Genomic DNA, 57,671 nt, shown 5'->3' on the forward strand with positions numbered 1-57,671 from the left:
TAAGAACTGGCCGGCCTGCGGCGGGCCCGGACGACGACCGGCGGCGTTGCGGTGTCGTCCGGATACAACACCGGTATCCGGACGAAACCGCACCTTGCCGGATCGCCGCCCGGACTCCGCCTCGGCTCGACCGCCCTTTTGAAACAGGCCCTGGGCACGGGACGGAATTGACAGTGAGCCGGCGGTCGGAGCAGGGTTGAGGGGGTGACAACGATGTCAACGGGCAAACGGGATGATGTTCCTCATGATCCTTCTTGCGCCGTACCCCTTCGGTCGACCAGCTCCGGGCGTACCGTTAGCGGGTTTGCCGGCGCGGACCCGGTCCGTCCGCCGATCCTTGCCGTATGCCCCTTCGCTCCTCGACGGTGACCAGCTGAGATGACCGACGCGCCCCGCTCCGACGCCGAACCGACCCCTGCCCCGGCAGGGGTGCCCGACCTGCCTGACCTGGACGGGTTCCTCGCCGACCAGACCCGCACGCTGCTCGACACGGCCCGCCGCTCGGTCCGACCCGAGGGCGGCTTCTGGTGGCTGACCGACGACCGCACCCCGGACCGGGGCGAAGCCGTCTACACCTGGATCACCTGCCGGATGACCCACGTGGCCGCGCTCGCCCACCGCAACGGCGACCCGGATGCCGCCGCCATCGTCGACCACGGCATCGCCGCGCTCGACACGCTGCTGCGCGACGACCGGGACGGCGGCTGGTTCAACGCGGTGGACCAGCAGGGCACCCCGATCGACGAGCGCAAGGCCGGGTACGACCACGCGTTCGTGCTGCTCGCCGCGTCGAGCGCCGCGCGGGCTGGGCGCCCCGGCGCGGACCGCCTGCTCGCCGACGCGCTCAGCGTGGTCCTGAACCGGTTCTGGGACGACGAGGCGGGCGCGGTCCGCGAGTCGTGGAACCGCGACTGGACGGTCACCGAGGACTACCGGGGCGCGAACAGCAGCATGCACATGGTCGAGGCGTTCCTCGCCGCTGCCGCCGCCACCGGGGACACGAGCTGGACCGACCGGGCGCTGCGGATCGCCACCCACCTGGTGCACACCGAGGCCGCCCGGCACGACTGGCGGCTGCCCGAGCACTTCACGACCGACTGGACGCCGCTGCTCGACTACAACCGCGACCAGCCCGCCGACCCGTTCCGGCCGTACGGCTCGACGATGGGCCACTGGCTGGAATGGGCCCGTCTGCTGCTCGAACTGGAAGCCGTCCTGCCGCAGCCGCCGGGCTGGCTGCTCGCCGACGCCCGTACCCTCTTCGCCGCCGCCCTGCGACGTGGCTGGGCGGTCGACGGCGCGGACGGCTTCGTCTACACGATCGACTGGGACGACCGGCCCGTGGTCCGCTCCCGGATGCACTGGGTGCTGGCCGAGGCCATCGGCGCGGCGGTCACCCTGCACCGCCGCACCGGGGACGCCGTCTACGCCGACTGGTACCGGGTCTTCTGGGCGTACGCGCGCCGCTACCTGATCGACGGCACCGGCTGGCGGCACGAGCTGGACCCGCGGAACCTGCCCGCCGACACGGTCTGGCACGGTCGACCCGACGTGTACCACGCGTACCAGGCGGTGCTGCTGTCCCGCTCGGCCGACGGCCTCGGTGGCCCCGGCCCGCTCGCCCCCGGCACGGTGACCGCATGATCGTCGTGGCGGGGGAGGCCCTCATCGACCTGGTGGTGACCGCCGACGGGCAACGGGCGGTCCCGGGCGGGTCGCCGGCGAACGTGGCGGTCACCCTGGCCCGGCTCGACCAGCCGGTACGGCTGCTGGCCCGCCTCGGCCCCGACGAGTACGGCCGGCAGATCGCCGACTACCTGGCGGCCAACCAGGTGGACCTGCGCTGGGCCGTCCACGCGTCCGAGCCCACTTCGGTGGCGGTCGCCACCCTGGACGCCACCGGCCAGGCCAGTTACGAGTTCCGGCTCGACGGTGCCGCGGACTGGCAGTGGACGCCGGAGGAACTGCCCGACCTCGCCGGCTCCTCGGCGACGGCCCTGCACACCGGGTCGCTCGCCCTCGCGCTCGCCCCCGGCGCGCAGGCGCTGGAGGGGCTGCTCGCCCGCGAACGTGACCGTGGCGGGCTGACCCTCTCGATCGATCTCAACCTGCGACCGAGCATCGTCACCGACCGGACCGCCGAGCAGGAGCGGGTACGCCGGCAGGTGCCCCTCGCGCACCTGGTCAAGGCCAGCGACGAGGACCTGGCCTGGCTCTATCCGGACCGGTCGATCGCCGACGTGATGGCCGAGTGGCGCGAGGCCGGAGTGTCCTGCGCGGTGGTGACCCGCGGCGGTGAGGGCGTGTGGCTGCTCGCCCCGAACGGGGTGCTACACGAGCAGCCGGCCGTACGCACCACGGTGGTGGACACCGTCGGTGCGGGCGACTCGTTCACCGGTGGCCTGCTCGCCGCCCTGGCCGACATTGACGCGCTCGGCGACCGGCCGACCGAACGGCTCGCCGCGGTGACCGAACAGCAGTGGACGACAGTGCTGCGCCAAGCGGCGACCGTCGCGGCCCTGACCTGCGCCCGCCGAGGCGCCAACCCCCCAACCCAAGCCGAACTAAAAGCCCGCCTAACCACAACAACCTGACCCACCCCACCCCACCCCCGCCCCGCCCCCGCCCGGGGCCGCCCCGCCCCCGCCCGGGTCGATCATGGACTTGTGGTGGGCGTTCCGTGGTTGTTTGCGGCATACGCGAGGCACCACAAGTCCGTGATCGCCGTGGGCACCACCCCTGAACCTGCGCGATCTTGCACTTTCTGTCCCGGCGAAACGGTCGAATCCGCGCAAGGCGGCGACAGAAAGTGCAAGATCGGCGGGCGCGGGGGCGGGGGCGGGCGCGGCGCGGGGTTGGGGAGGCCTGGGTGTTGGAGCGGGTGGGCGGGACTGTCGTTGACGGTGGGGAGTCGTCGCCGGCGCTGCGTTCGAAGAGGCGCTCGGTGGCCAGGCGGGCCAGCGCGCGGCAGCCCGCGTACTCCGTTCAAGCGGCGCCGCTCCTACCAAACCTGGTGACCGCGGGTGAGCAGGACCTGGTGACCGCGGGTGAGCAGGCGCAATGGCGCCGTGTGCGGAGCTGCGGCGGGCACTGATTCGGGTGGGCCCGTTTCGTGTTGAACCTTCGTTGTGGACGCGCCGTTGGGGAGCTAGACAGCGACCGCCCGCACGAGAGGACCAGAAGCATGCCCCGACGACCTGGACCCGCCCCCGCCTATACGCCGATGGCCTACCAGCAGATCATCGACAACCCGGGCCTCGCCGATACCAGCCTCGCGCTGAGCTGGGCACACAGGTCGGGCCGACTTGCGCGTGGTACCAGTAGCCCCGGTCAGTTGAGCCGGGGAGTGTTGGGTGACTTTGCCCAGTCGCACGGGCTCCCCGCCGGCTACTACACACTCGAGTCAGATGGCGCGAAGTATTTCCTGGGGAAGCATCCTGACCTTGCCCCCGGCGGTGCCGACCCGAGGGCCGCGGCAGCTCAGCGAATCGACCCGCCCGCCCGCTGGACGCGAGTGTTCACCCCGGCGGCCTATCAGGCGGTCATCGACAACCCGGGCATCGCCGACGCCCGCATCGTGGTGGCCTGGACCCATGCGACAGGCCGGTTGGGGCGTACCGCCACCAGCCTCGCTGGCATGAGCCCGGGAGTGTTGGATGACTTTGCCCGGTCGCACGGGCTTCCCGCCGGGTACTACACGGCTGAGCAGCTTGGCAGGAGCTGTCTCCTGGCGAACCATCCTGATCTTGCCCCCGGCGGTGCCGACCCGAGGGCCGCGGCAGCTCAGCGAATCGACCCGCCCGCCGGCTGGCCCCCGCGACTGTTCGTACCGGTGGCCTACCAGGAGGTCATCGACAACCCCGCCATCGTCGATCACTCACTCATCGCGGCCTGGGCTGGCGCCACCGGCCGACTCGCCAATCCCAACGCCAGCGTTCTGAGCCTGGCGGTGGTGAACGATTTCACCGATGCCCACGGACTGCCCAGACGGTCGTTCATCCTGAACGTATACGGCAACAGCTCCGTCCTGCAGCCGAACCCCGACCGCTTGCCCCCGAGGGGCGACCCGGAGATCGCGGCACCCGGCAGGATCCCACTGCCCGAGGGATGGCGCCCGAGGGTGCCCGTCGAGGCGTACGAGAACGAACAGGTCATCCACCCGCCACAGCGGCTGCCCGACCCAGGCAGCCCCGCCCGTTCCTACTCGGCGCCCTCCGCGCAGTACGCCCACGACGCAGCACCCCCGTACTACGCAGGTCCACCCGCCACCGGATCAGACCTGATATTCCAGAACACCAACCTTTATTCGGTCGCGGCTCAGTCATCATTCACACCCCAGGACCCCTACCCCTTGCCCGAGGTCAGTCAGTACCCGGCTCAATACGACACGACCGCGTCCTACGGCGTCAACCAGCCGACCCTTTACGCGCCCAATTACGGGTCCACCTACACCCAATACGCCGACAGCGCAGGTCCCGCCTACAACCCCGCCGGCCCAAGCTACGCCCCCACCGCCGCCACACCGACCATCCAGTACGGCAACAGCAACGTCGACCAGCAAGCCATCAGCTACACAACGGCACAGATGAACTCCATGAGTATCACCACCAGTTGGCAACCCGACGCGGCACGCATCCCATCGTCAGGAGCCCCGACGTACTACCAGGCCGACAACAGCGTCATCGAAAGCAGATCACCGACTCCTGAGCCGCGCCCCAGGAAACAGCGCCGACGCGCTTGACGGCCTGTCTTCATCGGGTTCTGCGTGCTCCGGTGGGTCAGGGACCGGGTCGCCACCGACACTCATGCGGAACTTCGTGCCCTCACCAACCGTGCCGGCCCACACCCTAAAGTCCATGATCGCCGTGGCCGTCACCCCGAGACCTCCGCGATCTTGCACTTCCTGTCACGACGAAACGGTCGGACCCGCGCAAAACGACAACAGAAACTGCAAGATCGGCGGGCAGGGGGCAGGGGGCAGGGGGCAGGGGGCAGGGGGCAGGGGGCAGGGGGCGGCCCGAGAACTAGAGGAGGCCTCGGGGTAGGAGGCGGGTGGGGAGGACTGTCGTTGTTGGTGGGGAGTCGTCGCCGGCGATGCGGTGGAACAGGCGCTCGGTGGCTACCCGGGCCAGTTCCCGGGTGTCGTAGGCGACGACCGTGAACGGCCTGGGCATGAGGTGGGCCAGCTCGAAGTCGTCGAACCCGACGAGCGACGCGTCGCTACCCCGGCGGTGCAACTCCTGCAACGCGCCGACCGTCAGCCGGTTGTTGCCGCAGAAGAAGGCGGTGGGCGGGTTCGGGGAGTCGAGCAGCGCGGCGACCGCCCGCCCGGCGTCCTCGGGGGCGATCAGGTGGTCGCGTACCAGGGAGTCGTCCGGCTCGACCCCGGCGGCCGCCAGCGCCGTCCGCGCGCCGACCAGCCGCTCGCGCATGGTGGGCACGCTCGGCGCGCCGAGCAGGAGAGCCACCCTCCGGTGCCCCTCGTCGAGCAGGGACTCGACCCCGGACCGGCCGCCGCCGGAGTTGTCCAACAGCACGGTGTCGGCGAGCAGACCCTGCGGTGGCCGGTCCACGAAGACCACCGGCATGCCCAGCTCGACCTCGCGGCGCAGGAACGAGTGGTCCGGGCCGGCCGGCACGACCAGCAGCCCGTCGACGCGGCGCTGGGTGAAGTCCTGCAGGACGGCGCGTTCGCGCTCCGGGTCCTCCTCGGAGGAGGCGGTGATCAGCATCGTGCCGTGCGCGGCGGCGATCTCGGCGGCCACGCTCGCGATCGTGGCGTAGAACGGGTTGGCGATCTCCTCGATCAACAGCCCGACGGTGGCGTTGAGCTGCCGCGAGCGCAGGTTGCGCGCGATGTCGTTGCGCCGGAAACCCAACTCGGTGATGGCGGCCAGCACCCGGCCGAGCAGTTCCTGACCCACCGGCTCGTCGTTGACCACCCGGGAGACCGTCTTCAGGCTTACTCCGGCGTGCCGCGCGACATCGACCATGGTCGGTCGTCGGCGCGCGGCGGACCTGGTCGGGGTCTGGGTCACGGGGTGGACCTCCACGGCGGGCGCGGGTCAGCGATCGAGAGCGGCGAGCGCGTCGACCGCCTTGCGGGCGGCGATCAGCACCGGATCCCAGACCGGCGCGTACGGCGGAGCGTAGCCCAGGTCCAGTGCGGTCATGTCGTCCACGGTCATGCCATTCCACAACGCGACGGCCAGAGTGTCGATCCGCTTGGCCGCCTCGGACCAGCCGACGATCTGCGCGCCGAGCAGACGGCCGCTGGGTCGTTCCGCGATCAGCTTGACGGTCATCGGCCGGGCACCCGGGTAGTAGCCGGCCCGGCTGGTCGATTCCGCGATCACCGAGACGAAGTCGAAGCCGGCCGCCGAGGCGTCCCGCTCCCGCAGGCCCGTGCGACCGACCTCCAGTTCGCAGACCTTGGTCACGGCCGTGCCGATCACGCCGGTGAAGGTGGCGTACCCGCCGCCGATGTTGATGCCGGCCACCCGGCCCTGCTTGTTGGCGTGGGTGCCCAACGGGATGTACACCGGCATCCCGCTGACCCGGTGCAGGGTCTCCACGCAGTCGCCGGCCGCCCAGACCCCCGGGAAGCCGGGGACCCGCATCCGCCGGTCCACCCGGATCGCGCCGGTCGGCCCGAGCGGCAGCCCGGCGGCCTCCGCGAGCCCGACGTTGGGGCGTACCCCGAGACCCAGGACCACGACGTCGGTCGGAATCGGCCCCTCGGCGGTGACCACGGCGGACACCCGGCCGTCCCGCTGTTCGAGGCCGGTCACCGGCAGGCCGGCGCGGATGGTGATGCCGAGGCCACGCATGGCATCGGCGACGAGTTCGGCCATGTCGGCGTCGACCGTCGACATGGGTTGCTCGGCCTGCTCGACGAGCGTCACCGACAGGCCGCGCTGGATCATCGCCTCGGCCATCTCGACGCCGATGTAGCCGCCGCCCACCACCACCGCCCGGCGCGGCTGCGGCTCGGCGTCCAGCCAGTCGCGCAGCGCCGCGCCGTCGTCGAGGGTCTGCACCCCGAACACGCCGGCCACGTCCGACTGCGCCCACGGGGGCTTGGTCGGTGTCGCGCCGGCGGCGTACATCAGCTCGTCGAAGCGTTCGGTGACCTCGCGGCCGTGGTCCAGGTCCCGGGCGACCACCTCGCGCCGTTCGAGGTCGATGGCCGTCACCTCGTGGCGCAACCGCACGTCGATGTCGAACTTCGTGCGGAACGTCTCCGGCGCGCGGGCGATCAGGTCGTCCGGGCCGGGCACCAGCCCCGAGATCCAGTACGGGATGCCGCAGGCCGAGTAGGAGGTGAAATGTCCCCGCTCGAAGACCACGATCTCCAGGTCGTCCCGGTCGCGGCGGCGGCGTGCCTGGGACGCCGCCGACATGCCGGCGGCGTCCCCGCCGATGACGATCAGTCGTTGCGCCACAGGATCATCCTGTCATGCGGGCGCTCAACCGCGGGTCTGTCGCGCCACGTCCTGCACGACGTCGACGAGCCGTCCGGTACGGGCGTACACGGCGCGCTGCCGGGCCGCGCCGGTGCCGTGGCGGCGTAGCCCACCCAGCAGGTCGGACACCTCGGCCCAGTCGCCGTGCCGCTCCAGCGCCGGCCGCAGCCGTTCCACGAACTCGTCCAGCAACTCCCACGCGGGACGCAACTCGCCGGTGGTGACGTCGACGCCCTCGCCCTCCAGGCCGTCGTGGGCGGCCCGCCAGTGCGCGCCGACCAGCAGGTGGTGGTCGGTCCGCAACGCGGGGCGGCCGGCCTCGACGTCGTCCATGGCGGTGGCCACCAGGGCCCGGACCAGCGCGGCGACCAGCACCGCGTCGTCCACGGTCGGGCAGACGTCGCCGATGCGCAGCTCGACGGTCGGGTACTTCGCCGACAGCCGGGCGTACCAGTAGAGCATCCCCTCGTCGAGCATCACCCCGCTGGCGATCAACTGGCGGATGAGCCGCTGGTAGTGCTCGTGCGACTCCAGGAAGGGCGTCGGCGCGACCGACGGCCAGCGCTCCCACTCCACCGACCGCCAGCTCGCGTAGCCGGTGTCCTCGCCACGGGAGAACGGCGAGTTGGTGGTGACGGCGTGCAGCGTCGGCAGCCACGGCCGGACGTGGTTGAGCACCTGCACGCCGGTCTCCGGATCGGGGACACCCACGTGCACGTGCATGCCGTTGTTACCGGGACCGGGTACGAGCAGCCGGAACCGTTCGATCATCCGGTCGAAACGGGGCTTGTCGACGACCGGGGGCACCGGGCCGTCCACCGGACCGGTGCCGATGGCGAGCAGCCGTACGCCGGCCCGCTCGGCCGCGTCGGCAAGGGCCTTACGGAGTACGCCGAGGGAGTGCCGGATCGAGGACAGCTCCAGCCCGGGCGGCGAGCCGATCTCGATCTGGCTGGTCTGGAACTCGCGCTCGACCTGACCGCGTAGCTCCGCCGGGACCTGTTCCAGCACGAGGTCCACGGCGGGCACCGCGGCGCCGGTGTGTGGGTCGACGAGCAGGAACTCCTCCTCGACGCCAACGGTGAGCACCTCGGTCCCCGCGGTCGTCCCGTGCGCCTCCGCCACCTGCCCGGTCATCGCGCACCACCGTCCGTTTCTGCCGCCCGCGGTCCGTCCGCGCCGGTCGGACGTTTGGTTACCCAGGGTGGTAACGCCCGGAAACGTGGTGACGGCACGGCGTCTCCGGCGTGTCGCCGGACCATCGGCGATCCGGCCGGGGGACGTGACACCGGGTCCTATGCTGAGCCCGTGCCGGTGCTGCTGGGATTCCTCTGGGCCACGTGGATGTCCGCGTTCGCCCAGCTCGGCATGCTCGCCGACCGTCCGGCCGACCTGCTCGCCGGGGCCGCGCTGACCGCCCTGGTCCTCGTCGCCGCGCTGCTCGCCGCGCGCCCGCTCGGCCCGTCCCGCGCACCCGGTGTCGCGCGACGCTGGGCCGGGCTGCGTGCCCGGGCCCGCAGCCGCCGGACACCCCGCCAGATCGATCCGGACGCCGCCGGACGACCCCGCCCCCGCGCACCCGGACGCCCCCGCGCCGCGTAGCAACACCTCGCCGCGCGGCCGATCCCACCGTCATTGGTCCTAGGTGCCGTCCACGACGGCTCCAGGACCCACCGGAATCGGACCGAGGGGTTTCCCATGCTCTCCTTCGCACCGCTGCACACCGTCGTCGGCGTCGCCGGCAGCGCTTTGTCCTGGCTCACCGACCTGCTCGAACCGCTGGCCGACGGCACGGCGACCGTCGCCGCCATCGTGCTGCTCACCGTCGCCGTCCGGCTGCTGATCACACCGTTGACCGTCGCGCAGGTCCGCGGGGAGCGACGCCGCGCCGCGCTCGCCCCGCAGGTCCGCGAGCTACAGCAGCGGTACGCCGACGACCCGGCGACCCTCCAGCGCGAGGTGTTCGCGCTGTACCGCACGGCCGGCGCGAACCCGGTCGCCGGCTGCCTGCCGCTGCTGATCCAGGCGCCGTTCCTGCTGGTCCTGTACCGGCTGTTCGCCACCGACGAGGGCGGCACGGGACTGCTCGACGAGCGGCTGGCCGGCGTACCGCTGGGTCACCACCTCAGCGACGGGTTGGCCGGCGCGGCCGGACCGCTCTTCGCCGGCCTGCTGGTCCTGCTGCTGGCGCTGGCCTGGTGGTCGTCACGCCGGGCGCGACGTGCGTCGGCGGCGGTCGGCACGGTGGCCGGTACGCCCACCGAGGGGCCGGGGGCGGCCACCCTCGGTCGGCTGCTGCCTCTGCTGCCGTTCACGACCGTGGTGGTGGCGTTGGTGCTGCCGCTCGCCGCCGTGATCTACCTGGTGACGACGACGGCCTGGTCGGCGCTGGAGCAGGTGGTGCTGCGCCGGCCGCAGGCAGCGCCGGCACCCGCCGCAGGGCATCAGGTGCCCTGATCGCGGCGCGGACGCGGATCAGCGACCGGCGGTCACCGACCGCCGGTCGTCGCGTTGCCGGCGGCGGCGGATCTTGCGGGCCACCCAGCTGACTACCATGACGACGAAGACCGCGCCGATTGCGTAGTTGAACCAGTCGCTGTACCGCTCGACGTTCTGCCACCGGCTGCCCAGCGCGTAACCGGACCCGACGATGAGGGCGTTCCACACGCCGCTGCCGATGGTGGTGAGCAGGACGAACTCGCCCAGCGGCATCCGGTTGGCCCCGGCCGGGACGGAGACCAGGCTGCGGACCACCGGCACCACCCGGCCGATCAGCACCGCCCACCGGCCGTGCCGCTCGAACCAGCGGTCGGCCCTCTCCAGGTCGTCGCGGTCCACCAGCGGGATGCGGTCCAGCCAGCGCTTGAGCCGTTCCTCGCCGAGCGCCGCGCCGAGCCAGTAGAGCACCAGCGCGCCGACCAGTGAGCCGACCGTCGCGGCGACAATGACGAGGACGACGTTGAACCGACCCTCGTGGGCGAGGAAACCCGCCATCGCCAGCACGATCTCGCTGGGGATCGGCGGGACGATGCTCTCCAACGCGACCAGCAGGGCCACGCCGACCGGACCCATCGCCTCGATGACGGACGCCACCCACCCGGTCAGGCCGGTGAACTCGGAGGGGTCACCAGTCTGGGCGTACGCCATTGGTCATCCTTCCGACGGGCCTACGGGGGGATCGGGTTGTCATACCCAATGATCGGCGCGGCACACCTGCGGGTGATCCGCGCCACGGACGGGCTCAGCCCTCCGGGTGCAGCGCGGTGTCGGCCGGGCCCTGCCGCCAGGCGGTGAACGCCACCGTGAGGCCGCCGCGCGTCGGCGCGCAGCAGAACGGGCCGGCCATCGCCTCGGCCTCCGGGTCCAGCGGGGCGAGTCGGACCAGCCGCCACGGCGCGTCGGTCACCCGCGCCCGTACGGTCAGCGCGTCACCGGCCCGACTGACCCGGACCGTCACCTCCTGACCCGCCCAGCCCGGCACCGGGGCCACCGACCAGTCGGAGAACTCCCGGGTCACCACGGCACCGAGCTGCGACTCGCCGTCGCTCACCTCGACACCCGCCTTGACCCACGTCCGCTCGTCCACCCGGACCAGCACGCCGGCCTGGTCGAACTGCGCGGAGAAGTCGAGCCGGAAGCTCACCTCCATGGCCGCGCCGACGGGTAGCGGCGCGAGCAGCGCCGGCCCGTTGTCGTGGACGAAGCCGTAGCTGGTCCGCCGCCAGAAGTCGGTCTCCGCCCCGGCTTCGACGACCAGCTCACCGGTCGGACCGTGTCCGGCGCGCACCGGCGGGTGCAGCCACCGGCCCCGGGACCAGTCCAACTCATCGCTCGGCGGTACGAGGTCGGTCTCCATGCCGGGCAGGGTACCGACCGCAGCCGCCCCGGCAGGTTTGCCGCGGAGATCAACTGGAGAGATTTTCGCGGCATGGGTGACCGTTGGTACTCCGAAGCCGTCGTCTACTGCCTCGACATCGACACGTACGCCGACTCCGACGGCGACGGTGTGGGCGACATCCGTGGTCTGATCGGCCGGTTGGACTACCTGGCCCGGCTGGGCGTGACGTGCCTGTGGCTGCACCCGATCCACCCGTCGCCGAACCGCGACGACGGGTACGACGTCACCGACTTCTACAACGTCGACCCCCGCTTCGGCACCCTCGGTGACTTCGCCGAACTGCTGCACCAGGCGCAGAACCGGGGCATCCGCGTGATCATCGACCTGGTGGTCAACCACACCTCGGACGAGCACCCCTGGTTCCAGTCCGCCCGTTCCTCGCCCGACTCGCCGTACCGGGACTGGTTCGTCTGGTCCGACACCGAGCCGGACGACCGCCACCAGGGCATGGTCTTCCCCGGGGAGCAGAAGGAGACGTGGAGCTACGACCGCACCGCGAAGGCGTGGTTCTACCACCGCTTCTACAAGTTCCAGCCGGACCTGAACTTCGCCAACCCGGAGGTCCGGGCCGAGGTTAAGAAGATCATGTCGTTCTGGCTCCAGCTCGGAGTCTCCGGCTTCCGGATGGACGCGGTGCCGTTCATCATCGAGCTGACCGAGCCGGGCAACCCGGACTCCCCAAAGGACTTCGAGTTCCTCACCGAGATGCGCCAGCACGTGCAGTGGCGGCGCGGGGACGCCGTCCTGCTCGCCGAGGCGAACGTCGAACCGGACCAGCTTCCGACGTTCTTCGGCGACGCCGGCGGATCCGGCAACCGCATCCACATGCTCTTCGACTTCATGCTCAACGGCCGGCTCATGCTCGCCCTCGCGCGGCAGGACCCGGAGTCGCTGATCGAGGCGTTGCGTGACACGCCGAAGCTCCCGGTCGGTGGGCAGTGGGCCACCTTCCTGCGCAACCACGACGAGATCGACCTGTCCCGGTTGACGACCGAACAGCGCAACCAGGTGTACGCCGAGTTCGGCCCGGACGAGAACATGCGCATCTACGACCGGGGCATCCGCCGTCGGCTCGCCCCGATGCTCGGCAACGACCGGCGGCGCATCGAGCTGGCGTACGCCCTGCAGTTCTCCCTGCGCGGCACTCCGGTGCTGCGCTACGGCGAGGAGATCGGGATGGGCGAGGACCTGTCGCTGCCCGGTCGGGAGGCGATCCGTACGCCGATGCAGTGGTCGTACAAGCCGAATGCCGGCTTCTCCACCGCGGATACGGAGAAGCTGGTCCGCCCGGTGATCGACAAGGGTGAGTTCGGTTACCAGAACGTCAACGTCACCGCCCAGCGTGGCGACCCGAAGTCGCTGCTCGCCTGGTTCGAGCGCATGATCCGTACCCTTCGGGAGGCCCCCGAGATCGGCTCCGGCTCCACCACACACATCGACGTGGCGATGCCGCCCGGGGTGCTGGCGCACCGCGCGGACGGGCCGACCGGCACGATGGTCTTCCTGCACAACCTGGGTACCGACGACGTCGAGGTGGACCTGAGCAGCCTCGAGGCGGAAGCCGACCTGCCGATCGACGTGCTCACTGACCGTGGTTACGGCGAGCTGGGCAAGCTCGGCGCGGTGAAGGTCTCCGGGTACGGATACCGGTGGATTCGCCTATGCCGGGGTCGGGGGTTCTGAGGCTAAGCTCCTTCGATCACCCCAAAGTTACCCGGAGGTAATCATGTCGGAGGAGCACCGCGTCGCCATCGTCACCGGAGCCGCACGCGGTATCGGTGCCGCCACCGCCCGGCGGCTGGCCGCCGACGGGATGGCAGTGGCGGTCGTCGACATCGACGAGGCGGCCACCAAGGAGACGGTGGACGCCATCTCCGGCGCGGGTGGCCGTGCGCTCGGCGTGGGTGCCGACGTGTCCGACCGCGACCAGGTCGGGGCCGCCGTGGAGCGGGTCGCCGCCGAACTGGGCGCCCCCACCGTCCTGGTCAACAACGCTGGCGTGCTGCGCGACAACCTGCTGTTCAAGATGACCAACACCGACTGGGACACGGTCATGGGCGTACACCTGCGCGGGGCGTTCCTGTTCAGCCAGGCCGCTCAGAAGCACATGGTGGACCGCAAGTGGGGGCGGATCGTCAACCTGTCCAGCACCTCCGCGCTGGGCAACCGGGGGCAGGCGAACTACGCCGCCGCCAAGGCGGGCCTCCAGGGCTTCACCAAGACGCTCGCCATCGAGCTGGGGCCGTTCGGGGTGACCGTCAACGCCGTCGCGCCCGGCTTCATCGTCACCGACATGACGGCGGCCACCGCCGCCCGCATGAAGGTCGACTTCGAGGACCTCCAGAAGCACGCCGCCGCCGAGATCCCGGTCCGTCGCCCGGGTCGCCCGGAGGACGTCGCCCACACCATCTCGTTCCTGGCCAGCGAGGGCGCCGGCTTCGTCTCCGGTCAGGTCATCTACGTGGCGGGCGGACCACGGGCCTGACCCGCGCCGCTTCCGTTCTCCGCGGCCCGGTCGGTCAGGCCGGGTCGCGGCGGGTGCGCCAGAGCCAGAAAAGGCCCAGCACCGGCAGGACGAGCGGGATGTAGCCGTACCCGCTACCGAACTGCGACCACACCGTCTCGTCGGGGAAGAGGGCCTTGTCGGCCAGGCTCAGGATGCCGACCGCGACGACACCGACCAACTCCACCGAACAGCACACCAGCGCCACCCGTCGACCGGTGTGTCCCGCTCGGGCCAGACCTACCGCGGCCACGATGTAGATGAGCGCGGCCAGGGCGGAGAGCAGGTACGCCACCGGCGCCTCGTCGAACTTCGTGGCGATCTGTAGGCCCGCCCGACTCGTCGCCGCGATGGCGAACAGCAGGTAGACCGCGATCAACAGACGGCCGGGCCCGGAGTTCGTGCGCTGTCGGGCCGGACGAGTCTCAACCACCGAGGACCTCCCAGGTCTGCTGCAACCGCACCACCACGACCGGCGTCACCAGGCAGACCGCGCAGACGATCGCCGACCCCCACCGGGTCGGTTCCATCCGGGCCAGCACCCAGGCCAGCGGTGGCAGGCAGACCAGCGTGACCAGGTAGCCGAAGAACGCGCCGGGCTCGCCCGGCCGGTCGCCGCCGCCGACCGCCACCAGGGCCAGCACACCCAACGCGAGCAACACCAACTCGAGTACGGCCAGACCGGCGAACTGCACCCGGTCCGGCGGCCGGTGGCGTACCGCCGCGACCAGCGCCCACACGGCGACGAGCAGCGACAGCACGATCGACACCGTCGCGAGGGGCCCGTCTACCGGCGAGCCGGCCGCCGCGCTGGTCATCGGCCCCACCCGGTCGTCGCCTCGGTCACCGGCACAGCCTACTAACCGTCGTAGTACCCGCCGCGCGCTGCCTGGCCATCGCGCCCCGCCGCGTCCGCGAACGCGGCGGGTGTGTCGGGGCGGGCGGCCGGTGCGTCCGGCCGCGCGGCGGGTGTGTCGGGGCGGGCGGCCGGTGCGTTCGGCCGCGCGGCAGCCCGAGGGGGTATGCAGGCGCTGTCGAGCTGCCCCAGATTTGGGGCAAGGCCATCTCGGATCTCTGCGCCAGCAGTGGGGCGAGCGTCGGAAGTCGGATGGGGCTCTGCAGGACGGTGTGGGGCGCCCCGGATCTGGGGCAGCTCGACAGGCACTCGTCGGACCATGGTCACCCCCGGTCGGCAGTACGCGCGCTGCTCCGGATGGCGACCCGCCGCCGACGGACCTGCTGGGGCGACTAGCGTGGATCACGTCCGTGGCGTCGCCACGGTCGGGGGAAACGGCGGAGGTACACGTGCTGCGGTTCGGCTTGTTCGGCACCGGTCACTGGGCGATCGAGACGCACGGGAAGGCGCTGCACGCACACCCGGACGCGGAACTGGTCGGGGTGTGGGGGCGTAACCCGGAGCGGGCCTCCGCGCTGGCCGAGCGGTACGGCGTGCCCGCGTACGCCGACGTCGACGCCCTCATTGAGCAGTGCGAGGCCATCGCCGTCGCGCTGCCGCCGGACGTCCAGGCCGACATCGCGGTCCGTGCCGCGAACGCCGGCCGGCACCTGCTGCTGGACAAGCCGTTGGCGCTCAGCGTGGACGACGCCGACCGGGTGGTCGCCGCCGCCCAGGCGTCGGGAGTGGCCTCGGTGGTGTTCTTCACCCAGCGGTTCCAGCCGAACGTCACCGCGTTCCTCGCGTCGACCGCCGCCGCCGGTGGCTGGCAGCACGGCCGCACCACGGCCTTCGCGTCGATCTTCCAGGACGGCAGCCCGTACGGCGGCTCGCTGTGGCGTCGCGAGCACGGCGCGCTCTGGGACATCGCCCCGCACGCGCTCTCGATCCTTCTGCCGGTGTTGGGGCGGGTCACCCAGGTGGCCGCGATGGACGGCCCGAGCGGGATGGTGCACCTGCTGCTCACCCACGAGGGTGGTGCGACCAGCAGCGCCTCGCTCTCCCTGGACGCGCCGACCGAGGCGATGGCCCGGGAGTTCGTGTTCTACGGCGAGAACGGCATCGAGACCGTGCCGCACGGCGAGAACGACGCCGCGACGGCGTTCGGTGTGGCGATCGACCAGCTCGTCGAGCAGGTCCGGACCGGTGCCCGCGACCACCGCTGCGACGTCCGCTTTGGCCGCGAGGTGGTCACGATCATCGCCGCCGCCGAGGAGGCCCGCCAACAATCCCGCACGATCCGCCTTCCCTAGCCCTCCCCCATCCCCCAACCCCTCCCACCCCGTACAACGGGGTCTGGGGTTTAGGTGGGGGTTGTTAGGGCCTCGGTTAGTTCTTCGGGGTTGTCGAACTGTTCGGGTGGTAGGGCCTGGAGCATGTGCAGCATGCTCGTGTCGGCGCCGTTCTCCTGCGCCCAGCGGACGAGGTCCTCGCGGGAGACCGGGTAGTCGAGCCCGGCCAGGTACTCCTGCAACTGCACGCCTGACACGGTCATGTCGGTTGGCTACCCGCTCGTGTCATGCGTACACGCTGACGGCGTGTCGGCTCGCGACGCGCCGACGGTTTGTCGGCGTGAGCGCCGGGTAGCCGCTGCCATGCTGGTTCAGCGGCTCGGCGCGCCGAGCGACTTCGACCCGTTGCTGGAGCGCGTTCGGGACGCCCGGGTGGTGATGATCGGCGAGTCCACGCACGGCAGTTACGACTACTACCGGCTCCGTGAGCAGTTGACCCGTCGACTGATCGCGGAGTGCGGCTTCTCGTTCGTGGCCGTAGAGGGCGACTGGCCGGACTGCGACCGGGTGCACCGCTCGGTCACCGCCGCGCCCGGCGGGGCCCTCGATCCGCAGAGCGCGCTGGAGCGCTTCGAGCGGTGGCCGACCTGGATGTGGGCCAACGCCGAGGTGGCGCGCTTCTGCCGGTGGCTGCGGGCGTGGAACCTGCAACGGCCGGAGGGTGAGCGGACCGGGTTCCACGGGCTCGACGTCTACAGCCTCTGGGAGTCGATGCAGGCGATCTTCGACTACCTGGGGGAGGAGGACCCGACCTCGCTGGAGGCGGCGCAGGACGCGTACCGGTGCTTCGAGCCGTACGGCAAGCGGGTCGAGGAGTACGGCGCGGCCAGCCGGTTCGTCTCCGCCCGGTGCGAGGAGGAGGTGGTCCGGCTGTTGGCGCGTACCCGGGAGCAGGCCATGTCAGACGGCCCGGACCGCTTCTCGGCCTGGCAGAACGCGGAGGTGGTGGCCGGCGCGGAGCGCTACTACCGGGCGATGGTGGCCGGCGGTCCGGACTCGTGGAACATCCGAGACACCCACATGCAGGACACTTTGGACCGGCTGCTGCACCGCTACGGCCCGGACGCCCGAGGGATCGTCTGGGCGCACAACACGCACGTGGGGGACGCGCGGGCCACCGACATGGCCGCGGACGGGATGGTCAACATTGGTCAGTTGGCCCGCGAACGGCACGGCGACGACGCGGTGGCGCTGATCGGGTTCGGCACCTACCGGGGCACGGTGATCGCCGCTCCCCGGTGGGGCTCGCCCTCGGAGGCGATGGTGGTGCCGCCGGCACGGGAGGGCTCGGTGGAGCGGCGGTTGCACGAGCTGATGCCCGAGCGGGCGGTGCTCGTCTTCGGCGGTGACGACCAGCCGGGCTGGGTCACCGAGCCGGCGGACCACCGGGCGATCGGGGTGGTCTACGACCCGTCGTTCGAGTCCTGGGGCAACTATGTGCCGACGCGCCTGGCCGCGCGCTATGACGCGCTCATCTGGTGCGACGAAACGACGGCCCTGCACCCGCTGGCGGTCCCCGCCGCCCCCGGCGAGATGGAGACGTACCCGGCCGGTGTGTGACCGGGCCCGCGCCGATCATGGAGTTGTGGTGCCGGACGAAGTGCCCGAGTCAGGGCACGACGGGCACCACAACTCCATGATCGACCAGGCTGGGACCTAGACCCTCGTGGGTTCCTGGGTCGTGAGGTGGTCGCGGAGGCCTTCGCCTTCGATGTCGACGTTGGGCAGGGCGCGGTTCAGCCAGCGGGGCAGCCACCAGGCGCGGTCGCCGAGCAGGGACATCACGGCCGGGACGATGGTCATGCGGACCACGAAGGCGTCGATCGCCACGCCGATGGCGAGCGCGAAGCCCATCGACTTGATCACCGGGTCATCGAGGAAGACGAAGCCCCCGAACACCGACATCATGATCAGCGCGGCGGCGGTGACCACCCGGGCGCCGTGCCCCATGCCGCTGATCGTGGCCGCCCGGGCGCTCTCACCGTGCACGAAGTCCTCCCGCATCCGGGAGACCAGGAACACCTCGTAGTCCATGGCGAGCCCGAACAGGATGCCGATGAGCAGGATCGGCAGGAAGCTGATCAGCGGGCCTGGCGTGTCCAGGCCGACCAGGTCGGCGAGGTGCCCCTGCTGGAACACCGCCACCGTGATGCCGAACGTGGCGGCGACGGTGAGCAGGAAGCCCAGCGCGGCCTTGACCGGCACCAGCAGCGAGCGGAACACCAGCATCAACAGCAGGACCGACAGCCCGACCACCAGCAGCAGGTAGACCGGCAGCGCGTCGGAGAGCTTCTCGGAGACGTCGATGCCGATCGCGGTGACGCCGGTGAGCAGGACGTCCGCGCCGCGGATGCCGCTGACCGAGTCGCGGATGTCGTGCACCAGCGTCTCGGTGGCCTCGTCGGTCGGGCCGGTCTTGGGCACCACGCCGAGCAGCGCCGTCCGGCCGTCCGGGCTGAGCTGCGGCGGCGCCACCGCGAGGACGTTCTCGGTACGTTGCAGCAGCGCGGTGACCTGCGGTACGGCGGCCGCGGTCGCCGGTGCGTCGTCGCCCGCGACGACCACCGCGAGCCGGCCCGTGAAGCCCGGGCCGAAGCCCTCGACGGTCAGGTCGTTCGCCACCCGGGCCGGAGAGCCGACGGCGGCCGTCGCCGCGCCCGGCAACGCCAGCCGCATGTCGGGCGTGGGCAGCGCGAGCAGCCCCAGACCGAGCAGCCCGACCAGGATCACGGGTACGCGGAAACGGGTGACGAACCGGGCCCAGCGGAAGCCGAACCGGGTGCGGTCCTCGGCCGGGGCCGGCCGGTCGAGGTCCGCGTCGGTGCCCGGCGTGCCCTCGTTGGCGAGTGCCCGCAGCCGGCGGGGGAGCACCCGGCGACCGGCGAAGCCGAGCAGCGCCGGCTGCAGGGTGATGGCGACGAGGACGGCCACGGTGACGGTGCCGGCGGCGGCGAGACCCATCACGGTGAGGAACGGGATGTCCACCACGGCCAGGCCGGCGAGCGCGATGACGACGGTGGCGCCCGCGAAGACCACGGCGGAGCCGGCGGTGCCGACGGCCCGGCCGACCGCCTCGTCCGGGGGCAGGCCGTCGAGCAGGTTCTGCCGGTGCCGGGAGGTGATGAACAGCGAGTAGTCGATGCCGACGGCGAGGCCGAGCATCAGCGCGAGGATCGGCGCCGTGCTGGTCAACTCGATGACGCCGCTCAGCGCGAACAGGCCGGCCATGCCGACGCCCACGCCGATCAGCGCGTTGAGCATGGTCATGCCGGCGGCCACCAGCGAGCCGAACGTGATGATCAGGACGATCGCGGCGACCAGGACGCCGAGCGCCTCGGTCGAGCCGATCTCCGGCTCCCCGCCCAGCACCTCACCGCCCGGGGCGACCTGCCAGCCCTTCGCCTTGGCCGCCGCGCCGACCTCCTCGTACGCGGTCTTCTGCGCGTCGGTCACCTCGTCCGCCCCGGTGGCGAACTGGACCTGCACCAGCGCGTACCGGCCGTTGGGCGAGACGGCGCCGACTTGGAGCGGGTTGACCGCGCCGACGACGCCGGGCAGCGTCCCGGCTTGCTGGACCAGCTCCTGCACCACGGCCTGGCCCTCCGGGGTGGCCAGTTGGCCGTCGCCGGGCGCCTTGAGCGTGATCGTGCCGGTGGCGCCGCTGGCTGCGGGGAACTGCTCGCTGAGCAGGTCGAGGGCGCGCTGGCTCTCGGTTCCGGGCATGGTGAAGTTGCTCGCCGTCGGGCCGCGCAGGGTCGCCGCGGCCAGGCCGGCGCCGACGAGTACGACGAGCCAGAGCGCGACGACGAGCCGTCGCCGGCGCAACGCGCCCCGGCCGAGCCGGTAGAGCAGGGTGGCCATCAGGAGTCCTTGTCCTCGGTCGTGGGTGGTTGGGGCTGGGGTGTCCCGACGGGTTCGACGGCCCGCCGGGCGAGGGTGAGCAGGGCGGGACGCAGCTCGTCGTCGGGGATGTCGACGAACTCGGCGCATGCCTCGGAGATGCCGGCCAGCAGCACCAGCGCGGCGATCCGGGCGCCGGGACGGTCGGAGTGGCCGGCCAGTGCGTCGCGCAGCCGTTCGGAGATCTGCTGGATGTGGGCGAAGGCCGGCTGGCACAGCAGCTCCGGGAACTCGCCGCGCAGGACGGCGATCTCCCGCCGGAACCGGACCGCGAGGTCGACGAAGCCGACCGCGGCGACGTCCTGGGCGGCCGCGCCGGTCAGGCCGCTGAGCTGGTCGTCGAGGTCGGTCAGCACCGTGATGGCCGGTGCCATCAGCTCGGCGAGCAGGGCTTCCTTGTTGGCGAAGTGGTAGAGCACGGTGGCCTTGGAGCAGCCGACCTCGCGGGCGATGTCCTGCAACGAGGTGCCCCGGTAGCCGGTCACCGCGAACCGTCGTGCCGCTGCGGCCAGGATCTCGCCGTGCGTCTCGGACACCGCTCTCGCCATCACCGGTCCACCTCCGTGAACCAGCATGCCTGACCGATCGGTCAGACCCTGACCGATCGGTCAGACAAACCGGGTGGTGTTCCCCACACCCGGTTCCTGTCTAGTCCGCGTGCTCCGCGTCGTACCGGGTCCGCGCCTCGGCGATCGCCCGGCGGTGCCGCTCGGCCCAGCTCGTCAGGGCCACCAGCGACTCGTACAGCTCCAGGGCCATCGGGGTGGCCACGTATTCGACCTTGGGGGGCACGGTCGGGTAGACGGTGCGGTGCAGCAGGCCGTCGCGTTCCAGGTTGCGCAGGGTCAGCGTGAGCATCCGCCGGCTGATGCCCTCGATGTGCCGCTCCAACTCGGTGAAGCGCACCGGGCCGTGCGAGGCCGCCACCAGGATGCCGATGCTCCACTTGCCGCCGACCCGGTCGAGCACCTCACGGACGGTGCACGCCCGCGCCTGCCCGGGGGTGAAGGGCACGTTCCCGGGTGAGCAGGTCAGCTCGGCCTCCACCAGCGCGGACACATCGCTGTTCCTCTGGGACACAACAGTGCCTCCTTCCGCTCCCGCTCATGGTCACAGACGATGGCGTCGGTAACAAACCGTGCACCAAGGAGGATTCCGTGGACCGAGCGACCCCGTCCCGCTGGCCGGCGCTGCTGGTGCTCTGCGCCGGCAGCCTCATGATCATTCTCGATGGCAGCGTCGTGTCGGTGGCCCTGCCCGCCGTCCAACGCGACCTGGGCTTCACCGCCGCCGGGCTGGCCTGGGTGGTCAACGCCTACCTGGTGGCGTTCGGCGGGCTGTTGCTGCTCGCCGGCCGTCTCGGTGACCTGCTCGGCCGACGCCGGGTCTTCCTGGCCGGCGTCGTGCTGTTCACCGTGGCCTCGGCGGCCTGCGCGGCGGCCGGCGGGCCGGCCCTGCTCGTCGGCGCGCGGTTCGGCCAGGGTGTCGGTGGCGCGCTGGCCATGGCGGTCAGCCTCGGCATGATCGTCCGGCTCTATCCCGAGCCGGCCGAGCGGGCCCGCGCGATCGCCGTCTACAGCTTCACCGGGGCGGCCGGCGCGTCGATCGGCACGGTGGCCGGGGGAGTGCTGACCGAGCTGGCTGGCTGGCGTTCGATTTTCCTGGTGAACCTCCCGATCGGGGCGGCGATCCTGCTCGCCGCCGTCCGCCGGCTCCCCGCCGAGCGGGGCATCGGCCTGCGGGCCGGCCTCGACGTGCCGGGCGCCGTGCTCGCCACCGCCGGCCTGATGGCGGCCGTGCTGGGCATCGTGGGTACGGGTGAGCACGGCTGGACCAGCCCGCGCACCCTCGGCGCGGTGGCGCTCGCCGTGCTGCTGCTCGGCGGCTTCGCGCTACGCCAGGGCGTGGCGTCCACCCCGCTGCTGCCTCCCCGACTACTGCGCGTCCCGGGGCTGCTCGCGGCGAACACCGTGCAGTTCCTCATGGTGGCCGCGTTCTTCGGCTTCCAGTTCCTGCTCGCCGTGGAGCTGCAACTGGTGCTCGGGCTGGACGCGGCGGCGACCGGCTGGGCGTTCCTGCCCACCCCCGTGGTGATCGCGGCGGTGTCGCTCGGCCTGGCGGGCAGGCTGATCGCCCGCTGGGGCGCCCGAACCGTGCTGGTGACCGGGCTCGGCCTGGCCGCCGTCGGTTTCCTGCTGCTCGCCCGGCTGTCTGCCGACGGGAGTTACGTCGCCGACGTACTCCCGGCGATGTTGATCTTCGGGGTGGCCGGCGGCCTGACCCTGCCGGCGGTCACCACGCTGGCGATGGCCGGCGCGACCGACGCCGACGCCGGGCTCGCCTCCGGTCTGGCCAACACGACCCAGCAGGTCGGGGGAGCGCTCGGCCTGGCGACGCTGGCGACCCTCGCGGCGGCCCGCAGCGACGCTCTGCGGGCCGCCGGTCAGGCCGAGGCGGCCGCGCTGGCCGGCGGTTACCGGGTGGCGTTCGCGGTGGCCGCCGCCCTGGTGCTCGCCGCCCTGCTGGCGCTGTGCACGGTGCCGCGCCGGCCGGGCGGGGCGCGACCCGACGTCGACGGACCGGTCGACGGGCCGGCCGCCGACCGTGGTCCTCGAAATCGGCAGGCCTCCGAGCGCCGCGTCCGGTTGACCGACGACGCCGAGGCCGCGAGGGTGATCGGGTGAGTGAGGCTGACGAGACCCGCGACGGCGTGGCCCTGACCAACCTGGACCAGCCGCTGTCCGACCGTGACGACGCCACCAAGCGCGACCTTGTCGACTACCTCGACGCGGTCCGGGGGCCGATCATCGGGCAACTCCGGGACCGGCCGCTGTCGGTGATCCGGGTCCGCCCCGGCCAGCCGCCGTTCATGCAGAAGAACCTGCCCCGCTACACCCCGGACTGGGTACGCCGGACGCCCCTCTGGGCCGAGGCGTCGCACCGGGAGATCTCGTACGCCCTCTGCGACGACCGGCGGACCCTGCTCTGGCTCGCCAACCAGCGGGCCGTCGAGTACCACCCGACCCTGGCCACGGTTGCCGACCTGCACCGACCGACCCACCTGGTGCTCGACCTGGACCCGCCCGAGGGCGACGGGTTCCGGGCGGCGGTCGACGCGGCCGTGCTGGTCCGCCAGGCGCTCGCCGACGCCGGCCTGGTCGGAGCGGTCAAGACCAGCGGCGCCAAGGGCGTGCACGTCTTCGTCCCGGTCACCGGCGACGCCACCGCCGAGGAGTTGGCGGCCGCCACCCGGGCGCTCGCCGTCCGCGCCGAACGGCTCGACCCGGCGCTCGCCACCACGGCGTACATCCGCGAGGACCGGGGCGGGAAGGTGTTCGTGGACGCCACCCGCTCCGGCGGGGCGACGGTCGTCGCCGCGTACAGCCCGCGACTACGGCCCGGGATGCCGGTGTCCTTCCCGGTCGACTGGGCCGACCTGACCGAGGTGACCCCGGCGGACTTCACCATCCGGACGGTCCCGGCGCTGCTCGCCGGGACCGACCCGTGGGTCGCGCTGCTGCCGGAACCCCAGCGGATCCCCGCCGACCTGGTCACCGAGGGTCGCGCCATCCCGGTGGCCCGCGTTCAGGCCATGCACGAGGGCAAGCGCCGGGCCCGCGCCCGCCGCGAAACCACCTGACGGTACGCCCCGACGACTGCCCCACCCGCCGCCACGCGGCTCGGCTCCGGCTCGGCCGTCCGGCGGTCCTGTCTTGTCGGTGGTCTGTGGCACGATTTGCCGGGTGACCAGCCGATCCACGGAGAGCCAGCGCCTCGCCGACCTCGCGCGGCTGCGTCGCGTCCGCGACCGCATCGACCGGGAGTACGCGCAGCCGTTGGACGTCGAGGCGCTCGCCCGGGGCGTCCACATGTCGGCGGGGCACCTCAGCCGGGAGTTCCGGCTCGCCTACGGCGAATCGCCGTACAGCTATCTCATGACCCGGCGCGTGGAGCGCGCCATGGCCCTGCTGCGTCGTGGCGACCTGAGCGTCACCGATGTCTGTTTCGCGGTCGGCTGCTCGTCGCTCGGCACCTTCAGCACCCGCTTCACCGAACTGGTCGGTATGCCCCCCAGCACGTACCGCCGGGAGGCGGCGCTGTCGACCGCCGGGCTGCCATCCTGTACGGCGAAGCAGGTCACCAGACCCATCAGGAATCGAGAAGCGCAGGTCACGCGGCCACCCCTAGCGTGACCGGGGCCCCGCCACCCCAGCAGATGGAGAGACGATGAGCAAGGCCACGGACTCGCCCGCGGCGCACGTCGCGGACCGCCACGACCTGATCCGGGTACAGGGCGCTCGCGTCAACAACCTCAAGGACGTCACGGTCGAGCTGCCGAAGCGTCGCCTCACGGTGTTCACCGGTGTCTCCGGCTCGGGCAAGAGCTCGCTGGTGTTCGGCACCATCGCCGCCGAGTCGCAGCGGATGATCAACGAGACCTACAGCGCCTTCCTCCAGGGCTTCATGCCGACGCTGACCCGGCCCGAGGTCGACGTGCTGGCCGGGCTCACCACCGCGATCATCGTCGACCAGGAGCGGATGGGGGCCAACGCCCGCTCCACCGTCGGCACCGCCACCGACGCCAACGCGATGCTGCGCATCCTGTTCAGCCGGCTCGGGCAGCCGCACATCGGCTCGCCGAACGCCTTCTCCTTCAACGTCCCGTCGGTCCGGGCCAGCGGCGCGATCACCGTGGAACGTGGCGCGGGCAAGACGAAGACCGAGAAGGCGACCTTCAACCGCCTGGGCGGCATGTGCCCGCGCTGCGAGGGGATGGGCGCGGTCACCGACTTCGACCTCTCCGCGCTGTACGACGACAGCAAGTCGCTCAACGAGGGCGCGATCACGATCCCCGGCTACAGCATGGAGGGCTGGTACGGGCGGCTCTTCCGGGGCTGCGGCTACTTCGACCCGGACAAGCCCATCAGCAAGTACACGAAGCGGGAGCTGCAGGACCTGCTCCACCGGGAACCGACCAAGATCAAGGTTGAGGGCATCAACCTGACGTACTCGGGCCTGATCCCGCAGATCCAGAAGTCGTTCCTGTCCAAGGACATCGACACGTTGCAGCCGCACATCCGTGCCTTCGTGGACCGGGCGGTCACGTTCACGACCTGCCCCGACTGCGACGGCACCCGGCTCAGCGCCGAGGCCCGCTCGTCGAAGATCGCGGGCAAGAACATCGCCGACGTCTGCGCCATGCAGATCAGCGACCTCGCGGCCTGGGTCCGGGGCATCCAGGAGCCGTCGGTCGCGCCGCTGCTCAGCGGGTTGCAACACCTCCTCGACTCGTTCGAGGAGATCGGGCTGGGCTACCTGTCACTCGACCGACCGTCCGGCACGCTCTCCGGCGGCGAGGCGCAGCGCACCAAGATGATCCGCCACCTCGGGTCGTCGCTCACCGACGTCACGTACGTCTTCGACGAACCGACGATCGGGCTGCACCCGCACGACATCGCCCGGATGAACGGCCTGCTGCTGAGACTGCGCGACAAGGGCAACACCGTCCTGGTCGTGGAGCACAAGCCGGAGGCCATCGCCATCGCCGACCACGTCGTCGACCTCGGTCCGGGCGCCGGCACCGGCGGGGGTGAGGTGGTGTTCGAGGGCACCGTCGACGGGCTGCGCGCCAGCGACACCCTGACCGGGCGGCACCTGGACGACCGGGCCGCGCTGAAGTCGTCGGTGCGTACACCGTCCGGCACGCTCGCCGTGCGGGGCGCGAACACCCACAACCTGCGGGACGTCGACGTCGACATCCCGCTCGGCGTGCTCGTGGTGGTGACCGGCGTGGCCGGTTCGGGCAAGAGCTCGCTCATCCACGGCTCGGTGTCCGGCACCGACGGCGTGGTGTCGGTCGACCAGAGCGCGATCCGCGGCTCCCGACGGAGCAACCCCGCGACGTACACGGGTCTGCTCGACCCGATCCGCAAGGCGTTCGCCAAGGCCAACGGTGTGAAGCCCGCGCTGTTCAGCGCCAACTCCGAGGGTGCCTGCCCCGGCTGCAACGGCGCCGGCGTCATCTACACCGACCTGGGGATGATGGCCGGCGTCGCCGCCACCTGCGAGGAGTGCGAGGGGCGGCGGTTCCAGGCGTCCGTACTGGAATACCGGTTCGGCGGCCGGGACATCAGCGAGGTGCTCGCCATGTCGGTGACCGAGGCGGCGGCGTTCTTCGGCACGGGCGAGGCGCGTACCCCGGCGGCGCACGCCATCCTCGACCGACTCGTCGACGTCGGGCTCGGCTACCTCAGCCTCGGCCAGCCGTTGACCACCCTGTCCGGCGGCGAGCGGCAGCGGCTCAAGCTGGCCACCCGGATGGCCGAGAAGGGCGGCATCTACGTCCTCGACGAGCCGACCACCGGCCTGCACCTCGCCGACGTGGAGCAACTGCTCGGCCTGCTGGACCGGCTGGTCGACTCCGGCACGTCGGTGATCGTCGTCGAGCACCACCAGGCCGTCATGGCGCACGCCGACTGGATCATCGACCTCGGCCCGGGCGCCGGCCACGACGGCGGCCGAATCGTCTTCGAAGGCACCCCGGCCGACCTGGTAACGGCCCGCAGCACCCTAACCGGACAACACCTGGCCGAGTACATCAACGCCTAATCTCTCCCAGCCCCGCCCCCGCCCCGCCCCCGCCCACCCCGCGCCGCTCCGCCTCGCGCCCCCACGGTCCCCGCGATCTTGCACTTTCTGCGGCGGCAAAAGGCGCATCCCGCCCAAAATCACAACCGAAACTGCAAGATCGCGGAGTCGATGGGTTCGGGCCTGGGGCGATGCAGTTGGACGCGAGCCGGCGGCGGGAGCGTGGGGTCCGGGGCGGGGACGGTTCGACGCGAGCCGGGGCGGCGGGGGAGTGGGGTCCGGGGCGGGGACGGTTCGACGCGAGCCGGCGGCGGGGCGTGGGGTCCGGGGCTCGGCCCCGGGACAGAAATGACAAGCGCCCCAGGTCCGCGCTTCTCAGCGGACATGGAGCGCGAAAGCTTGTGCCCCCGGCAGGATTCGAACCTGCGCCCCCGCCTCCGGAGGGCGGTGCTCTATCCCCTGAGCTACGGGGGCTCAGCGACTGGAGAAGACTAGCAAACCTCCTCCGCGTACGCCGAATCGGTATCGGGTGGGCCGGTCGTGTCGGCGACCGGCCCGCCCGGTACTCAGGCCGCGACCGCCCGTCCGCAACTGGGCAGCGGGTGCAGGACGATCCGCCGGGGCAGCCGGCGCGGCCACTCGTTGCGGGGCCAGGACCCGTCCACGATCAGGTGCACGGTGCGCTGTTCCTCGCCACTGAGTCGCAGTACGAAGTCGCGGGGGAGCGGCGGGTCGACCGTCGGCGTCGTGATCATGAAGCGCACCCGGCCCCGGGACGACACGGCGGAGATCACGTCGGCGGCCGGCATCGTGCCGCGCAGCCGTACCCGCCCGATCCAGTAGACCTCGGCGAGGTGCTCCTGGGCCGTCCGGGTGATCGCCGGGTACTCGCTGCGTACCCACCGTTCGACCGCGCTGACGCAGAGCCCGCAGGCACGCTCGCGCGGCTCGCGTGGACCCAACCCCCAGGCCCGCAGGTACGCCCCGACCGCGCCCACGTCCAGCGGAAGGTCGAACCGGCGCTGGATGAGCGTGGTGAGGCTCTGCCGCGTCCACAGCTCCTCGTCCAGGCCGAACTCGTCGGGGTGGACGCCCCGGAGTGTGTCGATCAGTTCGAGTTCCTGCTCGCGGCTGAGCATTCCCGGCTCGCCCTGCCGCTGTCCGCGACGGACGGCTGCCACCGCCCCGTCACCGCCGATGGTGTGGCGTCGGCACCAACTGGTGACCGAGCGCCGTGCGTCTCTGAGTGCAACCCCCACGTCTTGGGCAACGAGCACGAATCACTACTGGTCACGATATGTGTGGAGAAAACTCTCTAAGCGATGTAATCGCCTGTCTAGGGCAAAACGGCCATAAGTGACGACTAGGTATCTATGGGATGCCACGGTCGCCGGGTGGCCCGGCGGGTCCGGCGGGTCCGGCGGGCGGCGTGGCTCGGGTGGCGATCCGGCGTGGTCCGCCGCCAGGTCGCCGATGTGGCGGCATCCGCGCGCCTGGACACCGCCACATCGCCGATCTCGGGTGGATCATGCGCGCCCCCGCGTCGTGGACGTCATGGTCGACTCGGGTTCGTGGAAGTCGGGGCGTCCCGGCCGCGCCGACAGCCCGATTTGCAGGAATCCGAGTCGATCACCGAGACCGTGCCCCGCCCCCCGCCGCGGGGCAGCGGCCGGATACGGGCCGGGCCCGCGTCCCGCCGAGGTGCGGCGGTGACGCGGGCCCGGTGTGCCCGTGCGGAGTGGATCAGCCCTTGGCCTGCGCCTGGAGCTGCCGGAGGTTGTTCAGCTCGGACTGCTGGGTGGACTTCATGGTCTCGGCCACCCGTACCACCTCGGCGTTGTCGGTCTCGGCGAGCGCCGCGTCGATCATGTGGATCCCGCCCAGGTGGTGGTTGTACATGAGGGTCAGGAACTGCCGGTCGACCTCGATGCCCTTGGCGTCGCGCAGGGCGGCCATCTGCTGCGGCGTGGCCATGCCCGGCATCAGCCCGTCCTTGACGGCCGCGCCGTCGGACATCCACGACATCGGCGGCTGCGAGCCGGTCGGGCTCAGCCCCCACTCGCGCAGCCAGGTCTGCATGGCGCCGATCTCACCCTGCTGGCCGGTGGCGATGTCGACGGCGATCTGCCGGACCTCGGGCAGCGTCGCCGACCGGTACGCGATCAGGCTCATCTCCACGGCCTGGGTGTGGTGGGTCGTCATGTCCCGGGCGAAACCCGCCTCGACCGAGGCGTCACCGGGGCGGGTGAGCCGGGGGGTGAGCAGACCGCCGGTGTACCCGAGCAACAGCCCCACCACCAGCAGGGCGGTAAGCGCGAGCAGCCCGTAGCGCCGTGCCGGCGCCCGGCCGCCCTCGTCTGGGCCGGCCTGGGTCTCGTCGTACTCGCTGTCGGTGGTGGTGGGGGCTGTCATCGAGGTCCTTACTGGGTGGGCGGCTGCTGCTGGAGCTCACGCGGGGTGGTGCCGGTGGCGGTGACGCCCTGGTTGCAGAGCGCCGTGGGGCCCTCGACCGAGGCGTTCACCCGCAGGTCCTTGATGAAGTCGTCGATCCGCTTGTCATCGGCGTTGTCGACCTTGAGCTGGTAGCCCCACGCCTGGAGCGAGATCGGCTTGTCCAGGCCCTCGTACGGGCTCATCAGCATCTTCTCGACGCCACGCACCTTGCCGGCGAGCTTGTCGACCTGGTCCTTGGGCAGGTCCGGGCGGTACGTGATCCACACCGCGCCGTGCTCGAGGCTGTGCACGGCGTGCTCGCTGGCGATCGGGGCGTCGTACACGTCGCCCATGCAGTTCTGCCAGGCCGCGTTGTGCACGCCACCCACGGGCGGCGAGTACTTGTAGGTCAGCGGGCCGGCCTTGTGCGCCTCGTACTTGAGGCTCTCCGGGTCGGACTTGCGGATGTTGGTGATGCCGTCGATGGCGTTGGCCCGCTTGTCCCACGGCTTGGAGCCCTGGACCGCGGCCCAGGCGCCGTAGCCGATGATGCCGGCCGCGAGAACGCCCACGGCGACGAAGAGCGCGATCGGACCCCACGCCCGGCCCTGGCTCACCTTGACCGGTGCGACCGGCTTGCGCGGGCCCTTGCCACCGGCCCGGGGGGAGCCCGTCGGCTTGCCGGAACCGGCCTTGGCGCCAGGCGCCGGCCGGCCTGCGGCCGGCTTCTTGCCGGTGCTGACCACGGTCGGGCGGCGCTCTGGGCCACCCGGGGTGCTGATGCTCATCGTGCCTCGTCAAGTCGGTCGGTCAGGGGAGATGGCGGGCCGGTTGACGCGCAGGGTAGCCGCCGAGTGCCCGAGTCTACCCCCGATAACATGGTTGGGTGACTCCTGCAGAACTCGCCTCGGTCGTCCTCACCGCCGCCCACGCCGTCTTCACCGACCGTGGCCTGGATCACGCCGCGCTGCCGGAGCGCACGGTGGTGGAGCGACCGCGCAACCCCGAGCACGGCGACTACGCCTCCACGCTCGCTCTGCAGTTGAGCAAGAAGGTGGGCGTCCCGCCGCGTGAGCTGGCCAGCGCCCTCGCCGACGAGCTGGGTCGGGCGCCCGGGGTCAAGTCGGTGGAGATCGCCGGGCCGGGCTTTCTCAATATCCGGCTGGACGCCGCCGCCGCCGGCCAGCTCGCCCGGGTGATCGTCGAGGCCGGCGCGGAGTACGGCCGCAGCGACCGCCTCGCGGGCGAGAAGATCAACCTGGAGTTCGTGTCGGCCAACCCCACCGGTCCCGTGCACATCGGGGGCGTCCGCTGGGCGGCCGTCGGCGACGCGCTGAGCCGGCTGCTGCGGGCCACCGGCGCCGAGGTCGGCACGGAGTACTACTTCAACGACGCCGGTTCGCAGATCGACCGCTTCGCCCGGTCGCTGCTGGCCACCGCGAAGGGCGAGGCCGTGCCGGAGGACGGCTACGGCGGCGCGTACATCGCGGAGATCGCGACCGAGGTGCAGGCCCGCCGGCCCGACGTGCTCGGCCTGGACGACGCCGCCGCCCAGGAGGTGTTCCGCGTCGAGGGTGTCGCGTTGATGTTCGACGAGATCCGCTCGTCGCTGCGGGACTTCGGCGTGGAGTTCGACACCTACTTCAACGAGAAGGACCTGCACGATCGGGGCGAGCTGGACCTCGCGCTGGCGCGGCTGCGCGAGCAGGGCCACCTGTACGAGTCCGAGGGCGCGACCTGGCTGCGGACCACCGACTTCGGTGACGACAAGGACCGGGTGCTGCGCAAGTCCAACGGCGAGTGGACGTACTTCGCCGCGGACTGCGCCTACTACCTGGACAAGCGGGAGCGCGGCTTCGAGCGGGTCGTGATCATGCTGGGCGCCGACCACCACGGCTACATCGGCCGGATGAAGGCGATGTCCGCCTGCTTCGGCGACGACCCGGAGCGCAACCTGGAGATCCTCATCGGGCAGCTGGTCAACCTGCTGCGCGACGGCGCCCCGATGCGAATGAGCAAGCGGGCCGGCACGGTGATCACCCTGGAGGACCTGGTCGAGGCGATCGGCGTGGACGCCTCCCGGTACGCGTTGGCCCGTTACTCCAGCGACTCGCCGATCGACATCGACATCGAGCTGTGGACGCGGGCGACCCGCGACAACCCGGTCTACTACGTGCAGTACGTGGCCGCGCGGACGGCGGGCGTGGCCCGCAACGCCGCCGAGGTGGGCCTGGTTCCGGGCGACGCCGACGCGTTCCGCCCCGAGCTGCTCGAGCACGAGAAGGAGAACGAGCTGCTCAAGGCGCTCGCCGAGTTCCCGGCGGTGGTGGCCACGGCCGCCGAGCTGCGCGAGCCGCACCGGGTGGCCCGCTACCTGGAGGAGAGCGTCGCCGCCTCCTACCACCGGTTCTACGACAACTGCCGGGTGCTGCCGTTGGGCGACGAGGAGGTCACCGACCTGCACCGCGCCCGGCTCTGGCTCAACAACGCCACCCGCACGGTGATCGCCAACGGTCTGCGCCTGCTCGGCGTCTCCGCCCCCGAGAGGATGTGACATGCGGGCTCACGAGGCTGGTGCGCTGCACGCGGACATCAGCAACCAGGGGCCGGCCTGGCTGCGTACCCCGGCCGACGTCAACGCCCTCGTGCCGGCGCTGTGGCCGCGCAGCGTGACGCGCGGCGCGGACGGCGCGGTCGCCGTCGCGGGCCTGAGCGTCCGCGACATCGCGGCCGAGTTCGGCACCCCGGTGTACGTCCTCGACGAGGCCGACCTGCGCTCACGCTGCCGCGACTTCCGGGCGGCCTTCCCGACCGAGGACGTCTACTACGCGGGCAAGGCGTTCCTCTGCCGGGCGGTGGTCCGGATGATCGCCGAGGAGGGCCTGCACCTGGACGTCTGCACCGGCGGCGAGCTGGCCACCGCGCTCTCGGCCGGGATGCCGCCGGAGCGGATCGGCTTCCACGGCAACAACAAGTCGGTCGCCGAGCTGGGTCGGGCGCTGGACGCCGGGGTGGGCCGCATCATCGTCGACTCGTTTACCGAGATCGACCGGCTGACCGCGCTGGCCCGCGAGCGCGGCGTCCGCCCCCGGGTGCTGGTCCGGGTCACCGTGGGCGTCGAGGCGCACACCCACGAGTTCATCGCGACCGCCCACGAGGACCAGAAGTTCGGCTTCTCCCTGGCCGGGGGAGCGGCGGCCAACGCCGCGTTCAAGATCCTCGACGAGGACGTACTGGAGCTGCGCGGGCTGCACTCGCACATCGGGTCGCAGATCTTCGACGCCAGCGGCTTCGAGGTGTCGGCCCGTCGGGTGCTCGCCCTGCAGGCGCAGATCCGCGACGCCCGGGGGGTGGAGCTTCCCGAGTTGGACCTGGGCGGCGGCTTCGGCATCGCGTACACCACCCAGGACGACCCGGCGACCCCGCAGGACCTGGCCAAGCGGCTGCGCAAGATCGTCGACTCGGAGTGCGCGGCGGAGAACCTGGCCGTTCCCCACCTGTCGATCGAGCCGGGCCGGGCCATCGTCGGGCCGGCCGTGTTCACGCTCTACGAGGTCGGCACGGTCAAGGACCTCGACGGCATCCGGACGTACGTCAGCGTGGACGGCGGGATGAGCGACAACATCCGTACCGCCCTCTACGACGCGTCCTACTCCGCGACGCTGGCCTCGCGCGCCTCGGACGCGGCGCCGTTGCTCGCCCGCGTGGTGGGAAAGCACTGTGAGTCCGGGGACATCGTGGTGAAGGATGAATTCCTGCCCGCCGACGTGCAGCCCGGAGATCTTGTCGCGGTACCCGGCACCGGCGCGTACTGCCGGAGCATGGCCAGCAACTACAACCATGTGCCCCGGCCGCCGGTCGTCGCGGTACGTGACGGCCAGGCGCGCCTGATCGTCCGGCGGGAGACCGAAGAGGACCTGCTGGCATTGGATGTGGGATGACGTCACCTGTGCGCTTGGCTCTGCTCGGCTGCGGCACGGTCGGCCAGGAGGTGGTCCGGCTGCTGCACGAGCAGTCGGCCGACCTGGCCGCCCGCATCGGCGCTCCACTGGAGATCGCCGGCGTCGCCGTCCGTCGGCTCGGCCGCGACCGTGGTGACCTGCCGATCGACGAGAGCCTGTTCACCACCGACGCGCTTGGCCTGATCAAACGCGACGACGTGGACGTGGTCATCGAGGTGGTCGGCGGGATCGAGCCGGCCCGGAGCTGGCTGGTCGAGGCGCTGCGCGCCGGCAAGAGCGTGGTCACCGCCAACAAGGCGCTGCTCGCCGAGGACGGCGTGGCCCTGCACGAGGCAGCCGCCGAGGGTGGCGGGGACCTCTACTACGAGGCGTCTGTCGCCGGCGCCATCCCGCTGCTGCGCCCGCTGCGCGAGTCGCTGCACGGCGACCGGATCAACCGGGTCACCGGCATCGTCAACGGCACCACCAACTTCATCCTGTCCGCGATGGACGCCACCGGCGCCGGCTTCGCCGAGGCCCTGGAAGAGGCCACCGAGCTGGGGTACGCCGAGGCCGACCCCACCGCCGACGTGGAGGGCTTCGACGCCGCGGCCAAGGCCGCGATCCTCGCCTCGTTGGCGTTCCACACCCGGGTCGGCGCGGCCGACGTGCACCGCGAGGGCATCACCGAGGTGACCGCCGCGGACATGGCCAGCGCCCAGGCGATGGGCTGCACGATCAAGCTGCTCTGCATCGCGGCCCGGGGCGTCGACGCGGCCGGTCAGGAGACGGTCAGCGTCCGGGTGCACCCGGCGATGATCCCGCGTAGCCACCCGCTGGCCAGCGTCGGCGATGCGTTCAACGCGGTCTTCGTCGAGGCGGACGCGGCCGGTCAGCTCATGTTCTACGGCCGGGGCGCGGGCGGCGCGCCGACCGCCAGCGCCGTGCTCGGCGACGTGGTGGCGGTGTCCCGCAACCGGCTCGCCGGGGTCCGCGCGGCCAGCGAGAGCGCGTACGCCGACCTGTCGGTGCGGCCGATGGGCGAGGCGCTGACCCGCTACCACGTCAGCCTCGACGTGGCCGACCGCTCGGGTGTGCTGGCCGCCGTGGCGAGCGTGTTCGCCCGGCACGACGTGTCGATCGCGACCGTGCGCCAGGGCTCGGCCGGTGGCGCTCCCGGCCGCGACGGCGACGCCGAGCTGGTCATCGTCACCCACGTGGCGCCGGACGCCGCGCTCGCCGCGACCGTCGACGAGCTGCGCGGTCTGGACATCGTCCGGTCGGTGACGAGCGTGCTGCGGGTCGAGGGCGGCGCCTGAGTCGTTGGACCATCAGGGCGGCTCGGGCGTCCCGCCAGGTGGGTAACCCGGGGTGTGCCATCGATGGCTCCGGCAGGGTGGTCCAGGGTGACCTGGTGCTCGGGTCGGAGCTGCGGTAAAGCGAGGAGATTGACATGTGGCGGGGTCTGATCGAGGCGTACCGGGATCGGCTGCCCGTCACCACGGCCACGCCGGTCGTCACGTTGCACGAGGGGAACACCCCGCTGCTGCCGGCGCCCGTGCTCTCGGCCCGGCTGGGCTGTGACGTCTACCTGAAGGTGGAGGGGGCCAACCCGACCGGCTCCTTCAAGGACCGGGGGATGACCCTCGCGGTGTCGAAGGCGGTCGAGGCCGGCAACAAGGCGATCATCTGCGCCTCCACCGGCAACACCAGCGCCTCCGCCGCGGCGTACGCGGCGCGGGCCGGGCTGACCTGCGCGGTGCTGGTGCCGCAGGGCAAGATCGCGTTGGGCAAGCTGGCCCAGGCGCTGGTGCACGGGGCGAAGCTGCTCCAGGTCAGCGGCAACTTCGACGACTGCCTGGCGCTCGCCGCCAAGCTCGCCCAGGATCACCCGGTCGCCCTGGTCAACTCGGTCAACATCGACCGCCTGCACGGGCAGAAGACGGCCGCGTTCGAGATCGTGGAGGCGCTCGGCGACGCTCCGGACATCCACTGCCTGCCGGTCGGCAACGCCGGAAACATCTCCGCGTACTGGATGGGGTACTCGGAGGAGCAGGCCGCCGGCGTCACCACCCGCGCGCCCAAGATGTACGGCTTCCAGGCGTCCGGAGCGGCGCCGATCGTGACCGGCCAGGTGGTGCCGGAGCCGTCCACCATCGCCACCGCGATCCGGATCGGCAACCCGGCGAGCTGGACGAAGGCGCTCGACGCCCGGGAAGCCTCCGGCGGCCTCATCGCGGCGGTGACCGACCGGGAGATCCTGTCGGCGTACCGGCTGCTCGCCCGTGAGGTGGGCGTGTTCGTCGAGTTGGGCAGCGCGGCCAGCGTGGCCGGCCTGCTCCAGCAGGCCGCGGCGGGCGCGGTGCCGGCCGGTTCGACGGTGGTCTGCACGGTGACCGGTCACGGCCTGAAGGACCCGGAGTGGGCGATCTCCACCGCGCCCGCCCCGCTGACCATCGGCAACGATCCGTTGGCCGCGGCCCGGGCCCTCGACCTCGCCTGAGAGCGCTGGCGCGGCTGGCGGTGGGCCGCCGCCGGGGGCGGCGGGGGTTCCGGTGATCGAGTCCGGCACACTTTCAGGTATCCCCGCCCGCATTCTCTTTCAGGAGTGAGCCAGGCCGATGTCGCTGCTCGCCAGATTCAGCCTCGCCAACCGAGGGCTGGTCGCCCTCATCGCGGTGGTGACCACGGCGTTCGGAGCGTTCGCCGTGCCGTCGCTGAAGCAGCAACTGCTGCCGTCGCTCGAGTTCCCGGCCGCGTTCATCGTGGCCGCCTACCCCGGCGCCGGACCCGAGATCGTCGAGTCGCAGGTGACCGAGCCGATCGAGAACGCCCTGCAGGGCATTCCGGGGCTGGACAAGGTCACCTCCACGTCCCGCGAGGGTTCGGCCACCGTCCAGGTCGAGTACGAGTTCGGCACCGACCTGGACGACGTGGTCAACAAGATGCAGACCGCGCTGAGCCGGATCGACGCCCAGTTGCCGGACAGCGTCGACCCGCAGGTCATCGCGGGCAGCACCGACGACCTGCCGGCGGTGGTGCTGGCCGCGGCCGGCGGCGCGGACGAGCGGGCGCTCGCCGAGAAGCTGCGCGCGACGGTGGTGCCGGAGCTGGAGGGCATCGAGGGCGTTCGTACGGTCGAGGTGACCGGCACCCGCGACGACGTCGTGGTGGTCACCCCGGACCCGGCCAAGCTGGCCGCGGCGAAGCTCGCGCCGACCGCGATCGGCACCGCCCTGAAGACCAACGGCGTCTCCATCCCGGCCGGCGCGGTGACCTCGGGGGGTCTGGCCCTGCCCGTGCAGGTCGGAACGCCGGTCGCCACCGTGGACGACCTGCGCGGCATCGTCGTCGCGCCCGGCGCGTCGCCGGTGCGCCTCGGTGACGTGGCGACGGTCGAGCAGCAGCTCGCCCCGGCCACCGCGATCACCCGGACCAACGGCAAGGACAGCCTCGGTATCGCCGTCACCGCTTCGCCGGACGGCAACGCGGTGGCGATCTCCCACGAGATCCGCGACCGGCTGGCCGACCTGAAGGACGCCTCCGGCGCGGACCTGACGGTGGTGTTCGACCAGGCGCCGTTCGTGGAGAAGTCGATCGAGTCGTTGACCACCGAGGGCCTGCTGGGCCTGCTGATGGCGGTCATCGTCATCCTGGTCTTCCTGCTGTCGGTGCGCTCGACCGTGGTCACCGCGGTCTCCATCCCGCTCTCCGTGCTGGTGGCGCTGATCGCCCTCTGGATCGGCGACTACTCGCTCAACCTGCTCACCCTCGGCGCGCTGACCATCGCGGTGGGCCGGGTGGTGGATGACTCGATTGTCGTGCTGGAAAACATCAAACGGCATCTGGAGTACGGCGAGGAGAAGCAGCACGCGATCATCACCGGCGTCCGTGAGGTGGCCGGCGCGGTGACCGCGTCCACCCTCACCACGGTCGCGGTGTTCGCCCCGATCGCGCTGGTCGGCGGGTTCGTGGGGCAGCTCTTCGCGCCGTTCGCGATCACCGTGACGGTGGCCCTGCTCGCCTCGCTGCTGGTCTCGCTGACGGTGATCCCGGTGCTGGCGTACTGGTTCCTCAAGCCGCGTGGCGGCACCGTCGACGACGAGGCGGTGCGTCGTGACGCGGAGGAGAAGGAGCTGCACAACCCGTTGCAGCGGGCGTACCTGCCGGTGATCGGCTTCGCCACCCGTAAGCGGTCGACCCGCTGGATCACCGTCGGGCTCGGCCTGCTGGTGCTCTTCGCCACCTTCGGGCTGGCGCAGAAGCTGGAGACGAACTTCCTGGACGACTCCGGCCAGGACACGCTCAGCTTCCGGCAGGAGCTGCCGGCGGGCAGCGGTCTGGCCGCCACCGACGCGGCGGCCAAGCAGGTCGAGGCGGTCCTCGGCCGGATCGACGGAGTCGAGACGTACCAGGTGACGGCCGGCGGCGGCGACACGCCGTGGGCGGGTGGCGGCGGTAACAACGTCGCGAGCTGGTCATTGGCGCTCGGCGGCGACAAGGACGCCAAGCAGGTACGCGAGGAGCTGCGCCGGGAGTTCGACAAGCTCGGCACCAGCGTGGGCGAGGTCAGCTTCGGCGGTGGCCAGGACGCGTCGACCAGTCAGCTCGAGGTGATCGTCCAGGCCAGCGACCCGGAGGTGCTGACCCGCGCCGCCGAGGCGGCCCGTACGGCGATGGACGACGTCCCGGACGTCGAGGACGTCACCACGAGCCTCGCCGCGCGGGTGCCGCGGGTGGACGTGACCGTCGACCGGGTCGCTGCCGGTCGGGTCGGCCTCACCGAGGCCGCCGTGGGTCAGCTCGTGTCGCAGGCGTTCCGTGGCGCTCCGCTGGGTCAGGTGGCGCTCGACGGGCGTCAGCAGGACGTGGTGCTGCGGTTGAGCGCGACCGCTCCGGTCTCGGTGGAGGAGCTGCGCGCCCTTCCGGTCGGGCCGGTGAAGCTCGACGACATCGCGGACGTCACGCAGGCCGAGGGGCCGCAGCAGGTGACCCGGATCGACGGTGAGCGCAGTGTCTCGGTGACCGGCGCGGCGACCGGGTCCAACCTGGGCGCGACCACGAAGGAGCTGCAGAAGCGGCTCGACGGCATCGACGTCCCGGGAGCGACCCTCACCATCGGTGGAGTCAGCGCCGACCAGTCGGACGCGTTCGGCGACCTGGGCCTGGCGGTGCTCGTCGCCATCGCGATCGTGTTCCTGATCATGGTGGCCACGTTCCGCAGCCTCACCCAGGCGTTGATCCTGCTGATCTCCATCCCGTTCGCGTCCACCGGCGCGATCGGTCTGCTGCTGATCACCGGTACGCCGCTCGGCGTGCCGGCGTTGATCGGTGTGCTGATGCTGGTCGGCATCGTGGTGACCAACGCGATCGTGCTGCTCGACCTGATCAACCAGTACCGGGCGCGGGGCATGGGAGTCCAGGAGGCGGTGGTCGAGGGTGGCCGGCGTCGGCTGCGACCGATCCTGATGACCGCGGTCGCGACGATCTTCGCGCTGCTACCGATGGCCTTCGGGTTGACCGGTGAGGGTGGGTTCATCTCGCAGCCGCTGGCGGTCGTGGTGATCGGTGGCCTGCTCAGCTCGACGCTGCTGACGCTGGTCCTGGTGCCGACGCTCTACTCGATGGTGGAGCACACCAAGGAGTCGCTGCGGGAGCGGCGTCATCGGCGGCGCTCCGGCGACGCCGTGCCGAGCGGGTCGGAGAACGTCGAGCCGGACGGTCCGAACCAGGTGGCGGTGCCGACGGGCGCCCCGGCCGCGTCGGCCGAGAGCGCGCAGCCGTCGGCGACGCGCCCCGCGCCGTCCGGTGCGCTGGTGGACGGCACGGACCAGTTCGAGGTGCTGCGGTTGCCCCGCAGCCGCCGGTCGCCGCTACCCCCGTCGGAGCCGACCGAGTAGCCGACCGACATCGCGGGCAGCGCCCCCGGCAGGATCTCCTGTCGGGGGCGCTGCTCTTTGTGCCCACATCGATCGAACGACCTGACCGCAGCCTTGCGTCACTTCTTGCATACTCCTGGTAGATGTCGGCGGTGACGAGTGGGGCAGGCGGATGACCGAGGGCGCGCGCGGGTGGTCCCGGCGCGACCTGCTGCGCCGAAGCGCCCTGGTGGTGACCGGAGCGGCCGCCGGGGCGGGCGTCACGGACGTCTGGTTGACCCACCGGCGGCTGCCTCTTGCCGGCGGCCCGGCCAGCGCCACCGTCGGCAACGGGGCGCAGGACGTCGGCGCCGGCGTCCTGCCGGTCGTCTGGTCGGGGTCGACCACCCAGCGGCTGGTCGCGCTCACCTTCGACGACGGCCCGGCGCCACAGTGGACGCCCATGGTGCTGGACACCCTCGCCCAGCACCGGGTGCCCGCCACGTTCTTCCTGGTCGGCAGCCAGGTCCGTAAGCACCCCGACCTCGTACGCGACCGGCTCGGCGAGCACGAGGTGGGCAATCACAGCTGGGCGCACCGGGACCTCGCCCAGTTGGACGCCGCAGAGGCGTACGACGACCTGAGTCGCACCCACGACGTGATCACCGACGTGACGGGCCGGGCCCCCCGCCTGGTCCGTCCGCCGTACGGTCACCTGGGCGGTGCGGTGCTGCACGCGGCCGCCCGGTTGAACTACCGGCTGGTGCTCTGGTCGTTGCAGATGGTGGAGCGGGAGTTTCCCGACGATCCGGCCGGTCATGCCCGCCGGATCGTGGACGGCGTCCGGCCCGGGACGATCCTGCTCGGGCACGACGTCGGTCAGCGGCGGCGGCTGGTCGCGCTGCGCGGCCTCCCCGACATGATTCGCGGACTCCGGGAGCGCGGATACACCTTCGTCACCGTCTCGTCGCTGCTGGGAGCGGGTGTAGCCCCGACGCCCACCGGGTAGGGTGCCGGTCCGTGGCGTCCACCCTTTCGGTCCTTACCGGCAATCGGAGCTTCCGCAATCTCTTCCTCGCCGAGCTGGTGGTCTTCGGGGCCGACTGGTTCGTCATGGTGCCGCTGCTGGTGCTGCTGCCCCACCTGACGGGAAGCGGCGTCTGGGGCGCCCTGGTGCTGGCGGTGGACACCGGCATCGTGGCGCTGCTGCTGCCGTACACCGGCACCATCGCCGACCGGTTCGACCGGCGCAAGATCATGATTGTCGCGAACGTGGCCGCGCTGGCCGGTGTGTTGCTGCTGCTCGGTGTCCGTGACCGTGGCACGGCCTGGTTGGCGCTGGTGGCGATCGGGGCCGTCGCGGTCGCCAAGGCGTTCTACTCGCCGGCCGCGCAGGCGGCGCTGCCCAACGTTCTGGAGCCGCACGAGCTGGCCGCCGGCAACGCCGTGGCCGGTTCGGCCTGGGGCACCATGACGGTGGTGGGCGCCTCACTGGGTGGAGTGCTCAGCTCGGCCGCCGGCCCGTACGCCTGCTTCTGGGTGGCGGCGGCGGGCCTGGCGCTGGCCGCGGGCCTCGCCACGCGGATCCGCCGGCCGTTGCAGGTGGCCCGCGACCCGTTGTTGCCGGCGCAGCGGACCTGGTCGGCGGTCCGCGAGGCGCTCGGCTACATCGGGCACCGACCTCGGGTGCTGGCGCTGGTGACGGTCAAGTCGGCGGTCGGCCTGGGCAACGGGGTGCTGACCGTGTTTCCGCTGCTCGCCAGCGTGTACGGGGTTGGTTCGCTGGGCGCGGGTCTGCTCTTCGCGGTACGCGGCGCGGGGGCGTTGGTCGGGCCCATCCTGATGCGTCGGGTGTTGACCAACCGGTCCTGGCTGCTGCCCGGCCTCGCGCTGTCCATGTCGCTCTACGGGCTGTCCTATGTGGGCGCTTCCGTCGTCCGCTGGTTCCCGCTGGTGCTGCTGTTGGTGTTCGTGGCGCACTTCGCCGGCGGCAGTAACTGGGTGATGTCGAACTTCGCCCTCCAGGGTGAGGTGCCGGACCGGCTGCGCGGACGCGTGTTCGCCACCGACATGATGCTCGCGACACTGGCCATCTCGGTGAGTCAACTGGCGGTGGCCCTGGTCGTGGACGTGGTGGACGAGCGGGTGGTGCTGGCCGGCTGCGGGCTGGTCACCGTCGTGTACGCGGTCGGCTGGCGGATCGCCACCCGGCGTCTCTCGTTGACCGACCCGGCCGCCGAGCCCGTCTCCGACGCCGCCGGCTGACACCCGGCCGGTCCCACGGTGCGGGCGAGCGGCCGGATCGTCGGTGTCGGGCCCTAGCATGAGCGCGTGCCGACGAACTTCACCGCCGGGCCGGTCCGGGTCCGGGTTCCCGCGACGAGTGCCAACCTCGGTCCGGGCTTCGACGCGCTGGGGCTCGCCCTCGGACTCTACGACGACCTGGCCGCCGAGGTGTCGTCCGGCGGGGTCCAGGTGACGGTGACCGGTCAGGGTGCCGGTGAGCTGCCGGCCGACGATCAGCACCTGGTGGTGCGGGCCATGCGTGCCACCTTCGACGTCCTCGGCGCGCAGCCCACGGGCCTGAGCGTGGAGTGCGTCAACCGGATACCGCAGGCGCGCGGCCTCGGCTCGTCGTCGGCTGCCATCGTGGCCGGGGTTCTGCTGGCCCGTGTCCTGGTCGCCGACGGCGTGGAGCGGCTTGACGAGCCGGCTCTCCTCCGGCTGGCCGCCGAGATCGAGGGCCATCCGGACAATGTCGCGCCGTGCCTGCTCGGCGGCTTCACGCTGGCCTGGACCGAGACGGCCGGCGCTCGTGCGGTGTCCCTGCCGGTCGCCGACGCCGTACGACCCACTGTCTTCGTGCCCTCCGAGCGCGGCCTGACCGCGACCGCGCGGGCGGCCCTGCCGGCCACCGTGCCCCACGCCGACGCCGCGTTGACCGCGGGACGGGCGGCGTTGCTGGTGCACGCGCTCACCACGGATCCGGCGCTGCTGATGCCGGCCACCGTCGACCGGCTGCACCAGGATTACCGCGCGGCCGGGATGCCGGGCACGTTGTCGCTGGTCAGCGCGCTGCGAGAGGCGGGTGTGGCGGCTGTGGTCTCCGGGGCCGGGCCGAGCGTGCTGGCGCTCGGCGAGCCGCCAGCGGGCTTCGACGCGGGAACAGACTGGCAGATTTGGAAGTTACCGATAGACGTCAGCGGCGCCCGGGTCGCCCGGGGTAGACTTGGACACGCCGAGCGGGACCCTGTTGCCGCAGGTCGGAAGAGTTGATTACGCTCTAGACCTAGCACAGCCGCGAAGCACGCGATCTCCTGCGGGGCGGCGCACCCCCGAAGCTCTCGGCGGTCAGCCCGTCACCCCTGCCAAGGCCCACGCCGCACCGCAGTTTCCACAGGTCGCCGCAGACGGCGAGACCTACCCACCGACGTTTGGTGGGTCGGGAAACCACCGGCTGCTGTGTCACAGACTCCCGCGACGCGTCCTTGCGAGGCGGGTGAACCGAGGCCGCCCGGCCACCTGAGCTCCGACTCCGGGCAGTCCCGGCCTTATCGAGGGAAGGAATCCATTGAGCGACACCACCGACGTGACGTCGGATGTTTCCAACGTCGCTGGCGATGCCACCGCTGCCGCTCCCGCCCGTCGTCGGCGCAGCGGTACCGGTCTGTCGGCGATGCTGCTGCCAGAGCTGCAGAGCCTGGCCGCGTCGCTCGGCATCTCCGGCACTGCTCGCATGCGCAAGGGTGAGCTGATCGCCGCGATCTCCGAGCGGCAGGGCGGCAACGCCGCCGGAACCCCTCGACCGCGGGCCGAGGTCGCCGCGGCGGCCGCTCCGGCGCGTGAGGAGGTGCGGGAGACCGTGGACCGCCCGACGGCCGAGGGTCGCAGCACCGACCAGGCGCCGGCCGAGCCGGCCACCGAGACCGAGAGCCGCAGTCGTTCGCGGCGCAGCCGGACCGCTGCCGCGGAGGCCCGTACCTCCGAGGTCGGCACCTCCGAGCCGCGTGGCGCCGAGGCGCGCACCGACGAGGTCGAGAGCGGCGAGCGTTCCGAGCGTGGCGAGAACCGCCGTGACCGGGTCGAGCGCAACGACCGCTCCGACCGGGGCGAGCGTGCCGAGCGCAACGACCGTGCCGACCGTACCGAGCGCAACGACCGGGGCGAGCGTGCCGAGCGGAGCGACCGTAACGATCGGGGCGAGCGTGCTGAGCGGGGCGACCGTGCTGAGCGGGGCGAGCGGGCCGAGCGCAACGATCGGGGCGAGCGCTCCGAGCGGGGTGAGCGTGCCGAGCGCAACGACCGCAGCGACCGTGCCGAGCGGGGCGAGCGCAACGACCGCAACGATCGGGGCGACCGCAACGACCGTTCGGAGCGCGCCGACCGCAACGACCGTGGTCAGCGCGTCGAGCGCGACAGCGACGACGAGGACGGCGAGGGCGGCGGTCGGCGTGGCCGGCGCAGCCGCTTCCGGGACCGTCGGCGTGGTCGTGGCGAGCGCGGCGAGACCGGCGGGGACACCGGCGGCGGCCGTGAGCCGCAGGTCGGCGAGGACGAGGTGCTCGTCCCCGTGGCCGGCATCATCGACGTGCTCGACAACTACGCCTTCGTACGGACGACCGGCTACCTGGCCGGCCCGAACGACGTGTACGTCTCGATGTCCCAGATCAAGAAGTACGGCCTGCGTCGCGGTGACGCGATCACCGGCGCCGTGCGGGCGGCCCGCGAGGGCGGCAACAGCGGCGACCAGCGGCGGGACAAGTACAACCCGCTGATGCGGCTGGACACGATCAACGGGATGGAGCCGGAGGAGGCGCGGCGTCGGCCCGAGTTCTACAAGCTCACGCCGCTCTACCCGCAGGAGCGCCTGCGGCTGGAGACCGAGCCGCACATCCTGACCACCCGGGTCATCGACCTGGTCATGCCGATCGGCAAGGGCCAGCGGGCGCTCATCCAGTCTCCGCCCAAGGCGGGTAAGACGATGGTGCTGCAGGCGATCGCCAACGCGATCACCCGCAACAACCCGGAGTGCCACCTCATGGTGGTGCTGGTCGACGAGCGGCCCGAAGAGGTCACCGACATGCAGCGGTCGATCAAGGGCGAGGTCATCGCGGCCACGTTCGACCGTCCGCCGCAGGACCACACCACGGTGGCGGAGCTGGCCATCGAGCGGGCCAAGCGTCTGGTCGAGCTGGGGCACGACGTCGTCGTGCTGCTCGACTCGGTGACCCGGCTCGGTCGGTCGTACAACCTGGCGGCGCCGGCCAGCGGCCGGATCATGTCGGGTGGTATCGACTCCACCGCGCTCTACCCGCCGAAGCGTTTCCTCGGCGCGGCCCGCAACATCGAGAACGGCGGCTCCCTGACCATCATCGCCACGGCGCTGGTGGAGACCGGTTCGATGGCGGACACGGTCATCTTCGAGGAGTTCAAGGGCACCGGTAACGCGGAGCTGAAGCTGGACCGGAAGATCGCCGACAAGCGGACCTTCCCGGCCATCGATATCAACCCGTCCGGCACCCGTAAGGAAGAGGTCCTGCTCGCGCCCGAGGAGCTGGCCATCATCCACAAGCTCCGCAAGGTGCTGCACTCGCTGGACTCGCAGGCGGCGATGGACCTGCTGCTGGACCGCCTCAAGCAGTCCCGCACCAACATCGAGTTCCTGATGCAGATCGCGAAGTCGACGCCGGGGGAGTGATCCCGCACCGGTGACCGACGACGAAGGGGGTACGGCCGCGGCCGTACCCCCTTCGGCATGACCGGCCCGTCCGCCGTCGCGTACCCCGGGTGGGGCACGACGGCCCCGGACGAATGCCTGCCCGGACGGCGGGAATGCGGACAGGTAGGCCCGTGTTGACGATGCCGGACGAGGTGTGCGGCCCGCTTACCGGGTCGGCCCAGGCCCATGGCACACTGGTCAATCGGCCACACCGGTTCCGGTTCACGCCCGAGCCCGTCGCGTACGGCGCGACGAGTGATGACGGCGACCCGGCGACCACCAACGAGAGGACCGAGGCGAGATGAAGGCAAACATCCACCCGGAGTACACGACCACCGAGGTCAGCTGCTCCTGCGGTAACACGTTCACGACCCGCAGCACCGCCAAGGGCGGCGCGATCCACGTCGAGACCTGCAGCGCCTGCCACCCGTTCTACACCGGTAAGCAGCGCGTTCTCGACACCGCCGGCCGGGTCGCGAAGTTCCAGCAGAAGTACGCCAAGGTTCAGGCCAAGAAGGCCAAGTAACTCCCCGTTCGGCGCCCGTGTCCGGTTTTGTACCGGACACGGGCGCCGTCCGCGTTTCGCCCGCCAACACCCTTGGCCCTCCCGGTGCCGCATCCTCGAAGGAGCATCCGCAGCATGAGCAGCGAGCGTCTGGCCGGACTCCTCGACGAGTACGCGGAGCTGGAGAAGCGGCTGGCCGACCCGGCCATCCACGCCGACCAGGCCACCGCGCGCCGGGTGGGTCGCCGGTACGCCGCGCTGGTGCCGCTGCACAAGGCCGCCGGCGAGCTGGAGCAGGCTCGCGCCGACCTGGCCGCGGCCCGCGAGCTGGCCGACGAGGACCCGTCCTTCGCCGCCGAGGCGGACTCCATCGCGGCGTCCCTGCCGGCCCTGGAGGAGCGCCTCGCCGAGTTGCTCATCCCGCGCGACCCGCACGACGCCAAGGACGTGATCGTCGAGATCAAGGCCGGTGAGGGCGGCGAGGAGTCGGCGCTGTTCGCCGGCGACCTGCTGCGGATGTACACCCGGTACGCCGAGCGGCACGGGTGGATCACCGAGGTGATCGACGCGCAGGATTCCGACCTCGGCGGGGTCAAGGACGTCTCGTTGTCGATCAAGACCAAGGGTGTGCCGGACGGCGGCAACGGTGTCTGGTCGCGGCTCAAGTGGGAGGGCGGCGTGCACCGGGTGCAGCGCGTCCCGGTGACCGAGTCGCAGGGCCGGATCCACACCAGCGCGGCCGGGGTGCTGGTGCTGCCGGAGGCCGAGGACGTCGACGTCACCATCGACCAGAACGACCTGCGTATCGACGTGTTCCGCTCGTCCGGCCCGGGCGGTCAGTCGGTGAACACGACCGACTCGGCGGTACGGATCACGCATGTGCCGACCGGCATCGTCGTGTCCTGCCAGAACGAGAAGTCCCAGTTGCAGAACCGGGAGCAGGCGATGCGGATCCTGCGGGCCCGGCTGCTCGCCGCCGCCCAGGAGCAGGCCGACGCCGCCGCTTCGGACGCCCGCAAGGCGCAGGTACGCACCGTGGACCGCTCGGAGCGCATCCGCACCTACAACTTCCCGCAGAACCGGATCACCGACCACCGGATCGGCTACACCGCGTACAACCTGGACCTGGCTCTCGCCGGTGACCTCGACGGCGTCCTGGACGCCCTGGCCGAGGCCGACCGCGCCGCCCGCCTGGCCGGCGACACAGAACTAACCCGCCGCTAACCCCCCCCGCCCCGCCCCGCCCGCTCCCGTCGATCATGGAGTCGTGGTGGGGAGATTGTCCCGTGGTGGGGCTTTAGCGGGGCACCACAAGTCCTTGATCGACCCCGAGAGAGGGGGAGTGGTCAGCTCGCGCGGGGGCGGGATTTCGCGCGTAGCATCTCCCGGTCGGCCTGCTCGAAGGCGACGCTGAGCGCGTCGCGCAGCCCGCTACCGCCGGAGACCTCGGCGAAGCCGATGCTCACCCCGACCGGGGTGCCGGGTACCAGCGACTCCCAGTCCTCGTTGCGTACCGCCGCCTCGATCCGGCGGGCCACCTCGGTGGCCTCGATCATGCCCGTGTCCGGGAGCACCACGACGAACTCGTCGCCGCCGTAGCGGGCCACGAAGTCTCCCCGGCGCATCACCCGGTTGATCACCCCGGCGATGCGTTGCAGCACCAGGTCACCGGAGTGGTGGCCGTGCCGGGTGTTGACCGCCTTGAAGCCGTCCAGGTCGCAGACGCCGATGACGACCCGCTCGCCCCGGGTGACGACGGCAGTGATGTACCGCTCCAGGCGACGCCGGTTGGGCAGGCCGGTGAGCGGGTCGGTCAACGCCTCACCCTCGTACCGTGCCGCCTCGCGACGCATCTCCTCGTGGTCGATCCGGGCGGCGATGCCGTCGATGTAGACGTCGCGCAGCCGGTCGTTGCGTTGGGCGGCGAGCCGGAACGCCAGCCGGTCCGCCCGGTGGGCCGCGGAATGGTCGCCGGCGCGGGCGAGCGCGATGCTGCGCAGCCGGGCCGGCTCGGCCGCCCCGAGCGTCTCGGTGGACACCCGGATGGTGTCCAGTCGGGCGACCGCCTCGATGGGCCGACCGTCCGCGACGGCCAGGCAGACCATGCCGAGTTGCCGCAGGTCCCGCGCGCGGGCGCTGTCACCGCCGTGGGTGAGCAGCCGGGACGGGCCGGCGTCGCCGGTCGGTTCCAGGGTGTCGCCGAGCGCGGCCTGCCGTGCCGCCGAGTACCCGTACGCGGCGAGGCTGCTGGGACGGAGCCGCCCGGCCCGCCCGCTCTGGACGAACTGGGCCAGGTCGGTCGCCACGTCCCGCAGCACGCGCAGGCAACCGTCGCTGTCACCGTTGTGGTCGAGCGCCACGGCGTTGCGCAGCCGGATGCCCGGCGCGGCGAACGTCTCCTCCGGGATCCCGGCGGTCAACCCGAGCTGCCGTGCGCGTTCGATCGCGCCCAGGGCGTACCCGTGGAAGCTGAGGTAGCTGTAGGCCATCGCCAGGTCGTGCCAGCCCCAGGCGGTGTCCCGGTCCGGGTCGTCCACGGCGTTCAGGGCCCGCGCTGCCTTGACGAGGTGGGTGACGCAGCGGTCCAGCGCGCCCTGGTGGTGGGCGGCGAGCGCGGCCAGCGCGTTGAGGTGCCCGTGCAGGTAGGGCTCGGCGAGGTCGCGGACGGCCGCCGACGCCTCCTCGATGGCCCGGGTGAACTCCGCCGTCCGACCGAGATTGATCAAGGCGGAGAGACGCTGGACCATGGCGTCCGCGCGGGCCGCCGGGTCCGACGTGGTGCGGATCACACGCTCCAGAAGGGTGTACGACTCCGCGGAGCGACTTGCTTCCTGCAAAGCGCGGGCGTGCGAGAGAGTGTCAACCTGGTCATGGACCCGGTCGAGCCAGCCCACCCACAACCTCCTGTCGTGTGCGCCTCGACGCACCCGTTCATGGCGTCGCCTCGCGACGCCCCATGATTATCGTGTGACCACTCTGCCGCAACACCCCCCCGAAGGGACAGGCCGCACCCGTCCGTCCGCCGCGGTGGCGCGGGCGGCCCGCGTACTCGCCGCGGCCGGCGTAGGCCCGGCGCGCGTGGAGGCCGAACTGCTGACGGCGTACGTGCTGGACGTGCCCCGGGGTCGGCTGGCCCTCGCCGACGATCTGGACGACGCCCAACTGGCCCGCCTGGACGAGCTGGTCGGGCGTCGCGCCGGCCGGGAGCCGTTGCAGCACCTGACCGGTCGGGCGGGTTTCCGGCACCTGGAACTGGCGGTCGGTCCGGGTGTCTTCGTGCCCCGGCCGGAGACGGAATTGCTGGCCGGGTGGGGTGTCGAGCAGGGCCGGGGCAGATCCGAGCCGCTGGTGGTGGACCTGTGCAGCGGCACCGGCGCGATCGCGTTGGCGGTGGCGCAGGAGCTGCCCGGGGCGCGGGTGGTCGCGGTGGAGCGGTCCTCGGCGGCGCTGGCGTGGTTACGCCGCAACGCGGCCGAGCGGGCCGCGGCGGGGGACCGGCCGATCGAGGTGGTCGAGGCCGACGTGACCGCGCCCGACCTGCTCACCGACCTGGTGGGTCGGGTGGACGTGCTGCTCTGCAATCCGCCGTACGTGCCGGTCGACGTGGTGGTGCCGCCGGAGGTGGCCGGGCACGATCCGGCGGAGGCGGTCTTCGGGGGCGTCGATGGTCTGGCGGTGATCCGACCGGTGATCGACCGGGCGGCGGCGCTGCTGCGACCCGGGGGCGTGATCGGGGTCGAGCACGACGACACGCACGGCGTGGCGGTGCCAGAGTTGTTCGCCCACGACGGCCGGTTCGACGCCGTCACGGAGCATCCGGACCTCACCGGCCGCCCCCGGTACGCCACCGCGTCCCGACGGGCGGACGGCCAGCACACCGTGCCCGGGCGGGCGTGGCAGACTGACTCCTCGTGATGCTCTACGACTGCCGATCGCCCGCCGATCGGGACCGCGGCATCGCTGCGGCCATCGAGGCGGTCAAGAACGGCGAACTGGTCGTCCTTCCGACGGACACCGTCTACGGGATCGGCGCGGACGCGTTCACGCCGTACGCGGTCAAGGCGCTGCTGGACGCGAAGGGCCGGGGTCGGCAGATGCCCCCGCCGGTGCTGATCGGTTCGCGGCACACCCTGGACGGCCTGGTCTTCTCGCTGCCCTCGGCGGCGCGGGACTTGGTGGAGGCGTTCTGGCCGGGTGCGCTGACGATCGTGGTCGAGCACTCGCCGAGCCTGCAGTGGGACCTGGGCGACAAGACCGGCACCGTCGCGGTGCGGATGCCGCTGCACCCGGTGGCCCTGGAGGTGCTGCGCGAGACCGGCCCGATGGCGGTCTCCTCGGCCAACAAGACGGGCCAGCCGGCGGCGGTGACCGCCGAGGAGGCGCGCGACCAGCTCAGCTACTCGGTGCGTGCGTACCTGGAGGCCGGGCCCTGCCCGGATCCGGTGCCGAGCACGATCGTCGACCTGACCGGCGAGGTGCCGCAGTTGCTGCGGGCCGGGGCGATCCCGCTGGAGAAGCTGCGCGACGTCGTACCGGATCTCCTCGACGTCCACCAGGGGGCCTGAGTGCCCCCGTTCACCGTCCTGCACGTCTGCATGGGCAACATCTGCCGCTCACCGATGGCCGAGCGACTGCTGGCCCTCGCGGCACGGGAGCGGTTGGTGCGGCGTTCGCAGGATCCGGCCGGCGTCGAGGAGCTGCTGCACAGCCACAGCGCCGGCACCGGCGGCTGGCACGCGGGCGAGGAGATGAACCCGCCGGCGGCGCGGCAGGTCATCGACCGTGGCGGTGACGTCGACGGGTTCGCGGCGCGCAAGCTGCGCTCGGACCACATCGACGCCGCCGACCTGGTCCTGACGGCGACGGCCGACCAGCAGGAGTACGTGGTGGCGCTCCGTCCGGACGCGGCGGCCCGTACCTTCGTGCTGGGTGAGTTCGGCCGGCTGCTGGCCGCGGTGGACGTCACCGCGCTGCCGGCGGCCGAGGCGACCCCGGAGGCGGTGTACGCGCGGGGCGTGGCCCTGGTGGCGGCGGCGCACGACAACCGGCTGGGCGCCTCGGCGCTGCCCACCGACGATCTCGACGATCCCTGGGGTCGCGGCGACCAGTGTTTCACCCGGGTCGCGGACGAGATCGAGGAGACGGTCCACCCGCTGGCCGCCGCGCTGCTGCCCTGAGCGCGGTGCGAGCCGCTGGCCGGCGCGCTGCTGCCCTGAGCGCGGTGCGAGTTTCCTCCGGGTTTGGGGAAAACCAGGGGCGAAAGGGGCGTTCCGGGTCATTCTGAACGGGTCCTAGCGTGACCGGCTCCTGCGGGGAGAGCTGATGATCCGGGCCCGACTCGACAAACTGCTGACCGTGGTGATCGCCGGCGTGCTGGCCGGACTGGTGCTGGCCGGGGCCGCCCTGCCCGCCGCCCTGGTCTTCGGGATCGGCTTCAGCGCCCTGTCCACGCCGTACTCGGAGCTGCCCAACACGCTCCGCACGCCGCCTACCGCGCAGCGCTCCAACCTCTACGCCAACGACGGCACCACCCTGATCACCTCCTTCTACCAGGAGGACCGGGTGGAGGTCCCGCTGCGCGAGGTCGCCCCGGTGATGCGCCAGGCCATCGTGGCCGCCGAGGACGTCCGGTTCTACCAGCACAGCGGGGTGGACCTGCGCGGTGTGGTGCGCGCCTTCACGGTGAACAAGCGCGACGGTAAGACCCGGCAGGGCGCCTCCACCCTGACCATGCAGTACGTCCGCAACGTGCTCAGCAGCGATCCCCGGCTGACCGAGCGGCAGCGCCAGGCGGCCACCGAGCTCACCACCGCCCGCAAGCTCCAGGAGATGCGGTACGCGCTGGCGCTGGAGCGGGAGCTCAGCAAGGAGGACATCCTCACCCGCTACCTCAACATCGCCTACTTCGGGGCCGGGGCGTACGGGATCGGTGCGGCCAGCAAGCGCTACTTCTCGGTCTCGCCGGCTGAGTTGACCCTGCCCCAGGCCGCGCTGTTGGCTGGTCTGGTCCGGTCGCCGGACAGTGACGACCCGATCAACGGGGATGCCGACAGCGCCCTGCACCGCCGGACGTACGTGTTGGAGCGCCTGGTCGAGACGGATCAGGTCCCCGCCGACGCGGCGGCGGCGGCACAGGCCGAGCCGCTGCAGCTGCGGCCCAGCGAGACGCCGAACGACTGCACGGGGGTGCCCGACGGGCATTCGGACTGGGGTTTCTTCTGCGACTGGTTCACCCGCTGGTGGAGCAGCCAGTCGGCGTTCGGGTCGAGCGCCGACGAGCGACAGCGCACGCTGCGCCGGGGCGGGTTCTCCATCGTCTCGTCGCTGGATCCGGCCGTGCAGCAGGCCACCACCGAGCAGGTCCTGCGCATCTACCGGCCCACCGAGGCGCGGGCGGTACCCACCGCCGTGGTGCAGCCCGGCACCGGCCGGGTGCTGGCGATGTCGGTGAACCGCAACTACAGCGTCGAGGACAACCCGGTCGGACAGAAGAACTATCCGAACACGGTCAACCAGCTCGTGGCCGGTGGTGGGGCCATCGACGGGTATCAGGCCGGTTCGACGTTCAAGCTCTTCACCATGCTGGCCGCGCTGGAATCCGGCATGCCGCTGTCGACCGAGTTCACGGCGCCGACGCAACTGCTCACCCGCTTCCCGGCGACCGGTGCGGGTAGCTGTGACGGCCGCTGGTGCCCGGCGAACGCCAGTCCGTCGGCGATGGACGGCCCCCGCACGATGTGGACCGGGTTCGGCCGGTCGGTGAACACCTACTTCGCCTGGCTGACCGAGCGGGTCGGCGCCGACCGGGTGGTCGAGATGGCCGAGCGGCTGGGCATCGTGCTGCGGGCCGACTCCGACGAGCGGCTGGCCCGCTACGGCGCGAAGGACTGGGGCCCGTTCACCCTGGGTGTCGCCGCGACGACCCCGCTGGACCTGGCCACGGCGTACGCCACGGTGGCCGCGGAGGGGACGTGGTGCGCGCCGCTGCCGGTGGTCTCGATCAACGACTCGGCCGGCCGGCCGGTGGATGCCGCCAAGCCGGACTGTCGGCAGGTACTCGACACCGACGTGGCCCGGGCGGCGGCGGACGCGGCCCGCTGCCCGGTGGGCGACCAGTCGATGTACGGGCGGTGCGACGGCGCCACGGCTCCCGATCTGCGATCCCGGCTGGGCCGCCCGGTGGCCGGCAAGACCGGCAGTTCCGAGCGGTACGAGACGGAGACGGTGGTGGCCTTCACCCCGCAGTTGGTGGTCGCCTCGATGGCGGCCAACCCGGACGACCCGCGCGACGCGGTCGGTCAGGCCGTGCAGGCCCGGATGGTGACCGGGGTGGGCGAGGTCCTCTCCCGTGCCCTGCGCGACCAGCCGGTACGCGACTTCGTCCCGCCAAGCGAACGGGCCGCCTTCCAGGTCACCGCCGCCCGAACCACAAACTGACCCCGCCCCGCCCCGCCCCGCCGACTCCGTTCGCGCCGATCTTGCAGTTTCTGCGGGGATTTAGGGTGCCAAAGCCGCAAATCGACAACACAAAGTGCAAGATCGGCGTGGGCGGCGTGGGCGGCGTGGGCGCGTGGGCGCGTGGGCGCGTGGGCGCGTGGGCGGCGTGGGCGGGGTGGGGGTGGGGGTGGGTTAGGGGGATTGTTCGGCGTTGCGGGCTATGTTGCGGGCCATTCCGCCGAAGATCACGGCGTGGAACGGGGTCACCGAACTCCAGTAGGCGTGACCGCCGAGGCCGCGAGGGAGGAAGACGGCACGTTGCTGGTAGCGGCTGTGGCCGTTCTCGGCCGGCAGTGCCCGCATCTCCAGCCAGGCGCGGCCGGGCAGCCGCATCTCCGCGCGCAGCCGCAACAACTCGCCCGGAATGATCTCCTCGACCCGCCAGAAGTCCAGCGCCTCGCCGACCTGGAGGCGGTGCGGGTCGCGCCGGCCCCGGCGCAGCCCCACACCACCGACCAGCCGGTCCAGCCAGCCGCGTACCGACCAGGCGAGGGGGAACGAGTACCAGCCGTGCTCGCCGCCCACGCCCTCGATGACCCGCCAGAGCGCGGCCGGCGACGCGTCCACCGCCCGTTCCCGTACGTCCGTGTACACCGTTCCGCCGGACCAGTCCGGGTCGCTGGGCAGCGGCTCGGCGGGCGCGTCGGTGCCGCTCGCGGTGGACCAGCGCGTCTCCACCTGGGCGTCGCGCACCTTGGCCAGCGCCAACCGTACGGCGTCGTCGAAGCCGGTGAGGCCGCCGGGCGGATCGGGCACGTACCGGGCGATGTCGTGTTCGTGGGCCACGGCCTCGTGGATCAGGCTCTCCACCAGCGGCCGGGCGATCTTGTTCGGTACCGGGGTGATGAGGCCGACCCAGTGCGACGAGAGCGACGGGGTGAGGGGCCGGACCGGCACGATGACCCGTCGTCGTAACCCGGCCACCCGGGCGTAGCGGTCCATCATGTCGCGGAAGGTCAGCACGTCCGGTCCGCCGATGTCGAAGCCGCGGTTGACCTCGGGCGGCAGGGTGGCGCAGCCGGCCAGGTAGCGCAGCACGTCGCGGACCGCGATCGGCTGGATCCGGTTGCGGACCCACCGTGGCGTGACCATGGCGGGCAGCCGCTCGGTCAGGTATCGCAGCATCTCGAACGACGCCGAGCCGGAGCCGATGATCACTGCGGCGCGGAGCACCGCCGTGGGCACGCCGCTGGCGAGCAGGATCCGGCCCACTTCGGCCCGGGACCGCAGGTGCGGCGACGGGACCTCCGCGTCGGCCGCCGGCTCCGGACCACCGAGGTAGACGATCCGGCGTACGCCGGCCGCGCGGGCCGCCGCCGCGAAGTTCGTCGCCGCCGTCCGGTCGGCCGCCTCGAAGTCCGCCCGGCCGAGCGAGTGCACCAGGAAGTACGCGACGTCCACGTCGGCGAAGGCGGCGGGCAGTGTCTCCGGCCGGCTCAGGTCACCCTCGACGATCTCGGCCGCCGCCGCCCACGGAACATCGCGCAGGCGTACGGCCTTGCGGGCGAGGCAGCGCACGGTGTGCCCGTCGGCGAGTAGCAGCGGCGTCAGTCGCCCGCCGATGTATCCGGTGGCTCCGGTGACGAGGCATCTCACGGGTCCCAGTGTGCGGCCCCGGAGGGCCCGTCGCACAGGAACTGGCCGGCCGCCCTGGTGCGACAGGCCCTAGACTCGTTCGCTGTGGAGACCGAGACGAGCACCTTCTGGGGGCCGGATTTCGCCCAGCTCAGGGCCACCGATCCGGAGATCGCCGGGGTGGTCCTCGGTGAGCTGGACCGGTTGCGGGGTGGCCTGCAACTGATCGCGAGCGAGAACCTGACCTCGCCGGCGGTGCTGGCCGCGCTCGGCTCGACGTTGACCAACAAGTACGCCGAGGGGTACCCGGGTCGGCGCTACTACGGCGGCTGCGCCGAGGTGGACCGGGCCGAGGAGATCGGCATCGCCCGGGCCAAGGAGCTGTTCGGGGCCGAGCACGCCAACCTCCAGCCGCACTCCGGGGCGAGCGCCAACCTGGCCGCGTACGCCGCGCTGGTGCAGCCGGGGGACACGGTGCTGGCGATGGACCTGCCGCACGGCGGGCACCTCACCCACGGCAGCCGGGTGAACTTCTCCGGCAAGTGGTTCCACCCGGTGGGCTACCCGGTCCGGCCGGACACCGAGCTGATCGACTACGACGAGGTACGCGATCTGGCCCGCGCGCACCGGCCCAAGCTGATCATCTGTGGGGCCACCGCGTACCCCCGGCTGATCGACTTCGCCCGGTTCCGGGAGATCGCCGACGAGGTCGGGGCGTACCTGATGGTGGACGCCGCGCACTTCATCGGCCTGGTGGCCGGTCGGGCCATCCCGTCGCCGGTGCCGTACGCCGACGTCGTCTGCGCCACCACCCACAAGGTGCTGCGCGGCCCCCGGGGCGGCATGATCCTCTGCCGCGAGTCGCTGGCCCAGCGGATCGACAAGGCGGTCTTCCCGTTCACCCAGGGCGGCCCGCTGATGCACGCGGTCGCGGCCAAGGCGGTCGCGCTGCGTGAGGCGGCCCAGCCCGAGTTCCAGACGTACGCCGCCCAGGTGGTGCGCAACGCGCAGGCGCTCGCCGCCGGGCTGGCCGACGAGGGCATGCGCCCGGTGTCCGGTGGCACCGACACCCACCTCGCGCTGATCGACCTGCGGGAGCTGGGGGTGACCGGCGCGGAGGCCGAGGCCCGCTGCGACGCCGCCTCGATCACCCTGAACAAGAACGCCATTCCGTACGATCCGCAGCCGCCGTTGGTGGCCTCGGGTATCCGGGTGGGCACGCCGAGCGTCACCACGCAGGGCCTGCGCGAGGGTGAGCTGCGGCAGGTGGCCGCCCTGATCGCCCGCGCGGTACGCACGAACCCGGGTGAACCGGGTGGCGCCGACGCGCTGAGCACGATCGGCGCCGAGGTGGCCGAACTGGTCGCGGCTTTCCCGGCGTACCCCCGTGGCTGAGCCCGGGGTGGTCGAGCCCGCGAGCGACGGGCGGTGGCGGCTGCGGCACCTGCCGGTGCTGCTGGCCGCGTCGGCGGCGCTGGCCGTGGTCGCGGCCGTGGTGGGCGGGGTGACCGGTGGCGCGACGGGCGCGCTCGGCGCGGCGGCCGGGGTGGGCGTGACGGTGCTCAGCTACACCCTCACGACGGTGGTGCTGGCGCGGGCCGACCAGGTCAACCCGCAGTTGCTGCTGCCGCTCGGGCTGGGGCTGTACGTGCTGAAGTTCACCCTGTTGGGTGTCGTCCTGGTGGCGGTGGCGTCGACCGGTTGGGCGGGGTTGGTCCCGCTCTGCCTCGGCATCGTCGCCGGGGTGGCAGTGTGGACAGCGGCGCACCTCTGGTGGCTGACCACGGTGCACGCCCGCCGCTCCGGCTGACCTGGTCGTCGACACGGGTGTCCCACCTAGCGGACGCGCGGCAATGTGTCGGCCTCCGGTCATTTTCCGACGGGCGGAAGGGGAGTAGCGTGCCCACAGACGACGGCGCCCACGAGAAGCCCACACAACGACGGTTGTGCGGGGGGTGAGGCACAGCCTCGTCTTCCCGGCTGATATCGTTCGCCCCGTCATGGCTGATGACCAAACCCCCCGTCCCGCCGGTCAACCGGACGACTATCCGTCCGGCGCCGGTCAGGGTTGGACCGCGCTCAGCTACCTCATCGGAGGCATGCTCGTGTGGGGTTTCATCGGCTGGCTGGTCGACCAGTGGCTCGACACCGGTGGCGTCGCCACCGGGATCGGCTTCGTGCTCGGCATGGCTGGGGGCGTCATCCTGGTCATCCGCCGACTCGGCACGCCTACTTAGGAAGGGACGCGGTGTTCGGACAGGCGAACGTCCTGGCAGCGGGCCAGGCGGCATTCCCACCCAGTGTGGAGGACTTCTACCTGCCCGCGATCGTGCCCTGGGGCGCGGAGAACGCTCCGTGGTTCACCAAGTTCACCTTGATGATCTGGATCGCGGTCGGCGCCTTGATCATCTTCTTCCTGGCGACCTACCGGAACCCGAAGCTGGTGCCGACCAAGAAGCAGTGGTTCGCCGAGTCGATCTACGGCTTCGTGCGCAACAACATCTCGGTCGACATGATCGGGCACCAGGGCGTGCGGTTCGCCCCGTACTTCACGACGCTGTTCTGCTTCGTGCTGGTGACGAACGCCTTCGCGATCATCCCGTTCTTCCAGATCTCGCCGAACTCGCACATCGCCTTCCCGGCGATCCTCGCGGTGATCAGCTACGTGCTGTTCAACTACATCGGCATCCGGCACCACGGCTTCGGCAAGTACTTCAAGCACGCCCTGATCCCGCCGGCACCCTGGTACATCCTGCCGCTGCTGATCCCGATCGAGGCGTTCTCGACCTTCATCATTCGGCCGTTCTCGCTGGCCGTTCGTCTCTTCGCGAACATGTTCGCCGGCCACATGCTCCTGCTGGTCTTCACGCTCGGCGGCTTCGCGATGCTCAACGCCAACGCCTGGTTGGCGCCGGTCTCGGTGGTCTCCTGGGTGATGACCGTGGCGCTGACCCTCCTCGAGGCGCTCGTCATCGTCCTGCAGGCCTACGTCTTCACGGTCCTGAGCGCCAGCTACATCCAGGGCGCTCTCGCCGAAGAGCACTGATCCACGCACCAACCGTTGTCGTCCCGCGTGAGAGTCACGCGTGATAACCAGGAGGAACCACACCAATGGACGTTAGCGTTCTCGCCGCGGTCAACGGCAGCACCGCCGCCATCGGCTACGGCCTCGCGGCCATCGGCCCGGGCATCGGCGTTGGCCTGGTCTTCGCCGCCTACATCCAGTCGACCGCCCGGCAGCCCGAGTCGTCGCGCATGACCCTGCCGTACGTCTGGATCGGCTTCGCCGTCATCGAGGCGCTCGCCCTGTTCGGCATCGCCTTCGGCTTCATCTGGGCCAAGTAGTACCCGCCCCTTCCGACCGGGAGGTCACCCATGTTGTTCCTCCTCGCCGCCGAGGGTGGTGAGTCAGACCACAACCCGATCATTCCGATCTGGCAGGAGATCGTGGTCGGCACGGTCGCCTTCGCCGTGCTCTGCTTCGTGCTGATGAAGTTCGTCTTCCCGCGTATGGAGCAGACGTTCCAGGCTCGGGTCGACG

49 protein-coding genes, 1 tRNA gene and 1 pseudogene (1 of these 51 running past the window's edge) are annotated in these 57,671 nt (G+C 71.7%); 34 read left to right on the top strand and 17 right to left on the bottom strand.

The features are described from left to right. Nucleotides 1-378 precede the first annotated feature (378 nt). From AB0I89_RS30645 to AB0I89_RS30655, 3 genes are all read left to right on the top strand, one after another. Nucleotides 379-1,644 (top strand): AGE family epimerase/isomerase, encoded by a 1,266-nt coding sequence (locus tag AB0I89_RS30645; protein WP_357133852.1) that lies wholly within the window; start codon nt 379-381, stop codon nt 1,642-1,644. Further along, a complete protein-coding gene (locus AB0I89_RS30650) occupies nt 1,641-2,594 on the top strand; it encodes a carbohydrate kinase (protein WP_357133855.1) in 954 nt (317 codons plus the stop codon). Before AB0I89_RS30645 ends, AB0I89_RS30650 begins: the two co-directional genes overlap by 4 nt. A gap of 629 nt (nt 2,595-3,223) precedes the next feature. After that, nucleotides 3,224-4,741: a hypothetical protein gene (locus AB0I89_RS30655; protein ID WP_357133858.1), complete on the top strand. Its 1,518-nt coding sequence runs from the start codon at nt 3,224-3,226 to the stop codon at nt 4,739-4,741. 283 nt (nt 4,742-5,024) lie between these two features. Here AB0I89_RS30655 and AB0I89_RS30660 read toward each other — a convergent pair whose 3' ends face one another. The 3 genes from AB0I89_RS30660 to AB0I89_RS30670 all read right to left on the bottom strand — a co-directional run bounded on the left by AB0I89_RS30660 (nt 5,025) and on the right by AB0I89_RS30670 (nt 8,603). Further along, nucleotides 5,025-5,993 (bottom strand): LacI family DNA-binding transcriptional regulator, encoded by a 969-nt coding sequence (locus tag AB0I89_RS30660; protein WP_357134028.1) that lies wholly within the window; start codon nt 5,991-5,993, stop codon nt 5,025-5,027. A gap of 72 nt (nt 5,994-6,065) precedes the next feature. Next, nucleotides 6,066-7,445, bottom strand: a complete 1,380-nt coding sequence (locus AB0I89_RS30665) for an FAD-dependent oxidoreductase (protein WP_357133861.1) — start codon at nt 7,443-7,445, stop codon at nt 6,066-6,068. A gap of 24 nt (nt 7,446-7,469) precedes the next feature. Beyond that, nucleotides 7,470-8,603: a glutamate--cysteine ligase gene (locus AB0I89_RS30670; protein WP_357133864.1), complete on the bottom strand. Its 1,134-nt coding sequence runs from the start codon at nt 8,601-8,603 to the stop codon at nt 7,470-7,472. 171 nt (nt 8,604-8,774) lie between these two features. On the opposite strand from AB0I89_RS30670, the gene AB0I89_RS30675 reads away from it, so the two are divergent. Together AB0I89_RS30675 and yidC are read left to right on the top strand one after the other, a co-directional pair. Next, a complete protein-coding gene (locus AB0I89_RS30675; protein WP_357133867.1) occupies nt 8,775-9,068 on the top strand; it encodes a DUF6412 domain-containing protein in 294 nt (97 codons plus the stop codon). Nucleotides 9,069-9,164: 96 nt separating this feature from the next. Beyond that, a complete protein-coding gene (yidC, locus tag AB0I89_RS30680; protein ID WP_357133870.1) occupies nt 9,165-9,923 on the top strand; it encodes a membrane protein insertase YidC in 759 nt (252 codons plus the stop codon). Nucleotides 9,924-9,941: 18 nt separating this feature from the next. On the opposite strand, the gene AB0I89_RS30685 is transcribed toward yidC, so the two are convergent. After that, nucleotides 9,942-10,613 (bottom strand): DedA family protein, encoded by a 672-nt coding sequence (locus AB0I89_RS30685; protein WP_357133873.1) that lies wholly within the window; start codon nt 10,611-10,613, stop codon nt 9,942-9,944. Between the two features lie 94 nt (nt 10,614-10,707). Next, a complete protein-coding gene (locus AB0I89_RS30690; protein ID WP_357133876.1) occupies nt 10,708-11,322 on the bottom strand; it encodes a DUF1349 domain-containing protein in 615 nt (204 codons plus the stop codon). 72 nt (nt 11,323-11,394) lie between these two features. Between AB0I89_RS30690 and AB0I89_RS30695 the strand changes: the two genes are divergently transcribed. Both AB0I89_RS30695 and fabG read left to right on the top strand, forming a co-directional pair. Further along, nucleotides 11,395-13,047, top strand: a complete 1,653-nt coding sequence (locus tag AB0I89_RS30695) for an alpha-amylase family protein (RefSeq protein ID WP_357133879.1) — start codon at nt 11,395-11,397, stop codon at nt 13,045-13,047. Between the two features lie 43 nt (nt 13,048-13,090). Further along, a complete protein-coding gene (gene fabG / locus AB0I89_RS30700) occupies nt 13,091-13,849 on the top strand; it encodes a 3-oxoacyl-ACP reductase FabG (RefSeq protein ID WP_357133882.1) in 759 nt (252 codons plus the stop codon). Between the two features lie 34 nt (nt 13,850-13,883). On the opposite strand, the gene AB0I89_RS30705 is transcribed toward fabG, so the two are convergent. Together AB0I89_RS30705 and AB0I89_RS30710 are read right to left on the bottom strand one after the other, a co-directional pair. Further along, complete coding sequence (locus tag AB0I89_RS30705; protein ID WP_355052829.1) at nt 13,884-14,300, bottom strand: hypothetical protein; 417 nt, start codon at nt 14,298-14,300, stop codon at nt 13,884-13,886. After that, nucleotides 14,293-14,720: pseudogene (locus AB0I89_RS30710) on the bottom strand (hypothetical protein). Before AB0I89_RS30710 ends, AB0I89_RS30705 begins: the two are co-directional and overlap by 8 nt. A 452-nt stretch (nt 14,721-15,172) precedes the next feature. Between AB0I89_RS30710 and AB0I89_RS30715 the strand changes: the two are divergent. Next, nucleotides 15,173-16,075, top strand: a complete 903-nt coding sequence (locus tag AB0I89_RS30715; protein WP_357133886.1) for a Gfo/Idh/MocA family oxidoreductase — start codon at nt 15,173-15,175, stop codon at nt 16,073-16,075. Nucleotides 16,076-16,125: 50 nt separating this feature from the next. Here the strand turns inward: AB0I89_RS30715 and AB0I89_RS30720 are convergent, their stop codons facing one another. Further along, nucleotides 16,126-16,317, bottom strand: coding sequence for a DUF2795 domain-containing protein (locus tag AB0I89_RS30720; protein ID WP_357133889.1), 192 nt, complete (start codon nt 16,315-16,317; stop codon nt 16,126-16,128). Nucleotides 16,318-16,417: 100 nt separating this feature from the next. Between AB0I89_RS30720 and AB0I89_RS30725 the strand changes: the two genes are divergently transcribed. Further along, entirely contained in the window at nt 16,418-17,674 is a 1,257-nt protein-coding gene (locus tag AB0I89_RS30725) for an erythromycin esterase family protein (RefSeq protein WP_357133892.1), read from the top strand. A gap of 96 nt (nt 17,675-17,770) precedes the next feature. Here AB0I89_RS30725 and AB0I89_RS30730 read toward each other — a convergent pair whose 3' ends face one another. From AB0I89_RS30730 to AB0I89_RS30740, 3 genes are all read right to left on the bottom strand, one after another. Then, on the bottom strand, nt 17,771-19,975 hold the full coding sequence (locus tag AB0I89_RS30730) for an MMPL family transporter (RefSeq protein ID WP_357133895.1): 2,205 nt from the start codon (nt 19,973-19,975) through the stop codon (nt 17,771-17,773). Next, nucleotides 19,975-20,562, bottom strand: coding sequence for a helix-turn-helix domain-containing protein (locus AB0I89_RS30735; RefSeq protein ID WP_357133898.1), 588 nt, complete (start codon nt 20,560-20,562; stop codon nt 19,975-19,977). The genes AB0I89_RS30730 and AB0I89_RS30735 overlap by 1 nt, the downstream gene beginning before the upstream one ends. Before the next feature lie 100 nt (nt 20,563-20,662). Further along, the gene (locus AB0I89_RS30740; RefSeq protein WP_355052881.1) at nt 20,663-21,049 is read right to left on the bottom strand and encodes a helix-turn-helix domain-containing protein; all 387 of its coding nucleotides are present in this window, start codon (nt 21,047-21,049) and stop codon (nt 20,663-20,665) included. A 122-nt stretch (nt 21,050-21,171) separates the two neighbouring features. On the opposite strand from AB0I89_RS30740, the gene AB0I89_RS30745 reads away from it, so the two are divergent. From AB0I89_RS30745 to AB0I89_RS30760, 4 genes are all read left to right on the top strand, one after another. Then, a complete protein-coding gene (locus AB0I89_RS30745; RefSeq protein WP_357133901.1) occupies nt 21,172-22,698 on the top strand; it encodes an MFS transporter in 1,527 nt (508 codons plus the stop codon). Further along, entirely contained in the window at nt 22,695-23,654 is a 960-nt protein-coding gene (locus AB0I89_RS30750) for an ATP-dependent DNA ligase (RefSeq protein WP_357133904.1), read from the top strand. The genes AB0I89_RS30745 and AB0I89_RS30750 overlap by 4 nt, the downstream gene beginning before the upstream one ends. Nucleotides 23,655-23,757: 103 nt before the next feature. After that, on the top strand, nt 23,758-24,207 hold the full coding sequence (locus tag AB0I89_RS30755; protein ID WP_357133907.1) for a helix-turn-helix transcriptional regulator: 450 nt from the start codon (nt 23,758-23,760) through the stop codon (nt 24,205-24,207). A 34-nt stretch (nt 24,208-24,241) separates the two neighbouring features. Then, a complete protein-coding gene (locus tag AB0I89_RS30760; protein WP_357133910.1) occupies nt 24,242-26,623 on the top strand; it encodes an excinuclease ABC subunit UvrA in 2,382 nt (793 codons plus the stop codon). Nucleotides 26,624-27,004: 381 nt separating this feature from the next. Here AB0I89_RS30760 and AB0I89_RS30765 read toward each other — a convergent pair. The 4 genes from AB0I89_RS30765 to AB0I89_RS30780 all read right to left on the bottom strand — a co-directional run bounded on the left by AB0I89_RS30765 (nt 27,005) and on the right by AB0I89_RS30780 (nt 29,823). Continuing rightward, nucleotides 27,005-27,076, bottom strand: a tRNA-Arg gene (locus AB0I89_RS30765). A 92-nt stretch (nt 27,077-27,168) separates the two neighbouring features. Further along, nucleotides 27,169-27,861, bottom strand: coding sequence for a winged helix-turn-helix domain-containing protein (locus AB0I89_RS30770; protein ID WP_355052838.1), 693 nt, complete (start codon nt 27,859-27,861; stop codon nt 27,169-27,171). A 484-nt stretch (nt 27,862-28,345) separates the two neighbouring features. Further along, nucleotides 28,346-29,014: a DUF305 domain-containing protein gene (locus AB0I89_RS30775; protein WP_357133913.1), complete on the bottom strand. Its 669-nt coding sequence runs from the start codon at nt 29,012-29,014 to the stop codon at nt 28,346-28,348. An 8-nt stretch (nt 29,015-29,022) separates the two neighbouring features. After that, nucleotides 29,023-29,823 (bottom strand): DUF3105 domain-containing protein, encoded by an 801-nt coding sequence (locus tag AB0I89_RS30780; RefSeq protein WP_357133916.1) that lies wholly within the window; start codon nt 29,821-29,823, stop codon nt 29,023-29,025. 98 nt (nt 29,824-29,921) lie between these two features. Here AB0I89_RS30780 and argS point away from each other — a divergent pair, with 98 nt between their 5' ends. The 11 genes from argS to prfA all read left to right on the top strand — a co-directional run bounded on the left by argS (nt 29,922) and on the right by prfA (nt 46,282). After that, complete coding sequence (argS, locus tag AB0I89_RS30785) at nt 29,922-31,589, top strand: arginine--tRNA ligase (RefSeq protein ID WP_357133919.1); 1,668 nt, start codon at nt 29,922-29,924, stop codon at nt 31,587-31,589. Between the two features lies 1 nt (nt 31,590). Then, nucleotides 31,591-32,976 (top strand): diaminopimelate decarboxylase, encoded by a 1,386-nt coding sequence (lysA, locus tag AB0I89_RS30790; RefSeq protein ID WP_357133922.1) that lies wholly within the window; start codon nt 31,591-31,593, stop codon nt 32,974-32,976. A gap of 8 nt (nt 32,977-32,984) precedes the next feature. After that, a complete protein-coding gene (locus tag AB0I89_RS30795) occupies nt 32,985-34,295 on the top strand; it encodes a homoserine dehydrogenase (protein ID WP_357134032.1) in 1,311 nt (436 codons plus the stop codon). A 134-nt stretch (nt 34,296-34,429) separates the two neighbouring features. Further along, a complete protein-coding gene (gene thrC / locus AB0I89_RS30800) occupies nt 34,430-35,479 on the top strand; it encodes a threonine synthase (RefSeq protein WP_357133925.1) in 1,050 nt (349 codons plus the stop codon). Between the two features lie 118 nt (nt 35,480-35,597). Continuing rightward, nucleotides 35,598-38,876: an efflux RND transporter permease subunit gene (locus AB0I89_RS30805; protein ID WP_357133928.1), complete on the top strand. Its 3,279-nt coding sequence runs from the start codon at nt 35,598-35,600 to the stop codon at nt 38,874-38,876. Between the two features lie 151 nt (nt 38,877-39,027). Continuing rightward, nucleotides 39,028-39,843, top strand: a complete 816-nt coding sequence (locus AB0I89_RS30810) for a polysaccharide deacetylase family protein (protein WP_357133931.1) — start codon at nt 39,028-39,030, stop codon at nt 39,841-39,843. An 11-nt stretch (nt 39,844-39,854) separates the two neighbouring features. Beyond that, nucleotides 39,855-41,099, top strand: a complete 1,245-nt coding sequence (locus AB0I89_RS30815; RefSeq protein ID WP_357133934.1) for an MFS transporter — start codon at nt 39,855-39,857, stop codon at nt 41,097-41,099. A gap of 66 nt (nt 41,100-41,165) precedes the next feature. Continuing rightward, nucleotides 41,166-42,110, top strand: coding sequence for a homoserine kinase (gene thrB, locus AB0I89_RS30820; protein WP_357133937.1), 945 nt, complete (start codon nt 41,166-41,168; stop codon nt 42,108-42,110). 295 nt (nt 42,111-42,405) lie between these two features. Further along, nucleotides 42,406-44,532: a transcription termination factor Rho gene (rho, locus tag AB0I89_RS30825; RefSeq protein ID WP_357133940.1), complete on the top strand. Its 2,127-nt coding sequence runs from the start codon at nt 42,406-42,408 to the stop codon at nt 44,530-44,532. Between the two features lie 322 nt (nt 44,533-44,854). Continuing rightward, the gene (gene rpmE / locus AB0I89_RS30830; protein ID WP_088987870.1) at nt 44,855-45,079 is read left to right on the top strand and encodes a 50S ribosomal protein L31; all 225 of its coding nucleotides are present in this window, start codon (nt 44,855-44,857) and stop codon (nt 45,077-45,079) included. Nucleotides 45,080-45,193: 114 nt separating this feature from the next. After that, the gene (prfA, locus tag AB0I89_RS30835; RefSeq protein ID WP_357133945.1) at nt 45,194-46,282 is read left to right on the top strand and encodes a peptide chain release factor 1; all 1,089 of its coding nucleotides are present in this window, start codon (nt 45,194-45,196) and stop codon (nt 46,280-46,282) included. A gap of 122 nt (nt 46,283-46,404) precedes the next feature. On the opposite strand, the gene AB0I89_RS30840 is transcribed toward prfA, so the two are convergent. Continuing rightward, the gene (locus AB0I89_RS30840; protein ID WP_357133948.1) at nt 46,405-47,952 is read right to left on the bottom strand and encodes a GGDEF domain-containing protein; all 1,548 of its coding nucleotides are present in this window, start codon (nt 47,950-47,952) and stop codon (nt 46,405-46,407) included. 73 nt (nt 47,953-48,025) lie between these two features. On the opposite strand from AB0I89_RS30840, the gene prmC reads away from it, so the two are divergent. The 4 genes from prmC to AB0I89_RS30860 all read left to right on the top strand — a co-directional run bounded on the left by prmC (nt 48,026) and on the right by AB0I89_RS30860 (nt 52,495). Further along, nucleotides 48,026-48,973, top strand: a complete 948-nt coding sequence (gene prmC / locus AB0I89_RS30845) for a peptide chain release factor N(5)-glutamine methyltransferase (RefSeq protein WP_357133951.1) — start codon at nt 48,026-48,028, stop codon at nt 48,971-48,973. After that, nucleotides 48,973-49,623, top strand: coding sequence for an L-threonylcarbamoyladenylate synthase (locus AB0I89_RS30850; RefSeq protein ID WP_355052883.1), 651 nt, complete (start codon nt 48,973-48,975; stop codon nt 49,621-49,623). Before prmC ends, AB0I89_RS30850 begins: the two co-directional genes overlap by 1 nt. Next, complete coding sequence (locus tag AB0I89_RS30855; RefSeq protein WP_357133954.1) at nt 49,624-50,235, top strand: phosphotyrosine protein phosphatase; 612 nt, start codon at nt 49,624-49,626, stop codon at nt 50,233-50,235. It abuts the gene before it with no gap. A 145-nt stretch (nt 50,236-50,380) separates the two neighbouring features. After that, nucleotides 50,381-52,495 (top strand): transglycosylase domain-containing protein, encoded by a 2,115-nt coding sequence (locus AB0I89_RS30860; protein ID WP_357133958.1) that lies wholly within the window; start codon nt 50,381-50,383, stop codon nt 52,493-52,495. Between the two features lie 192 nt (nt 52,496-52,687). Here AB0I89_RS30860 and AB0I89_RS30865 read toward each other — a convergent pair whose 3' ends face one another. Further along, nucleotides 52,688-54,151, bottom strand: coding sequence for an SDR family oxidoreductase (locus AB0I89_RS30865; RefSeq protein WP_357133961.1), 1,464 nt, complete (start codon nt 54,149-54,151; stop codon nt 52,688-52,690). Nucleotides 54,152-54,235: 84 nt separating this feature from the next. Here AB0I89_RS30865 and glyA point away from each other — a divergent pair, with 84 nt between their 5' ends. The 6 genes from glyA to AB0I89_RS30895 form a co-directional block, all read left to right on the top strand. Then, nucleotides 54,236-55,525, top strand: a complete 1,290-nt coding sequence (gene glyA, locus AB0I89_RS30870; protein ID WP_357133964.1) for a serine hydroxymethyltransferase — start codon at nt 54,236-54,238, stop codon at nt 55,523-55,525. Then, nucleotides 55,518-55,940 carry a hypothetical protein gene (locus tag AB0I89_RS30875; protein ID WP_357133967.1) on the top strand — a complete coding sequence of 141 codons (423 nt, stop codon included), beginning with the start codon at nt 55,518-55,520 and terminating at the stop codon, nt 55,938-55,940. Before glyA ends, AB0I89_RS30875 begins: the two co-directional genes overlap by 8 nt. Nucleotides 55,941-56,130: 190 nt before the next feature. Next, on the top strand, nt 56,131-56,367 hold the full coding sequence (locus AB0I89_RS30880; protein WP_355052858.1) for a hypothetical protein: 237 nt from the start codon (nt 56,131-56,133) through the stop codon (nt 56,365-56,367). A gap of 11 nt (nt 56,368-56,378) precedes the next feature. Then, nucleotides 56,379-57,176: a F0F1 ATP synthase subunit A gene (gene atpB, locus AB0I89_RS30885; RefSeq protein ID WP_357133971.1), complete on the top strand. Its 798-nt coding sequence runs from the start codon at nt 56,379-56,381 to the stop codon at nt 57,174-57,176. Nucleotides 57,177-57,241: 65 nt separating this feature from the next. Then, nucleotides 57,242-57,475, top strand: a complete 234-nt coding sequence (locus AB0I89_RS30890; protein ID WP_357133974.1) for an ATP synthase F0 subunit C — start codon at nt 57,242-57,244, stop codon at nt 57,473-57,475. Nucleotides 57,476-57,508: 33 nt separating this feature from the next. Further along, on the top strand, nt 57,509-57,671 hold the 5' portion of the coding sequence (locus AB0I89_RS30895) for a F0F1 ATP synthase subunit B (RefSeq protein WP_112584053.1). The gene runs 377 nt beyond the window's last position; only the first 163 of its 540 coding nucleotides appear in the window; it begins with the start codon at nt 57,509-57,511; its stop codon lies off the right edge, out of view.

This window comes from Micromonospora sp. NPDC049801 (genome assembly GCF_040656575.1).
Classification (GTDB): domain Bacteria; phylum Actinomycetota; class Actinomycetes; order Mycobacteriales; family Micromonosporaceae; genus Micromonospora.

Excerpts from the sequence above, each read along its gene's own strand:
- AB0I89_RS30645 (WP_357133852.1), top strand. The coding sequence starts at position 379 with ATGACCGACGCGCCCCGCTCCGACGCCGAACCGACCCCTGCCCCGGCA.
- AB0I89_RS30650 (WP_357133855.1), top strand. The coding sequence starts at position 1,641 with ATGATCGTCGTGGCGGGGGAGGCCCTCATCGACCTGGTGGTGACCGCC.
- AB0I89_RS30655 (WP_357133858.1), top strand. The coding sequence starts at position 3,224 with ATGGCCTACCAGCAGATCATCGACAACCCGGGCCTCGCCGATACCAGC.
- AB0I89_RS30660 (WP_357134028.1), bottom strand. The coding sequence starts at position 5,993 with ATGGTCGATGTCGCGCGGCACGCCGGAGTAAGCCTGAAGACGGTCTCC.
- AB0I89_RS30670 (WP_357133864.1), bottom strand. The coding sequence starts at position 8,603 with ATGACCGGGCAGGTGGCGGAGGCGCACGGGACGACCGCGGGGACCGAG.
- yidC (WP_357133870.1), top strand. The coding sequence starts at position 9,165 with ATGCTCTCCTTCGCACCGCTGCACACCGTCGTCGGCGTCGCCGGCAGC.
- AB0I89_RS30685 (WP_357133873.1), bottom strand. The coding sequence starts at position 10,613 with ATGGCGTACGCCCAGACTGGTGACCCCTCCGAGTTCACCGGCCTGACC.
- AB0I89_RS30690 (WP_357133876.1), bottom strand. The coding sequence starts at position 11,322 with ATGGAGACCGACCTCGTACCGCCGAGCGATGAGTTGGACTGGTCCCGG.
- AB0I89_RS30695 (WP_357133879.1), top strand. The coding sequence starts at position 11,395 with ATGGGTGACCGTTGGTACTCCGAAGCCGTCGTCTACTGCCTCGACATC.
- fabG (WP_357133882.1), top strand. The coding sequence starts at position 13,091 with ATGTCGGAGGAGCACCGCGTCGCCATCGTCACCGGAGCCGCACGCGGT.
- AB0I89_RS30720 (WP_357133889.1), bottom strand. The coding sequence starts at position 16,317 with ATGACCGTGTCAGGCGTGCAGTTGCAGGAGTACCTGGCCGGGCTCGAC.
- AB0I89_RS30725 (WP_357133892.1), top strand. The coding sequence starts at position 16,418 with ATGCTGGTTCAGCGGCTCGGCGCGCCGAGCGACTTCGACCCGTTGCTG.
- AB0I89_RS30730 (WP_357133895.1), bottom strand. The coding sequence starts at position 19,975 with ATGGCCACCCTGCTCTACCGGCTCGGCCGGGGCGCGTTGCGCCGGCGA.
- AB0I89_RS30735 (WP_357133898.1), bottom strand. The coding sequence starts at position 20,562 with ATGGCGAGAGCGGTGTCCGAGACGCACGGCGAGATCCTGGCCGCAGCG.
- AB0I89_RS30760 (WP_357133910.1), top strand. The coding sequence starts at position 24,242 with ATGAGCAAGGCCACGGACTCGCCCGCGGCGCACGTCGCGGACCGCCAC.
- AB0I89_RS30775 (WP_357133913.1), bottom strand. The coding sequence starts at position 29,014 with ATGACAGCCCCCACCACCACCGACAGCGAGTACGACGAGACCCAGGCC.
- AB0I89_RS30780 (WP_357133916.1), bottom strand. The coding sequence starts at position 29,823 with ATGAGCATCAGCACCCCGGGTGGCCCAGAGCGCCGCCCGACCGTGGTC.
- lysA (WP_357133922.1), top strand. The coding sequence starts at position 31,591 with ATGCGGGCTCACGAGGCTGGTGCGCTGCACGCGGACATCAGCAACCAG.
- thrC (WP_357133925.1), top strand. The coding sequence starts at position 34,430 with ATGTGGCGGGGTCTGATCGAGGCGTACCGGGATCGGCTGCCCGTCACC.
- AB0I89_RS30805 (WP_357133928.1), top strand. The coding sequence starts at position 35,598 with ATGTCGCTGCTCGCCAGATTCAGCCTCGCCAACCGAGGGCTGGTCGCC.
- AB0I89_RS30810 (WP_357133931.1), top strand. The coding sequence starts at position 39,028 with ATGACCGAGGGCGCGCGCGGGTGGTCCCGGCGCGACCTGCTGCGCCGA.
- rpmE (WP_088987870.1), top strand. The coding sequence starts at position 44,855 with ATGAAGGCAAACATCCACCCGGAGTACACGACCACCGAGGTCAGCTGC.
- prfA (WP_357133945.1), top strand. The coding sequence starts at position 45,194 with ATGAGCAGCGAGCGTCTGGCCGGACTCCTCGACGAGTACGCGGAGCTG.
- AB0I89_RS30850 (WP_355052883.1), top strand. The coding sequence starts at position 48,973 with ATGCTCTACGACTGCCGATCGCCCGCCGATCGGGACCGCGGCATCGCT.
- AB0I89_RS30860 (WP_357133958.1), top strand. The coding sequence starts at position 50,381 with ATGATCCGGGCCCGACTCGACAAACTGCTGACCGTGGTGATCGCCGGC.
- AB0I89_RS30880 (WP_355052858.1), top strand. The coding sequence starts at position 56,131 with ATGGCTGATGACCAAACCCCCCGTCCCGCCGGTCAACCGGACGACTAT.
- AB0I89_RS30890 (WP_357133974.1), top strand. The coding sequence starts at position 57,242 with ATGGACGTTAGCGTTCTCGCCGCGGTCAACGGCAGCACCGCCGCCATC.